This is a genomic window from Kribbella sp. NPDC049227, from assembly GCF_043197265.1.
In the GTDB taxonomy this organism is placed as follows: Bacteria; Actinomycetota; Actinomycetes; order Propionibacteriales; family Kribbellaceae; genus Kribbella.
This window is the reverse complement of the sequence record NZ_JBICST010000002.1, coordinates 396,089-449,360: the sequence shown is the minus strand read 5'-3', so window position 1 is coordinate 449,360 and position 53,272 is coordinate 396,089. Positions and strand designations below refer to the sequence as shown.

Sequence of the window (53,272 nt, the reverse complement as noted above, 5' to 3'; positions counted from 1 at the left end):
GTCGGCGGGATGACCAGCGGCGCCGTCAAAGGATGAATCCCTCAGGAGGATGTTGTGAGTTCAGAGCTCGACCGGCTCGCCCATGGTGTGCTGTTCCCCGCCCTCGGCCGGCCCAAGGTCCCCAACTGGGTCGGGCCGAGGATCGAGGCCGGCCTCGGCGGTTTCGTGATCTTCGGCAAGGACATCGTCGACGGCCCGCAGTTCCAGGCGCTGGCCGCCGAACTGCACGGTCTGCGTGACCACGTGCTGCTGTCGATCGACGAGGAAGGCGGTGACGTCAGCCGGCTGGCGAACCTCGGCGGCTTCTCGATGCCCGGCAACCGGGCGCTCGGTGAGCTGAACGACGTCGAGCTGACCCGGCAGGCCGCGTTCCAGATCGGCCTGTCGCTGGTCGAGGCCGGGATCGACTGGGACCTGGCGCCGGCGGTGGACACGGCCGTGAATCCGCTGAGCCCGAACGGGATCCGCTGCTTCGGAGCGGACCGCGACCTGGTCAGCCGGCACACGGCTGCCTGGGTGGAAGGCCTGCAGGCGGCCGGGGTCAGTGCCTGTGCCAAGCACTACCCGGGCCACGGCATGAGCGGGACCGACGCGCATCTGGCGACGCCGCTGGTCGACGTCTCCCGGGACGAGTTGCTGGCAAGCTACCTCGATCCGTTCCGCGCCGCGATCGAGGCCGGGGTCGACAGCATCATGGTGTCGCACGACCTGGTTCCGCAGCTGGACGACGTACCGGCGACGATCAGCAAGGTGCTGCTCACCGACATCCTGCGCGGAGAGCTCGGGTACGACGGGGTGGTGATCACCGATGCGTTGGAGATGTACGGGATCGCCGACGTAGCGCCGTTGCCAGAGGCCGCCGTACGGGCGATCGAGGCCGGAGCCGACGCGCTGTGCCTCGGATCGTGGGCGTTCCTCGACGACGTGGACGTGGCGGCTGCCGCGCTGGTCGAAGCCGTCGAGAGTGGACGGCTGCCGTTGGAGCGGTTGCAGAGTGCCAACGAGCGATTGGCTCGGCTCGGGACCCGGCCCAAGGCGGACGTTGGTTTGCGGGACAACGCACTCGGTGGGCGGCTTGCCGAGCAGGTGGTGGTAACTCATGGGGATCCGGTACTGCGGAGTGACGCCGTACTGATCATCCGGCTGGAGCCGACGCACTCCCCCGCGGCCGGCTCTTCTGGCTGGGGCGTGGAGACGCTGCTGCGAGACGCCGGGAAGGTTGTCGAGAGCATCGGGTTGTCGGGGCAGACGTACAACGGGCCCGGGATGGCTCGGGCGGGGGTCGGCGAGTTCCGGTCGGAGTACGGCGCGGACAGTCAGGTGGTACTGATGGTTCGCGGCGCGCACCGGTTCGACTGGCAGGAGAAGCTGATCGGGGAGCTGCAGGGCCAGCACCCGGACATGATCGTCGTCGACATGGGCGTCCCGGGCACGGACTACTCGGGCTTCGCGGGCTGGATCCAGACCTTCGGCAGCGCCCGCGTCTGCGCCGAAGCGGCCACCCGGCGGCTACTCGGCTCATGATCACCGTGGCCAACGCCCGCATCTGCACGCCGACCCTCCTCGAGGGCTGGCTGCAGATCGACCACGGCCACATCACCGCACTCGGCCCCGGCGAACCACCGCACGGCGTCGGCCAGCCGCCCGTAACACCCGCCCGTGACGCCGGCTCTGCCGGCGTCACGGGCGGGGAGGTTGAGCCGGGGCACGGAGTGGTTGATGTCGGGGGACGGTGGGTGCTGCCCGGCTTTGTCGATACGCATTGCCATGGGGGTGGCGGAGCTGCCTTGTACTCCGGCAACACCGACGACGTCATCCAGGCCGCCAGTAGTCACCTCGCGCATGGCACGACCACGCTGATCGCCTCCGTCGCCACCATGCGACTCGATCGGATGCTCGCCGCCGCCACCGCCATCGCTCGAGCCGTCAACACCAACCAGGCACCGAACATCCGAGGCATCCACTTCGAAGGCCCGTTCCTGTCGCCGAAGCGCCGCGGCGCACAGACCGAGTCCGCCCTCCTCACCCCCGACGACCAGGTGTTCGCCGACCTGATCGACGCGGCCGACGGCCTGGCCGTCTCGATGACCATCGCCCCCGAACTCCCCGGCGCCGTCGACCTCATCCACCGCCACCACGAGCAGATCACCTTCGCCGTAGGTCACACCGACGACGACGGATCCCACACCCGCCAGGCCTTCGATGCCGGCGCCCGTACGGCGACCCACCTCTTCAACGCGATGCCCACCATGACCCACCGCCGCCCCGGCCCGGTCGGTGTCGCCCTCCTGGACGACCGGGTCGCCTGCGAATTGATTGCCGACGGCACCCACCTGTCCCCCGAAGCCCTGACCGTCGCGACCCGGACCGCAGGCCCCGACCGCTCGATCCTCGTCACCGACGCCATGGCCGCGACCGGCCTCGGCGACGGCGACTACTCGTACGCCGACCGCCACGTCACCGTCCACCACGGCATCGCCAAACTCCGCGACACCGACACCCTCGCCGGCTCGGTCCACTTCCTCTCCGACGCACTGGCCAACGTCGTACGCCTCCTCCACCTGACTCCCCCACAAGCCGCCCCTCTCGTCTCCACCAACGCCGCCCGTCACTACGGCTGGCACGACCGCGGCACCATCGCCATCGGCCAGTCCGCAGACCTCGTCCTCCTCTCGGAAGACCTCACCGTCCACACCGTCTACCTGGCAGGCAAGCCCATTGATCGCTAGCGCTCACCCTGACTGAGCGAAACCGCGACGGCGGGTGCGCAGTCCCTCACACTGAGGCGATCCATCCCGCCGTCCAGGCCGGAACGAGGTGATCGTCATGAGTACGGCAGCCCTCCCCGCGCTCCACTCCTGGCAACCGTCCGCCCCCTCTCCCCGCCGTACTCAACGGCTGGCCGAGATCCTCGACCTCCTGACCACGCGCGGCGCGATGTCCGTCGGCGCCCTGTGTGGGGAGCTCCAGGTGTCACCGGCGACGCTGCGCCGGGACATGACCCACCTACAGGACCAGGGCCTCGTCTGCCGGACCCGCGGAGGTGCCCGGGCCAACACGGGGCCTGAACTGCCGGTCCGGCTCCGGGACACGAAGTCCCCGCTGGCCAAGCGGGCGATCGCCGTCACGGCCGCTGCCCTGCTGCCGACCGACAGGCCGCTCGCCGTGGCGATCGGTGGCGGATCGACGACTGCCGAGGTCGCCCGGGAGCTCGGTCACCGGCAGCGGCTGACCATCGTCACGAACGCGCTCACCACCGCGGCCGCGGTGGCGGCCCGGCCGAACCTGCAGGTGATCATGACCGGTGGAGTGATCCGGGCGAGCTCGTTCGAGCTGGTCGGCAGCCTGGCGGAGAACGCGTTCAACGGGATCAACGTCAACCTGGCCATCCTCGGCGCCGACGGCGTCAGCGCGGCCCACGGCGTCACCACCCACGACCACACCGAGGCCCGGACGAATCACGCCATGGTGACCCATGCGCACCGGCTGATGGTGGTGGCCGACGGTTCCAAGGTCGGTCAGACGACCGTGGCCAAGGTCGCCGACGCGGCGGAGATCGACATCCTGGTCACCGATCCGTCGGCGGATCCGGACGAGCTCGCCCGGCTCACCGGCCTGGGCGTCACGGTGCATCTCGCCCGGATCTCCGCCGACGTCTCACTCCCGCTCAGCTGACGCCGCTCAGCCCTTCACTCCCGAGAAGGCGATGCCGCTCATCAGGTGACGCTGGAAGACGATGAACACGATGATCACCGGCAGGCTCGCCAGCAGCGATCCGGCCATCAGCACCGGGAAGTTCGTCGTGTACTGCCCCTGCAGGCTGGCCAGTCCCGCGGAGACCGGCATCTGCCGGGGATCGGAGTTGACCACCAGCGGCCAGAGCAGGTCGTTCCAGGACCAGATGATCACCAGTACGCCGAGCGCGATCATCCCGGGGGCACTCATCGGCAGCATGATCCGCCAGAAGATCTGCAGGATGTTCGCGCCGTCGATCCGCGCGGCCTCCTCGATCTCCATCGGGATCTGCCGGAAGAACTGCCGCATCAGGAAGGTCCCGAACGCACTGAACATGCCCGGCAGGAACAATGCCGTCAGTGTGTTCAGCAGTCCCAGGCCCTGCATGATCTGGTACTGCGGCAGCAGGAACACCTGGTACGGAACCATCGTCACCGACAGGAAGATCGCGAACAGTACGGCGTTGCCGCGGAACCGCATCCGGGCGAAGGCGAAGCCGGCCAGCGAACTGAACAGCACCTGCCCGACGGTTCGCGCGATGGTCATCAGCGTCGTGTTCATCAACTCCCGGCCGAACGGCAAGGCGCTGAAGACGGTCGTCACGTTCGACCACTGCGGTGAGTGCGGCAGGAACGTCGGCGGCACGCTCACCGACTCGCCGAAGGTCTGTAGCGAGGTCGACAGCTGCCAGAGGAACGGCCCGACCATGAAGATCGCACCGAGGCACAGCACCAGATGCGCGATCGGGTGCCGCGGCCGGGAACGCCTGCGGCCTCGCCGGGCTGTCAGCTGAATCGAGTCAGCCATAGTGCACCCACCTCCTCTGCAGCCGGAACTGCGCCGCGGTCAGGATCAGGGTCGCGATGAGCAGCAGTACGCCGATCGCCGCCGCGTAACCTCCGTCGTGCTCGGCGAACCCGCGCTGGTAGAAGAGGTAGACCAGCGTCTCGGTCCGTTCGATCGCCGGACTCTGCTGGCCCACCATCAGATAGATCAGGTCGAACGCCTGGAGCGAGTTGATCACCGTGATCACCGTGACGAAGAAGATCGACGGCGTCAGCAGGGGAACCGTGACGTGGAAGAACTGCGCCAGCCGGCCGGCACCGTCCAGCTCGGCGGCCTCGTAGTAGTCGACCGGGATGCCCCGGATGCCGGACAGGAAGATCACCATGTTGTAGCCGATCGAGCCCCAGACGCCGACGATGCTGATCGCGAAGATCGCGGTGGCGGGGTCGGAGAGCCAGTGCGGACCGTCGATGCCGATCTTGGACAGCAACCAGTTGATCAGGCCGTAGTCCCCGTTGAAGAGCCATTTCCAGGTCAGGGCGACCGCGGCCGGCAAGGTGACCACCGGCAGGAAGTAGAGCGTGCGATAGATGGTGACGCCGCGCATCCCGGGGAGACTGAGCAGTGCCGCCACGATCGCCGACAGCGGCACCGCGAGCAGCGTGATCGCGGTGATGATCGCCGTGTTGACGATGGCGTGGAAGACGTCGGAGTCGGCGATCAGCGTGCGGTAGTTCTCCAGCCCCGACCAGGCGTGCCCGCCGAAGGCTCCCCAACTGGTGAACGAGTAGTAGATCGTCTGGAACGTCGGCCAGATCTCGAAGACGGCGAGTCCCGCGGCGGCCGGCAGCAGCAACATCAACGCCCACCAGCCGCTGTCCCGGGTCGGCGGTCGCGGCCGCCGGCGGCGAGCCGAGCCGGCCCGCCGACCGGTCTCACCGCCGGTCAGCACCTCGGGTGGCGCTGTCGCGGTGCCCTGCCCGCTCACTTCTTCTCCTTCGACAGCGCGGTGTTCATCGTCTCCGCCACGCTCCGGGCGACGTCAGCGACCGGGGCCTTGCCCGTCCAGGCCTCGGCGAACTGCTTGGTCACCTCGTCGCGCCAGACGGAGGTGTCGGTCGAGGCGGGGAACGGCTGGGCGTACTTCAGATGGTCGACGAACACCTGCAGGTCGAACTCCGGCATCGCCTTGGCGTACGCGTCCGCGTGCCCCTGGTACGCCGGAATGACGGTGCCGGTCTTCGCCTGGATCTCGGCGGCCCGTTCGGATCCGAGGAACTGCAGGAACTGCCACGCCTGCTCGGGATGCTTGGTCTTGGCCGAGATGCTGTTCGCCAGTCCGTTGCTGTAGTAGTCCCGCTTCCCGGTCGGACCGGCGGGCAACGGCGCGATGCCGATGTTGGCCTTACCGTACGGGACGGCGGCGATCTCCTCGGGCTCCCAGGATCCGCAGTACCGCATCGCGACCTTCCCGGAGGTGAGCATCGCGAGCGGGTCGGTGTCGGTGGTCTGCTGCAACGTCGGCGAGACGTGGTACTTCGTGATCATGTCGGTCCAGAACTGGATGCCCTGGATCGTCGCGTCCTGGTCGTACCCGGAGCTCTTGCCGTCGGGCGAGATCACCTGCCCGCCGACCTGCGGCACGGTCAGGTACCAGCTCAGCTCGTCGGCTTCCGGTGCGACGAATCCGTAGACACCCTTCTGCTGGTTGGTCAGCTTCTGGGCCGCGGCGATCACGTCGGTCCACTTCCAGGACGCGTCCGGGTGCTTCACTCGGGCGGCGTCGAAGAGCTTCTTGTTGTAGCAGAGCCCGAAACCGTTGACGTCCTTCGGGATGCCGTACAGCTTGCCGTCGACCGTGTAGGCCTTGGTGACGGCCGGCACGTAGACGCTCGTGTCCAGCTTCGACTTCTTGACCTGATCGTCGAGCGCAGCAACGCCACCGCCGATGGCGTAGTACTGGGCGTACACCATGGTCATCCAGAAGACATCGGGGCCGCTGCCCGCGGTGACGCTGGTCTGCAGCTTCGTCCAGTAGCTCTCCCAGGGCGTCACCTGGACCTGTACGTCGATGTTCGGGTGCTGGGTGTGGAACTCCTGGATGATTTGTTTCATGGCGGCCGCCTGGGCCTGGTCCCAGATGGCGTAGGTGAGCGTGACCTGCTCGTCGCTGTCGCCGCCGGACTCGGAGGATCCCGAGCAGGCGGCCGCGGCGAACAACAGTGGGACGAGCAACAGACTCAGTAGACGCTTCATGCGGACTCCTTCATGAGTGGGCGGCCTGGGCTGAGGAAGTCGAGGCGGGCCGGCAGGTGGTCGCCGAGTGCGTGCCGGGCCGCCAGGTCGCCGAGCAAGGGCCCGAGCGTCAGCCCCCACGCCCCCAGGCCGGTGGCGACGTGGATCGCCGGCGCCAACGCCCCTACCAAAGGCAGACCGTCGCTGGTGGCCGGGCGGAGGCCGACCCTGGTCTCCAGGACGGTGGCGTCGGACAGGCCGGGCGCCAGGTTCAGTGCGGCATTCAGGACGGACTGCTGTCCGCCGGCCGTGACCCGGGCGTCGAAGCCGACGTCTTCGTGGGTCGCGCCAACGACGATGCGGTCGTCGAAGCCGAGCAGATAGCCGGCGCCAGGTGTGTTGACCACCGGTCGCATGCCCGTCTGCCGCCCGTCGAGTCGCAGGTGGACGAGTTGCCCACGGATCGGCCGGATGTCGACCTGTACGCCGAACGCGGCCAGGTCTGCGCCCGCCCAGGCACCAGTGGCGAGCAGCACCGCGTGGCCGTCGATCACGCGGTGACCGACGCGGACCCGCGGTACCGGATGCTGCGGGTCCAGCATCCCGGTGCCGGGGATCACCTCGAGTCGGGCACCGTCGGACCGGGCCTGGGCGCGCCGGCGCGCCGCTGTCATCAACCGGTCGTGCAACCGCGAACCGACGACCCGACCGACCTCGGCGATGAAGATTCCGCGCAGATCGCCACGCAGTTCCGGCCAGTACTTGCGAAGGTCTGCGCCGTCGACCGTCTCGACCAGCTTGGTGACGCCATGCGCTCGACGCCCCTCTGGACGAGAGAGGCGCTCGGTCACCGCGTCGAGGGCCGCCTGCTCGTGCGGATTGTTGCCGGCCACCACGAGTTCGCCGACCTGCTCGAACGTCGCAGAGCCGGCTCCGGCCGGATCGACCGCGTCCAGCTCGGCCAGAAGACTGCGGTAGTAGCCGACGCATTCGGTGATCACCGATGTCCAGTCGGGGCGCTGCTCGCCACGATCGAGCGCGACCGGGGACACGATGCCCGCGCCGGCATCGGTCGCACGACCGGCCAGGCCGGCGTCGACGAGCGCGACCCGCGCGCCCTTCCGGACGCCGGCCAACGCGGCACTTGCTCCGACGATGCCGCCGCCGAGGATGATCAGGTCACAGTCCGCCATCGCTGTTCCCCGCCCGGGCTTGCGCGAGCGCCGGGATGAACGCGCGGGCGTTGTCGCCTTCGACCCGCGCGGCCAGCTCGTCCGGCAACCCGAGGCCCGAGATCGTCCAGCGCCCGGTCGGCGGCGGTTCGATCGACGAGTACGCGAAGCCCTCGTCCGCGCTGGCCAGGAAGCGCAGGTACATCCGGTAGTCGGCGATCTCGGGTGGTGCGCAGTCGGTGCCGAGCAGCACGCGATCGGGATGGCGCTCGATCAGTGCCCGGGTACGTCGTGGCTGACGGCCGAGCTCGGCAATCCGCGCGGCCAGGTCGATGCGGTAGTTCGGGTAGCGGTCGAGCATCTGCTCCACCCAGTCGAGGTTCTCGGCAAGGCAGCCGACGTGGGCACCGATGAAGCGCACCTGCGGGTGGGCGGCGACAACGGCCTCGAGCGCGTCCAGTAGCCGCTGCAGTGGCGGGAACTCAGGCCCGTGGAAGTGCCAGTCGGGATGGCGCAGCAGCTCCTCGAGCCGTTCGTTGTGACGATCGAGTGGCTGGAAGAAGGCCGCTGGGTCGGCGGTGTGGATCAGGGCCGGCACCCCCGACTCGGCCAGCGCGTCCCAGAGCGGTTCGAGCCGTGGATCATCGAGGAAGATCAGCTCGGAGTTCTCGTCGCGAATCCGCAGGCCGATGTCCTTCCAGAGCTTGAGTCCCGCCGCGCCACGACGTACCGAATCGGTCAGCGAGGCACCCATCCGGTCGCCCCAGCCGGGTGTCGACGTGTCGCTCCAGTCCAGGCGTGCGAAGGTCACGAAGCGGCCGGGGTACCGACGGTCGTAGCGATCGAGATTCGCCTCGAGCTCATCGGTCCATTCGCCGTCGAGGTTGACGATGGTTGCCACGCCCGCCTCGTCCATCGTCTTGATCAGGGCGTCCGGATCGGGCGCCCGCCAGACTCCGGTGTTCCGGCGTCCGAGATGGTTGTGTACGTCGACGATCGGCGCGGCCGGATCGGTCACGGTGGTGGTTGCGGTGGTCATCATCGAGACCGGCGCGAAGTCGCGCAGCCGGACATCAGCGAGTGGCTCGGGCATTCGTCCCTCGATTCACAGCACGGTTGGAGAACCAGCCAGATCGGGGCCGACGCTAGGACCGCCGTCGAGCGGCGACCAGCAAACGATCAGTCGAAGTGATCGGTGGGCCGCGGTTGCTCGCGGCCGAACAAAGGAGATGACGAGGCAGGCGTTCGACCATAGGGTCGAAGTCCGGTGCACCATGAGGAGGCCTCGTGTTCCAACCGTTGCATGCGTCCGCGACCCGAGCCGTCGAGAAACTGCGCGACATCGGTGAACCGCTCCCCGAAGACCTCGCCGGCCGGTTGGCCAAGCTGGCGGACGACTCGCAAACCGATACCGTGCGGTCCGCCGCGATCGAGGAACTGCTGCGGCCGTACGTCCTGGTCGACGTGGAGATCGACGAGCGGGGCTACACGGCGAGCACGCCGGGCGCGGCGCCACCGCGACTGGTCCAGCACGGGTGGCGCAGCTTCCTGGTCCGGGTCGTGAACCCGCATCGGCTGCTGGGCGACCTGGCCGGCGGTCCGGGCGGCGTACTCGGACTGGTCGACCACCACAGCCACGCCGCGCGGATCACGCTGCACGACACGTTGACCGTCGTACCGCGGATCGAGAGCAGCTGGCTCCAGGCGAAGCTCGCCGGTCCGACCGATGTGTCGGGGCTCGATGTCGAGTACAAGGTCATGAGTCTGTACAGCCGCGACGGCGGGAGCCGTCGCGGCGAACTCGCCTTCATCCTGGCCGTGGAGGAAGCGACGGAGAGCCTGACCCGGCCGCCGTTCGCGAAGGCCGGGCAGCGGATGGGGTTCGAGAGCCGCCAGTACGGCGCGTCCATCGAGTTCGACTGCCTGCCGGCCCGCGACGTGCGGTTCGACATCCGGGAGCCTGACGGCAGCAGCTGTGTGGCGGCGCTGACCGTCCGCGACTCGCAGCGGCGGGCGTATCCGTCGAAGGCGATGCGGCTGGCTCCCGACATGTTCTTTCACGAACACGTCTACCGGGCGACCGGCGAGGTGATCACGCTCCCTGCCGGTCAGTACGAGATCTCCGCACGCCGCGGACCGGAGTACCGCGAAGTCCGTGTCGAGGTCGAGGTGGAGGCCGACACCGAGGCGGTCACGATCGAGCTGGACCGCTGGGCCGATCCTGCCACCCGCGGCTACTACTCCGGCGACCCGCACATCCACGCCGGCGGCTGCTCGCACTACAGCGTGCCGTCCGAGGGCGTGAACCCGGAGACGATGATCCGGCACGTGCGCGGCGAAGGACTGTGGATGGGCAGCGTGCTCACCTGGGGGCCGTGCTACTACCACCAGAAGCAGTTCTTCAGCGGCTCGTCGATCAGCCCGCGCGCCGAGCTGGAGTACCCCGACATGCAGCGGGCGCAAGGCATGACCTGGGATCCGCAGGACACCGACCACGACGGCCAGAGCCTGCTCCGGTACGACCTCGAGGTGTCGGGCTTCCCGTCCAGCCACTCCGGTCACGTCATCCTGCTCGGCCTCACCGACCAGGACTATCCCGGCACCAAGCTGATCGAGGACTGGCCGTCGTGGAACCTGCCGGTGATGCGCTGGGGCCACGCGCAGAACGCGATGGTCGGGTATGCGCACTGCGGGCTCGGCCTCGCGGTCGGCACGGAGGACCTGCCGAACTACGTCATCCCGGAGTTCCAGTCGATCGGCTCCAACGAGATCATCGTCGACGTACCCCTCGGTGCGGCCGACTTCCAGTGCGGCGCCGAGTTCTCCCCCGCCGCTGAGATGAACGTCTGGTACCACCTGCTGAACGTCGGCTACCGCACTCTGATGCTCGGCGAGACCGACTACCCCTGCATCTACGACGACGGTCCCGGCGTCGGGCGTACGTACGTCCAGCTGCCGGAGCCGCCGCAGGGCGATCAGGCTCTGGAGTCGTGGCTCGGTGGGTTGAAGGAACGCGCGTCGTACTTCGGTGACGGCCGCAGCCATGTGTACGACTTCGCCGTCGATGGCGACACCGGTCGGGAACGTAGCGTCGATGCCTCAGGACCGGTCCGGGTGAGCGCGACGGTCGCGGCCTGGCTGCCCGAGCAGCCGCCCGCGGCTCCGGCGGCCGGCCAGCCGGTGTACAGCGCACCGGTCGGCTGGCACATCGAGCGCGCCCGGATCGGCCAGACCCGCACTGTGCTGGTCGAGGTGCTGGTGAACGGCGTACCGGTCGGGTCCCAGGAGGTGCTTGCCGACGGCAACGAGCAGGCGGTCGAGTTCGACGTACCGCTGGAACGTTCGTCCTGGGTGGCGATGCGGATCCTGCGCAGCGTGCACACCCAGCCGATCTTCGTCGAGATCGCGGGCCGGCCGATCCGGGCCTCGCGTCGCAGCGCGCAGTGGCTGCACGACTCGGTCGACGCGCTGTGGAAGGCGAAGTCCGGCTTCATCCGCGAGACCGAGCGAGCGGAAGCGCGAGAGGCGTACGACGCCGCGCAGGCCGCCTACCTGACCCGTCGGGACGAATGCGAGGTGGACTGATGATTCACGGCGAAGCAGCCGGTTGTTGCGGCCCGGTCGACACCGCGGCGCCGATCTCCGTCGCGATCAACCCGGAGGCCCGGGTGAACGTCGCCCGGACCGCAACCCGGGTGGAGAGTCTGGCCGCGGGCGAATGGCACACGATCGATGTCACCATCGTCAACCAGGGCTATGTGACGGGTCAGCTGGCGATCGAGAGCGCCCCGGTGCCCGGCGTCGAACTGGACCTGCCTGTCCACGAACTCACCGGCGAACCACGCCAGGAGGGTGGCTTCCGGGTCCGCTTCGACGCACCGACCGTCGTGGACATCACCCTGACGTTCCGGGCTCTCGGCGCCCTCGGCGGCCTGGCCAACCACAGCTCCCTGTACCTCCTCCTCCGCTCCACCGCACAGCACAGAAGACCCCTCACCGTTCTGGGCGGCTGAACTGCTGGAGACGGCGTGCCGGACGCGCCAGCCGGTCGGCAATCCAGCCGAACAAGGCCAGTAGCAGGACGCCGACGACGGACACGACGAACTGGATGACGATGAGCATGCAGATCATCGTCGCGATGCTCGGCACGGCTCGACAGTGGCAAGAATGCCCACCTCCGATAGATTGTCGCCATGCATCGGATCGCCGTCGTTGCCGCCAACCACGTGAAGAGCCTCGAGCTCGCGATCCCCGGCCAGGTGTTCGCGACCGCCCACTCCCATGAGAAACCGGTCGGGGCGGTGTTCGGCGATCCGCTGTACGACGTGATCGTGTGCGGGGAGCGACCTGACCTCGTGGTGTGCGGCCGCAGCGGGGCGGAGATGTTCCGGATGACCGCGCCGTACGACCTGTCCGCCGCACTGACCGCCGACACAGTGATCGTGCCTGGTGCACGCACGGACATCGAACCGTCCGTCGAAGTACTCGATGTCCTTCGGCAGGTGCACAGCCGCGGCACCAGGATCGCCTCGATCTGCTGCGGCGCTTTCATCCTGGCCGCCGCAGGGCTGCTCGACGGACGGCGGGCGACGACGCACTGGACCTCCGCCACGGCATTCGCCGAACGCTTCCCGCAGGTCGAGGTCGACCCGAACGTGTTGTTCGTCGACGACGGCGATGTGCTGACGTCGGCCGGAGCAGCGACCGGCCTCGACCTGTGTATCCACATGGTGCGCAACGACTTCGGCGCGGCCGTCGCAGCCGACGCTGCCCGCCATGTCGTGATCGCACCTCAGCGCGACGGCGACCAGGCACAGTTCATCGTCCACCGGGACCCCACCGGCGACAGTGGTTCGCTGGAGCCGACCATGCGGTGGGTGCGCGACCGACTCGGTGAGCCGCTGACGCTGTCCGACATCGCGCAGCAGGCGGCCATGAGTCCGCGTACGCTCAACCGGCACTTCCGCGAGGAGACCGGTACGACGCCACTGCAATGGCTACTCACCCAGCGCGTACGCCACGCCCAGGAACTCCTCGAAACCACAGCCTTGTCGATCGAGGACATCGCCAGACATTGCGGATTCGGCACCGCCATCAACCTGCGCCAGCACTTCACCCGCCGAGTGAACATGTCACCCCTCGCCTACCGCCGAGCCTTCCAACCCCGCTGAGCGGACACTCACGCTTCGGTCGAGGTTTCCGCCAGAGCCCGGAGGCGTGCGGCGTCGCGTCCGGGCGGCAGGCCGAAATGGCGTCGGTACTCACGGCTGAACTGCGAAGCACTGTCATAACCCACGCGAAATCCAGTGGTGGCAACATCTCCCGCACCGGACAGCAAGAGCAATCGGGACTGCTGCAGCCGCACCTGCTTCTGGAACTGGAGCGGACTGAAGGCAGTGACGGCCAGGAAGTTGCGATGGAACGACGACACGCTCATTCCACACATGCCGGCCAGTTCCTGCACCCGCAGCGGCTGATCGTAGTTGTCGGTGATCCATCGAACCGCGCGGCTGATCTGCGTCAGTCCACTGTCGGTCATCGCGATCTGCCGCATCGCCGGTCCCATCGGGCCGTTGAGGAGATACCACAGGATCTCTCGCTCGATCATGGGCGCGAGGACATCACGATCCCGCGGCCGCTCGATCAGCGTCAGCATGCGTACGGCGGCGTCGATCATGGCCTCACTGGCGTCGGCGACTCCGAGGGCGGGCACGGCCGGCCGGTGACTCGGCCCTTGAGAGGCCTCCAGCAGGAGCGTCGCAACGACCGAGGGACGGATGACGAGTCCGAAGCCAAGGGCCGGTGTCGCCGCCGAAGCCTCGACGTAGTGGCCGGTGATCGGTAGGTCCACGGACGCGACGAGGTACTGCCCTTGGCGGTACTCGTACGTGCGGTCGCCCAACGCGATCCGCTTCGCGCCCTGGGCAATCAACGCCATCACGGTCCCGGATCGAGACGGGGTCGGCTCCCCGACTCGGGTCTCCGCGGACGCCAGCACTCCGTCGATCCGCGTCGTCTGGTCGGGACGAGCATGCCTGGCGATGAGATCGACGAGCTCAGCCAGTCGGCGGGTGCGGCCGGCGCCTCGGGAGTCGAACGCAGCGCTCCGTTCCATGGGCAGAATCATACAATCCGCGACACATGTTGACGCCAGAGCTGATGGCCAGGGCAGTAGGATCAGGCAAGCTTCCAGGACGATCGATTCCTTTGTGCGGTGACCGGGATCTACATGGTGGGAGGCGCAGGCCTCTCTCATGTACGCCGAGAACGAAAGGCTCCCGCGACCATGCACGCGCTGCAGCAGACATCTCTCAACGGCCCGCAGGACATGCGGCTGATCACCGACGCTCCAGTGCCGAGCCCAGGCCGGGGCGAGGTCCTGATCCGCGTCGCCGCCGCGGGCGTCAACTTCGCCGACATCTCGCAGGCCCACGGCACCTTCCTGCACGGTCCGCGGCCGCCCTACCTGGCCGGCTTCGAGGCCGCCGGGGAGGTTGTTGCCGTGGGCAATGCTGTGACCGACCCGAAGCCGGGGACTCGCGTGGTCGGCGTCGGCAACGCCGCTTTCGCCGAGTACATGGTGCTCCCCGCGGCGGCGGCGATGCCATTGCCCGCCGGCTGGACGGAGCAGCAGGCTCTGGGCCTCGTCGTGAACTGGCCGACCGCGCTGGCCGCACTCAAGCCCCTCGGCGGCATCACCGCCGGGCAGACCGTGCTGATCCACGCCGCCGCGGGCGCGACCGGCCAGGCCGCGGTCACGTTGGCCAAGCACTACGGTGCGACGGTCATCGCGACCGCCTCGCCGAGCAAGCACGAGACGGTGCTGGCAGCCGGGGCCGACCACGTCCTGGATTCTCTCGGCGGCGACCTCGCCACCGAGGTACTACGGCTGACCGGCGGTACTGGTGCCGATCTGGTGCTGGAGTCGGCAGGCGGCGCCACCTTCGAGGCCAGCTTGGCCGCGGCCAAGCGGGTCACCGGCCGGGTCATCGTGTCTGGCCTTCCGGGCGGCGAAGCGGCGATCACCAACTGGGAGCTGGTGTACAAGCACCAGGTCCATCTCATCGGCTTCAACCTCGGCGTACTGATCGAGGCCGCGCCGCAAGTCTTCGGCGAGGTCATGGGCGAGCTGTCCGCCCTCATCGCCGCCGGCGTGTTGCCGCCCGGCCGGCCCACGGCGTACGCACTGTCCGACGGCCCGAAAGCGCTCGCGGAACTCGAAGCCAGGGCAACCGTGGGCAAGCTGGCCTTGCTGCCCTGAGGATGCGGCATTCGATGGCTAGGCTCGCGGCGTGACATCGCATCTGCGGGCGGCAGCGGATCACGACAGATTCACCGCCGAGACCTCGCGGTTCCGCCGGGAGTTGCTGGCGCACTGCTATCGCATGGTCGGCTCCGCGCACGATGCCGAGGACCTGGTGCAGGAGACCTATCTGCGGGCGTGGCGGTCGTACGCCGGCTTCGAAGGCCGGGCGTCGATCCGGTCGTGGCTCTACAAGATCGCCACCAACGTCTGCCTGAGAGCGCTGAAGCCGCGCGCGATCCGGGTGCTCCCCTCGGGTCTGGCCGGCCCGTACGACGGACCGGATCGCGAACCGAGTCTCGTTGCGCCGGGTGAGGTCTCCTGGCTGGAACCGTTGCCGGACCAGTGGATCGCCCCGCCCGCCGACGATCCTGCCGCCGTCGTCGTCGCGCGCGAGTCGGTGCGGCTCGCGCTCATCGCCAGTCTCCAGCACCTGCCCGCGCGCCAACGGGCGATCCTCATCCTGCGCGACGTACTGGCGTTCTCCGCGGCGGAGACGGCGGAGGTCCTCGACACCACCGTCGCGGCGGTCAAGAGCGGTCTGCAGCGCGGCCGCGCCCGGCTGGACGAGTTGCAGCCCGAGCCCGCGGAGCTGCTCGAACCGACCGACGAACGGGCACGCGCGCTGCTCGACGGCTACATCGCGGCCTTCGAGCGCTCCGATGCCGGCCTGCTGGAACAGGTACTGCGCGCGGACGCCACGCTGGAGGCGACGCCGTTCCGCGACTGGCAGTCGGGCCGGGCGATGTGCGTCCACATCCTCGACGCGTACGTGCTCGGCGCACCCGGCGAGTGGCGCATGATCCCGACCATCGCGAACGGGCAGCCGGCCGCCGCCGTGTACCACCGGGCCTCGGACGGCACACTTCGGGCCGACGGCGCCGTCGTACTGGCTCCCACCCCCACCGGCATCTCCGCCGTCATCAAGTTCCACGACCCCACGCTGGTCACGACCTTCGGGTTCCCCGACGTACTCCCGCACTGACTTGCACGGCGCGGAGCTGCGGGATTGTGCTCGCAGATCTTGGCGTGTTTGACTCCGACATGACTGCGCGTGAGGACGAGCTCGCCGAGTTGCTGCTGCTCGACGAGGACCAGCTCTACATCGCGCTGGCGCGGTCCGATCCCGCCAACGCCGACGTGATGTTCTCGCCCGTCGAGGCGCGTGAGACAGGTCGCCGTACGTTCGACCGCCTCGAGGAACCCCTCCGTCATCGGATCTGCGACGAGTGGAACTACTGCGCGAAGAAGAAGTCGTCGAACTTCGGCGACACGCTGACCCTCACCGCGGCCGTCGCGGACGTCATCGTCACGGTGCTGGGCGGTATCCCCGCCGGCACCGTGGCGACGCTGCTGGTCAAGAAGGGCCTGTCGAAGCTGTGCCGATGCCGCGCCGACGACGATGACTGACGAGGTCGACAAGGATCTGCGTGGTCGCTACTCCCCTCGGACCGACCACCTCTCCTTCACGCACCGCATCCCCGACGCCTTCCCGTACATCGAACTGTCCGTGACCTCGGCCGGCATGGCGACGCCGATGGCCGGCTTGCTGGACGAGTTCGTGCATCGCGCGCAGTGGTCCCTGACCGCGGTCGGCATGGTGTACCGCGTCGGCTGCCATGTGCAGGTGCTCCACACCCTCGAACTACTGCGCCTGCTCGCAAGCGACGCGTCCCTGCGGGTCCCCACGCCATGGCTCACCGGAGACCTTCCCGCTGACGCGGAAGCCGCGCGCCACCTCACGGCGATCCGCGCCATCGAGTCGACCCAGCGATACCTCCTCGGACAGGCCCTGGGCCACCCGATCGGCGAACTCTACGACGCATTGCGCGTCGCCCGCGCCGCACTCGACGACGCGAGCCCACTGCACTTCGGGACGTTCGGAACCTTCGGGTCGGAGGGTCTCTACGATGCGAGCGGCCGCCCGGAAAAGCTGACCAGCACGCAGAACATCCTCGAGAGCCACGCGAGCACCTTCGCCGTCGACCTGCTTCGCGGCGTGTCCCGCAAACGCGCCCGGAGGTGGCTCGACGAGTACGTCGCGACCAATCACGTCGACGTCTACCGCACCCTCCAAGAGCTTGCGACCGTCGCGCGCAGCGACGCCGACAACTACTCGCTCCTGCGGCTCTCCGACTGGGCACTCGCCTGCCCGTTGACGCACGTGTACGGCGTACCGCCACCTCCCGACTACCTCGAGTCCGCCGTACCGTATGCGCGCTTCGCCCTCGGACTGCAGCGATTTCCCCTGCTCTCCAAGGCGTTCCATCGCAACGGTGTCCCCGATCCGACCGCGCGGCAACTCGTCGAGGCCGTCATCGCGGCGTACGGCGACATCCGGCCCGGATTCGTCGATGTTCCGCCGGACCGCCGCAGAGAGATCGATGTCGCGCTGAACGAGGTCGACGACTGGCAGCAGCGGCAGTTGTCGACGCTCACCGACCCCGACATCATCACCAGCTTCACCAGGCTCATCACGATCGCGACCGCCCAGGCGGTTCAGCGTTATCTGGCCGGACTGCGAGAGATCCCCCGCGACGGCATGATGTTCGAGCCGACCCACGAACGGCTGGTCCGCATGTGTGCGATCTGCGATTCCCCGGTGATCGTCTATCCCGACGGCATCGAGGTCTTTCTGTGCGAGCCGAACGACGACCCCGAGCTGGAGTTGAGATTCCGTACGACGATCTTCGGGATCGCCGCCGCGGCTCGCGCACTGCACGCGCCCGCTGCGGCCCAACCCGAGCACCTGCCCTTCGACCTCGCCACTCTGCTCGAGTGGACCGGAGTCACGCCAGACCAAGTGAGTCCGCGGTGAGGCGCCAGGACTTCCTGACGCACTTGGTCGATCTGATCGTCAATGTGACTGACGATCATCCGGTGCGTGTCGCGGTGGACGGCCCCGATACCGCCGGCAAGACCACGCTGGCCGACGAACTCGCTCTCGCCCTGTCCGGGGTCCGGCCAACGATCCGCGCCAGCGTCGACGACTACATCCGGCCACTCGAGCCCACAGTCCCAGCAGCGGGCTACTTCGATGACAACTTCGACCTGCCCGCGCTCATCACCGGACTCCTGATCCCGCTCGGACCAGACGGCGACCGCAACTACCGCACCGCAGACGACACCACCGACATCGCGCCACCCAACGCAGTACTGCTCGTCGACGGCGTGTTCCTGCTGCAGTCCGCCCTACGCCCCTATTGGGATATCGGCATCTACCTACACATCAACGAAGCCGAGATGCTCCGCCGCGGCGTACTCCGCGACCACACCGACTACGGCAGTCCCGACGCCGTCCGCCAACAATTCGAAACCCAGTACATCCCCGGCTGGCGCACCTACGAGACCCAGCACAGTCCCTCCGCGACCGCCACCCTCACCGTCGACCACCAGGACCCGACCCACCCCAAGATCCAACACCGCACCACCTGATCCCGGCCTGACGAGCGAGGCTTGCTGGGATCAGTGCTCTACGCCGGGTCGGGCCTTCTTCGGGAGCAGGAAGCCGACCGCGAACGCGAGTGCGATCCCGCCGAGGGTTGCCAGCAGCGCCACCTGAGCGCCGTCGAGCGCGGCCACGGAGCGGGTCGCGGGCTCGGCGTCGGCGACCTTGCCCATGAAGATGGTCCCGATCACCGCGATACCGAGCGCGATCCCGACCTGCTCCAGCGACCCCAGCATGCCGGTTGCCGAGCCGACCTCCTCGTCCCGGACGCCGCCCAGGATGATGTCGAACAGCGGGATGAAGACCATGCCCATCCCGGCCCCGCCGATCAGGTTGGGGACCACCAGGTCCCAGTGCTCGACGTTCAGCCCGGTCAGCGCAAGTACGCCGTACAGGCCGGTGAGCCCGATCGCCATCAGCGCGAGGCCGATGTGCAGCAGCTTGCGGCCGTACTTCTGCATCGCCATCCCGGAGACCGCCGAGCCGATCAGCGCCCCGAACGCCCACGGCGCCATCGCCAGGCTGGCGTGGATCGGGGTGTAGCCGAGGCCGACCTGGAGGAACATGCCCAGGACGAACGTGCCGGCCATCGCACCGAAGAAGACCACCGCGAACAGTACGCCGGACAGGTACGAGCGGCTCCGCAGCAGCCGGGGCTCGATCAGCGGGGTCGCGCCGCTGCGCTGCCGACGGGACTGGTACGCACCGAACCCGGCGAGCACCGGCACGGATGCGACCAGCAGCGCCTTCGACCACAGCGGCCAGCCGATCTCGTGCCCCTGCACTAGCGGGTAGACCAGGGCAACCAGGCCGGCCCCGGCGATCAGCAGCCCAGGGATGTCCAGCGAGATCCGGCGGCCGTCGGCGGGCCTGGTGTTCGGCAGGTACTTGGCCGCGATCACGAAGGTGAAGATGCCGACCGGGATGTTCACCAGGAAGATCGCTCGCCAGCCGGTCCCGAGCAGATCCGCGTCGAGCAGCGTGCCGCCGATGATCGGGCCGATCACCGCTGACAGACCCATCACGGGTCCGAAAAACCCGAACGCCTTGGCTCGCTCGTCCGGATCGAACAGGTCGCGGGCCAGTCCGAAGCCCTGCGGCAACATGATCGCGGCGAACGCACCTTGGGCGACGCGGGCGGCGATCAGCATCTCCGACGACACCGCGAGGCCGCAGATGAACGAGATCACGGTGAATCCGCCGACGCCGATCAGCAGCGCCTGCTTCCGGCCGACCATGTCACCGAGCCGACCGCCGACGAGGAGCAGGACTGCCAGGGCCATCGTGTAGCCGGCGGCCATCCACTGCAGGCTCGCGTAGGAGCCGCCGAGGTCGGCGCGGATACCGGGGGCGGCGACGTTCATCACGGTCGAGTCGAGCAGGTCCATCACTGACGCGGTGATGACCGCGGAGAAGGCGAGCCAGCGCCGGCGCTGCGGGGCGGCCTCGACTGCTGCTGTGCTGCTGGGGAGTACTGCGACTGCGGTCATCATCGGCTCCAGCTTCAAACGGAACGAACTGTTCTGTTCCAACTCTAGCGGAACGGAGCATTCCGTTCAAGTGGTAGTCTTGGTGACATGACGAAAGCTCTGAGTGGCCGGCAGGCCCAGGCGGCCCGCAACGACGAGGTGATCCTGGGCGCGGCCCGGGCGGTGTTCATCGCCGATCCCGGTGCCCCCATCTCCGCGGTCGCGGAGCGTGCCGGGGTCGGTATCAGCGCGCTCTACCGGCGCTACGCGAGCAAGGAGGAGTTGCTCCGCAAGCTCTGCAGCGACGGGCTGGCGCGGTACATCGAGGAGTCGGAGAAGGCTCTGGCCGACGACCGTGAGCCATGGGTCGCGTTCGGAGCGTTCCTGCACGCGCTGGTCGACGCCGACACCAATTCGCTGACCCAGCGACTCGCTGGGACGTTCACCCCGACGCCCGACCTCTGGCAGGACGCCGCCCGGGCGGCTGAGCTGAACCAGGCCATCTACACGCGGACGAAGGAGCACCTCCGGCCGGGGATCGTGGTCGAGGACTTCGGGGTCATCCTGGAACAGATCACGTCGATCAAGTTCGGCGACGAGGCTCGGACGAACCAGCTCCGGCATCGGTACCTCACCCTGATGCTGGAGGCGATGCACCGGTCCGGAGAACAACCGGGCGGCGCTTCGGAACTCCCGGGACCGCCGCCCAGCAATGACGAACTGACCGACCGCTGGCGCGCCTGATCAGCGATCCGTCGGGCGAGAATTCAGCCATGCGGATTCTGCTGCGGGTCAAACCGGGTGCCTCCCGGACCGCCGTCGGTGGCCGGTACGACGGTGCGGCCGGACCGGCCCTGGTGGTCGCGGTGGCGGCCCGTGCGGTGGAAGGTCAGGCGACGAAGGCGGTCCTGCAGGCGATTGCGGCAGCGTTCGGCGTACGACGTTCGGCCGTGACGCTGGTGCGAGGCGCGACCAGCCGAGACAAGCTGGTCGAGGTCGAGGGCGCGGACACAGAGATTCGGCCCAGACTCGAGAGACTCCTCGGCCCGTTGGGGGATCGCGATGCCTGATGTGTTGAGTGTGCTGGCCGGCCAGCAGTACGAGTGGGACCAGCACGACTCGTTACGGCTGGACGAGCGCTATCGGACGCGGCATCTCCCGTTGCTCACCGACCGGCCTCGCGATGTGCTCAGGCCGGATCCTGGACCCGGCGAGTTCTGGCCGCCCGCGCGCTCGTTGGTCGTCCCACTACCGGACCCGCGCCCGGAGCCGTTCCTGTCGGCGCTGGCTGCTTCCAGTCTGGCCGAGTTGGTGTGGTGGCGCGGACTCGAACTGAGGGCCGACCGGGTCCACGCGACGCTGGTGCACGGCAGTGACGAACCACGAACCCTCGACGCACCGATCGATCTCGTCATCCGCGGACCGTGGATCGGGCAGCTCAACACCGGCCGGATCTACCTTCCGGTCGAACCGGCCGACGAACAAGCCGCCCTCGCACTCGCCGTCGACCGGCCGCTGCTGGCCGGGTATCTCCAGCTGACCGCAGACGTCACCGGCAACGCCTACACCGAACTCCGCCACCTCGTGGCAACCTTCCAACCTCTCCGAATCCCGGTCCGCGTCGCCCGCCTCCAGGTCCTGGAAACAATGGACGACCTGGCCCTGAGGTCCCGGATCCTGACGCCCCGGGACTGAGCCCTACGGCGCCGACCAGGTTGCCGGACGCAACGGTTCGTCGAGCTCGACCCGGCCGGACAGGTTGTCCAGGGTGCCGACCAGTCCGGCGAAGGTGCACTCGGCAACGACCTCCAGCACGTCCGCCTCGGACAATCCGGCTTCGGCCGTACGGCGAACGGTGCCCTCAGCAACCTTTCCGCGGGTGAGCACCAGCTCCCGCGCGAGTGCGTAGACCGCCGCCGCAGCGGCATCCGCGGGCTCGTCACCACCGCGCATCCGCTCGAGGTCGTCCGCTGTGGCGCCGAGAGCTGCGAGCACGGTGCTGTGGAACGCAACGCCGTACCGGTTGTCGACCACAACACCGACGGCAAGGCCGGCCGTCTCCCGCAGCACCGGGTCCAGCGCCCCGCCGGTGACCGCTCGCCGCAGCCCATCGAACCCAGCCAGCAGTGCGGGTGACGTGGCCGTCGCCGCCGCCAGGTTCGGCACGAAACCGAGATCCTCGGCGATGCCTTCCAGTATCGCCTTCGACTCAGCCGGTGCCGTACTCGTGGTGTGCACAGTCAGATCCATCATTCTCTCCCTGCGGCCGACGGTCGCGGCCCTGCCAGGACAGCGTGCTGCGCGGCGGTGCGGTGGCGCGATTCCCTCGTGGGGAAGGGAATCGCAGCGTCGCGGCGCCTATCGTTGGCCCCATGCGTGCAGCACCGGCGGATCCGGAGTTCGGCGACCTGTTGCGGCACTGGCGATCGGTCCGTCGGTTCAGCCAACTGGACCTCGCATCGGCCGCCGGGTCGACACCGCGGTACGTGAGCTTCGTCGAGACCGGACGGTCCCAGCCGAGCCGCGAGATGGTGGTGCGGCTGGCGCAGGCCCTCGACGTACCGCTGCGGGAACGGAACGGGCTGCTGCTCGCCGCCGGGTTCGCACCGCTCTACCCGGTGGCGGCGCTCGGTAGCGCGCAGCTCGCCCGGGTGGAGGAGGCGCTCGGGTCGATGCTCGAGCAGCACGAGCCCTACCCGGCGGTGGTGATGGACCGGGGCTGGAACGTGCTGCGGGCGAACCGCGGCGCCTCGCAACTGTTCGGCACCCTGCTCGCTCCTGACCCGCTACCGGATCCGGCGAACGTGCTGCGGCTGATGATCGAGCCCGGACCGGTCCGCGCCGCCGTGCTGAACTGGTCCTCGGTCGCACCGGCACTGCTCGAACGCGCCGCCCGCGAGGCCGTCGGCGGCGTCTTCGATCGGGAGACAGCGGAGCTGGTACGCCGCCTGCGCTCCCGCCCGGACGTCAGCGCCGTACTCACAGGGCACTCCGTCACGGCACCGTCGGTACCCGTGATCGACGTACGGTTCGCGCTCGATGATCTGGTGGTCGAGCTGTTCTCGGTCGTGTCCTCCATCGGCACCCCGGTCGACGTCACCGCGCAGGAACTCCGCGTCGAGGCATTCTTCCCCGCAAACCAGGCCACCCGAGACACCTGGCACCGCCTCGCCACGAAGAACTAGGGGTGTCCCGTGGGGCCTGGGTTAGTGTGCGGAGATGGCGCAGGGGGATATTGACAGGATCGCTGAGGAGACCGGGTTCTCCGGTGTGGTCTGGATTGACCGAGCCGGCCAGGTCGAGTTCGCGAAGGCCTACGGGCTGGCGAACCGCACCTATCAGGTTCCCAACTCCGTGGACACGAGGTTCGGCATCGCCAGCGGCAGCAAGGGGTTCACCGCCCTGGCCGTGCTCTCCCTGGTGCAGGACGGTGTGCTGGAGCTGAGCACCACCGCTCGATCCCTGCTCGGCAACGACCTACCGCTGATCGCGGACGACGTGACCGTCGAACATCTCCTCACGCACACCTCTGGCATCGGTGACTACCTGGACGAAGAGGCCGACACCGAGATCACCGACTGCTTCGTCGGCGCGGCGCACGAGCTGACTACTACCGAGGCCTTCCTGCCCCTGCTGGACGGGCATCCCACCAAGTTCCGGGCCGGCGAGCGGTTCGCCTACTGCAATGGTGGCTTCGTGGTCCTTGCCCTGCTGGCGGAGCGAGCCAGTGGCGTCGGATACCACGACCTGGTCCGGGAGCGGGTGCTCCGCCCCGCCGGCATGTCCAGAACCGAGTTCCTCCGGTCCGACGAGCTGCCTGCTGATGCGGCGGTGGGCTACCTGCCGTTGGACGGGGTCGACCGTTCCAACGTCTTTCACCTGCCGGTGCTGGCCACCGGCGACGGCGGCATCCACACCACCGCTGCCGACATGTCCACCTTCTGGCGCGCGCTTTTCGCCGGCGACATCGTGGATTCCGTCGAAGAGGTCGTCCGGCCTCGTCGCGACGTACCCGAGGAATCCAGGCGATACGGCCTCGGCTTCTGGCTGCACGAGAGCAACGACACGGCGATCCTGACCGGGTACGACGCCGGCGCGTCGTTCAAGTCAACGCACGACCCGCACACAGGCACCACCTGCACCGTGCTGTCGAACACCTCCCCCGGCGCCTGGCCCATCGCCCGCGCCCTCACACCTTGAGGCCGAGGTGCACGCGCGCCCCCAGCCCCTGTGCCCCGCGACCGCGCTGGGCAGGTCAGTCCAGTGCGGCTGCCTTGCGGAGCAGGACTGAGCGTTCGCGCTGGTTGGCGCACAGCCGGGCCGCCAGCTCCAGCTCGGCGCGCGCCTCCGGTCGCCGGCCGAGGCGGGCCAGCAGCTCACCGCGTACGGTCGGAACCAGATGCGAACCGGGGAGCCGGTCCGAGGCGATCAGCTCGTCCACGATGGCCAGGGCTTGCGCCGGACCCGAGGCCATGGCCACGGCGACGGCCCGGTTGAGTTCGACCACCGGCGAGGGTGCGACCCGGCCGAGCGCCTCGTAGAGCACCACGATCCGGTCCCAGTCGGTCGCCTCCACCGACGGAGCCGCCGCGTGGACGGCGGCGATCGCGGCCTGCAGGCCGTAGGGGCCGAGCCCGCGAACCGATGCCTTGGCCAGCGCGGCCAGCCCACGCTGGACCGCCGAGAAGTCCCAACGCTGCCGGTCCTGGTCCGCCAGCAGGATCGGCGAACCGTCCGGGCCGGTCCGGGCCGGGAAGCGCGCGGCCGTCAGCTCGCACAGCGCGAGCAAGCCGTGTACCTCCGGCTCGTCCGGCTGCAGCGCGGCCAGCGTTCGTGCCAGCCGGATCGCCTCGTACGCGGCGTCGGGGCGTAGCAGCCGGTCTCCGGACGTGGCCGTCGACCCCTCGGTGAAGATCACGTAGACGACGCTGAGTACGCCGCCCAGCCGTTCCCGGCGCTCATCGGCCGGCGGCAGCTCGAACGGCACCCCGGCCGCCGCGATCGTCTTCTTCGCCCGGGTGATGCGGGCCTGCACGGTCGGCACCGGTACCAGGAACGCCCGGGCGATCTGTTCGGTGGACAGGCCTCCGACCACGCGCAGGGTCAGCGCCACCCGGGCCTCGCGGGAGAGCACCGGGTGGCAGCTGACGAACATCAGCGCCAGGATGTCGTCGTCGATCCGGTCGGGGTCGATGTCCTCGTGGACCACCGGGTCGGCCGCGAGTACGGCGTACCGATCATTCAGGGCGGTACGGCGGCGGATCGCGTCGATCGCCCGCCGCCGGGCCGTGGCCATCAGCCAGCCGGCCGGATCGGCCGGAGGGGTGAGCGGCCACGACACCAGCGCCGCGGCCACCGCCTCCTGGGCGGCATCCTCGGCCAGGCCGAAATCGCCGGTGAACCGGGTCAGCGCGGCGACGATCCGCGCCGACTCGATCCGCCAGACGGCCTCGACCTCGGCCGCACTCATCAGCTCTGGCCGTCGCTCTCGCCCACGGCCCCTTCCTTGACGAACTCCCCGCTGTCCTGCGGGACCTCGTCCTCCCCCGGCACCCGCCGTACCTCGATCTTGGATCCGCGGGCCGCCGGAACCCGCTTGGCCCACTCGACCGCCTCCTCCTTCGAGGCGACGTCGAGCAGGAAGAACCCCCCGAACAGTTCCTTGGTCTCGCCGTACGGCCCGTCCGTGACCGCCGGGGCCTCGCCGCTGAAGTCGACCACGACGCCCAGGCCCGGGTCGTCCAGCCCTTCGGCCGCGACGTAGACGCCGGCCTTGAACATGTCCTCGATGAACTGGCGGGTCGTGACCATCATCTCGTCGATGTTCGCCATCATCGCCGCGTTCGACTCGTCGGTGCCCCGCATGATCAGCATGTACTTCGGCATCGCGCTCTCCTCGTCCGGTGGGGCCGCCTCTCGGCCCTCGCACTCGCACCCACTGGTCGAACGAGCGGCCCGCGGATCGACACGGCCCGCAAGAAACTTCTCGCCGCGGCGCCGTTCACGTCGATCGAGCATCGCCGATCCGCACTCGTCGGAACAAGGTTCGGATCAGCTCAGAGCGGCTGATCCACGAGGAGGGTAGGTCCGGTCGCTGTCCCCGAGTCTTACGGACGAACGCGGATGATCGTCTTTCCCTTGACCCGCTCGGTCGGGTTGAAGGCGGCGACGGCGTCGTCGAGGGTCGCGACGGTGCCGATGGCTGTCCGCAGTCGTCCGTCCCGCACGCGCCGGGCGATCTCGCCCAGCTGTGGACGGTCGGACACCACGACGAAGTCGATCGCCAGGCCGTCGGCGGGACGCGCCTCGGGCGGGCCGGCGATCGTCACCAGCGTTCCCCCGGCTCGCACCAGACCCGCGGACCGCCGCCCGATGTCGCCGCCGAAGACATCGAACACCAGATCAACTCCGCCGACGTCCTCCAGAGCGTCGTTCTCGAGATCGACGAACTCCTGCGCGCCGAAGTCGAGCGCGGTCTGCCGATCGACGGCGCGCCCGGTGCCAACGACATAGGCGCCGGCCTCATGCGCGAGCTGCGTCACCATCGAACCGACACCACCGGCCGCACCGTGCACCAGGACGCTCTGCCCCGCCTGCAGGCGGCCGTGCTCGAACAGTCCCTGCCACGCGGTCAGGCCCGAGATCGGCAGACTCGCGCCCACCGTGAAGTCGACGTCGCCCGGCAGCGGCGCGAGGTTGCGTGCCTCAACGGCGACGTACTCTGCCAGCGTGCCGTCGCGGGTCCAGTCCGTGAGCCCGAACACCCGCTGGCCCACCGACAGGCCCGTCGTTCCATAGCCGAGAGCGCTGACCACCCCGGCCAGCTCGTGCCCGGGAATCGACGGCGTTCGGTCCCGGCCGAGGCGATCCGTCCAGGTCGAGGGCCACGTCAGTTCGCCCGGGGTGAACCCCGAGGCATGGACCTGGACGAGGACGTCGTTCCCCGCCGCCTCTGGATCCGGCCGCTCCGCCAACGTCATCCCGGCCGTTCCCGCCGCCTGATCCGTCACCACAATCGCCTTCATCCGGCACCTCCCTGCATCCAGTCCCCGTCGCCAACACTCCGCCGACGATTCGATGGACTATCTCGTCCACTACGGTATCGGTGCGATCACCCGACGTGCACCTGGCGGGTATCGAAGGCTACGTAGCCGGTGAAATCGTGGCCGACCTGCTCGATGGCTGAATGCTTCGGGGCCGGGTACGTCCACGCGGCGTCACGAAGCGTGTGTCTCGGCGTCGTCACATCGAAGTACTCCGCGGCACCCTTCCACGGGCAGACGTACGGCGTCGCCGACGGCTGAAGGGTGCCGATGACCAGTGAGCCCGGCGGGAAGTAGCGGCTACCTTCGATCACAACCACCTCATTGGCGGCCGCCTCGGCCAGCAGCGTCCCGTCGGCAGTTGCTTTGACGTCTGTCTGCATCGTCTCGTTCTCCTTGACAACTGTTGATCGATCTCCGATGAATGAGGACTATACAGACCAAAACAGGCCTTGCTCCGGCCAGCCACGAAGCCTTACCCGCGCCACAGACCGCCGTCGATCGGTTGACTCTAAATGGACGCCATGGTCCACTTTCAGAGTAAGGCATCGACCCATCCGCAGGAGGGCTTCGCCGACATGAGCGCTGCACCACAGTTCGTCGCCGCCGGTGTGTCGCACCACCTCGGCACCTACCCGGACGCCGTCGCGATCCCGGCCGGCGCAACCCAGGTTGTCCTGTCCGGCACCCCCGGTCTGCGACCGGACGGAACCCGGCCGGCGGACTTCGCCGAAGAGGCCCGGCAGGCCTGGGACAACGTGCGGGAAGCGCTGCGGTGCGCGGGCGCCGAGCTGGGCGACATCGTTCAGGTCCGGGCCTGGCTCACCGACCCGGATGTGATCGACACCTACGTGAAGGTTCGCAACGACGTCATCTCTCACCGGCCGGCTTATATGCTCGCAGTGGTGCCACGACTGATCCGGCCCGATCTCCGCCTGAAGATCGAGGTCACCGCGGTCGTGACGCACCCGGCGGCCAAACAGGACGAGTGAGCAACATGCCGAGGGAGACACCGTGCCCGGAACCACCACTACACGCCGTACGCCGCGTGGCCTGGAGACCCGTGCACGGATCGTCGAGTCGGCAGCCAACCTGTTCTACGTCAAAGGCGTCAACGCGACGACCCTCGACGACGTCCGACTGGCCAGCAGCACCAGCAAGTCCCAGCTGTACAACCACTTCGAGGACAAACTCGCGCTGATCCACGCCGTGATCGACGTACAGTCGAAGTTCGTCCTCGCCCGCGAGGAACAGCGCCTGCGGGGCGTGAAGACCCTCAGCGGTCTGCGCCGCTGGCGTGACGCTCTGGTGCAGGCCAACTCCCTACAGGACGGGTCGTACGGGTGCGCGCTGGGCGCGATGTCGATCGAGCTGTCCGACAACGACGAGCAGTCACGAAGAGCGCTCAACGCATCATTTGATGCCTGGAAGCGAATACTCGTCGAAACTCTGACTCGGCTCCGCGAACTCGGCGTCCTGGCCGAGGAAGCGGACCCACAACGCCTCGGGACTGGCCTGCTGGCTGCCCTTCAAGGGGGCTACGTGCTGGCCCAGAACGCCCACAACTCCGAGCCGATGGCCGTCGCGCTGGACATGGCCCTCGACCACATCGGTTCCTTCGCTCGCAGCTGAGCTCACGTTCACTCACCAGCTGGGAAGGTCCAGGTCGCCGCGTCGCAGGCGATAGACGTCCAGCAGCACGTCGTAGTACTTGTCGGTCTCGCCGACCCATTCCATTCCCATCCGGCGGGCGGCGGCAGCGGCCCGCCGGTTTTGCGGCCGCGTGACGGCGAAGACCTCGTCGACGCCGGAGTCGAACGCGTAGTGCGCGAGCGCGTGCCCGGCCTCGGCGGCCACGCCGCGGCCCCAGGAGGCCGCCGCGACCTGGATGCCGATCTCGTAGTCGACCTCGTACGGCGGGAGAAGGAGTAGCGCCACCGCGCCGATCGTCTTGCCGGTCTCGAGGTCGTCGACCTTCCAGCGACCGAGCGGCGCGGGCAGGGTCGCGTCCTCGCTGACCCATTGCGACAGCAGATCCCGCATCTCGGTCTCGGTGGTGATCCGGCCCATGGCCGGGGCGAGCCACCGAGCGACGTCCGCGTCGCCGAAGATGCCCAGGGCCCCAGCCACGTCGTCTGTGGTCCAGGGGGCCAGCTGCAGGCGCGACGTACGGATGCGCCGGCCCTCGATCTTCGGTACGTCCTGCACCGGGGTCGAGGCCTTCTCCTCATTCACGCCGGCCCGCGGCGCCCTGTCCGGAACGAGCGCCGCACCCGGATGCTCGGTGTCGACAAGAGGCCGGTACGACGGGTGGTCGGCGATGTAGTCCGCCACGAACGGGCAGTAGTTCGTCAGGGTCAGCATCTTGCCGGCGGCGTCGTCGAGAGCGACTCGGACGAGCTCGGTCGCGATGCCGGTGCCCCGGTGATCCGGGTCGACGGTGGTGTGGGTGAAGATGACGCGCTTTCCGTGCGGCCGGTACTTCAAGTGCCCGACGACGTGTCCGTCGGCGATCGCCTCGAACTGCCGCGCCCCAGGGTTGTCCCGTACCTGCAGGTCGCTACTCACCGTTCGGCTCCTCCAGCGGTCTGGTTGCGATGCCTCGCCCACGTATCGCTGAGGACCATACAGTCCACTGCTACGCCTGTCAAAAGGCGCTTCAGGGCTTTCCTGTCAGCCGAGACACACGCCCCTCCCCGACGATTTGACGCATCATGTCGACGGTGTAGCCTACGCGCGAATGGACTGTGTAGTCCATGAAGGCTGAAGAAGGGCAGTATGGCCGGATACGAAACGGTGACTGACAACTCCAGACACTTGCCGGGCAGCTACCGGCTCACCGGCGGTGACATCACAGTCGGAGGCGTCGTCGGGCGGACAACCCGGCAGCACAACGGACGAAGCGCTGTCAGCGTGAGCGCCCGGGTCCTCGATCTCGATGTGATGCTGGCCAACTGGGAAGGCCACACCGCCGCCGCGGACTCAGTCCTCCCGCTGACGACGTTCCCCCTCCCCCTCGACTCCCTTCCAGCGAGCGTTCAGATCTGGATCGAAGCCACCCCGGCACCCGTGTCGTGCGTAGACGCTGACTGGCACATACGCCTGTGGTTCACCGACAGCGCCGGCCGGCAGCTGACCTGGCACTGCCTGGCCCGCCCCGGCCTGGACGGATCCGACCGCTTCTCGGCACCTCTCGCAGCGTCACTCGTGGTCGACGACGTCCACCCGGCGGCCTCACCTCGAAACCTCCACGGGAGCCCACAATTGACGACCCCCACAGACCACAACGACCAGGCGATCGCGATCCTCGATCACCCTGAGGACGAGTACTACGAAGTCACCAGCGGCGACGAGCGGGTCGGCATGCTCGTCTATCACGTGATCGGCACCAAACTGACGATCACCCACACGTGGATTGCCGAGTCCCACCGCGGACAAGGTCTCGCGTCCATGCTGATACGTCACGCCCTCGACGACATCCGCACCAAGAGCGTGACCGTTTCGAACTACTGCCCGATCGTGGGCAGCTACATCGAGAAGAACCCCGAGTACGGCGACCTGCTCCACAACGCCTAGAAGTCGATGCGCATGACCGCGCGGCGGTTGCCGGGACGGCTCACCTCGGCGAACCCGGCATCGGCGAACATGGCGAGCGTGCCGACAGACCCGCCGTCAACGAAGTCCGGGTAGCCCTCCACTGCGCCGGCGCCGCGTTCACGGGCGAAACCGACGGCGGCGCGGGCCAGTGCGCGGCCGACTCCTCGGCGTCGGTCGCCGACCCGGATGACGAAGCAGGTCACGGCCCAGACGCTGATGTCGGTCTTGTCCTCGTTGCGACCCAGCCAGGGGACGCGGAAGTCGCGGAGCAGCCTCGCGTGGTCGGCCCGCGGCGCGACGGCGCACCAGCCGATCGGCTCGCCGTCGAGATACGCGACCAGGCCGCTCGTCGTCCGCGCCTTCCGGTTTCCGCAGGCGGTCTGGTCGCGGAGCCGGGCGGCGAGCTCCTCGGGACCCTCGGACGCCCAGGATTCCTTGGGCAGCATCCGGAACCGCTGGCACCAGCACCGTGCGGGGTCGCCGGTCGTGCCGAAGACCGCCTGGAGGTCCTCCCACGTCGCCTGGTTGGCCGGAACGATCGTGAGCTGCTCGGGGGTGACCGGCTCCCGCGAGCCCGTCGCGCGAGGAACGTGCACCCGCTTGGCCGGACTCCGCTTCTGCTGACGGGGTGGCGCGTCGAACGTGAGCCGAACGTCCACCACGTCGCCTGCATCCAGTCCCCCAGGCTTACGTACGGCGTCCTTCAGCGGGAGCAGGTAGCCCCCGTCCTTCGGCCACAGCGACGTCTTCCACTCGGCGCTGCCGATCCGAGCGCGGATCGGCAGCATGCCCCAGCCGTAGCTGGCGGCCGAGCCCGCGGCCCGCAGCGCGACACCTTCCTGCTCCGGTACGGGGACGAAGTAGTACGGCGCAGGACCACGCCACTCGATGACCGTGCCGCTGAACTCTTGCTCCATGGCCAGATGTTAGGCCCTATTCCGGACGTGCCGCTTCCGGATTCACCTCTCGTGCCACCGCGACTTGCGGCCCTAGGCAACCACTCGCGCGCCGGCCTTCTGAGCCCTCGAATGGTCCGTCGAACGGCTTGGGCGATCGCCTGGGTGCCGGAGCGCTACCAGGAAGGCCAGTCCGAGTGCGGCCGCCATCCCGATCAGGATCGCCTGCATCCCTTGTGCGAAGGCATGTGGAGCCGCCTGGGTGATCGATGCGTGCTTGGCGACATGGAGCAGCAGGGTGCCGAGTACGGCGATGCCGAGTGCCGACCCGTAGTTGCGCACGGTCTGGTTGATGCCGGTGATCGCGCCGTACGACGCGTCCGACCCCCGGCTGACGGCGTCCGCACTGGACGGCCCGAGCAGCAGGCCGATCCCGGCGCCGGCGACCAGCAAGGGCAGCTTCTGCGCGTCGACGCTGAGCGTGGTGACCTGAGTGGCCCACCACAGGAACCCGGCGGCGCCGACTACGCAGCCCAGCAGGATCGTGGACTTCGCGCCGTACCGATCGAACACGCGGCCACCGAGCTGCGCGGCGATCAGGTACCCCAGGAAGAACCTCAGCATGAGCTGGCTGGTGCCGCCCGCGCCCAGACCCAGCGAGACGCTCGCGTACAGGCTCAAGAAGTACACGACCGGGACGAACGCCATCATGGCCAGGAACAGCACGGCCGAGTCGACCCGGAAGCCTCGCAGACGGAACATCTGAACGTCGACCAGCGGCTCAGCGGTCCGCAGCTGCAGGACGACGAACGCAGCCAGCAGTACGGCGCCTGCCGCCAGGCAGGACCAGGTGGCCGGGCTGTCCCAGCCCCAACTCGCCGACTGGGTGAACCCGACGACGCTCAGCGCCATGCCCGCGGCGACGACGACAGCGCCGCGCCAGTCGATCCGGCCCCGGGCGCGAGTGTCCGGAACCTGAGTGACCGCGATGAGTGCGAGCGCCGCGGCAGCGACGGGCAGGTTGACCCAGAAGACGCCTCGCCACGACCAGTGCAGCAAGGAGGAGCCCAGAATCGGGCCAAGGGCCGTGAACGCTCCCGTGAAGCCGAAGAACATCGCCATCGCGCGTCCACGACGCTCGGGCTTCGCTCCGGCGTACACGATGGCGATGGCGGCGGGCAGCAGGAGTGCGGCGAACACACCTTGGCCGGCTCGCGCCGCGATCAGCCAGGCCTCCGCCCAACTGGTGCTCGGGGTTGCACCGCACAAGGCAGAGGTGACTGCGAAGCCGATGACGCCGGTGATCACCATGCGGCGCCGGCCCCAGACGTCGGCGACCCGGCCGCCGAGGGCGAAGGTGGCCGCGAGAGCCACGATGTAGGCGTTGATCACCCACTGGCTCTGAGTGCCGGCAAGGTGCAGGTCGCGTTGCAGGTCGGGTGAGGCGATGGCGACGATGGTCTGGTCGATGAACGACATCGAGACCGCGAGGATCATCGCGATCATCAGCTTGGGCGACGAGGTGCTGCCCTCACTGGTCTTCATGAACATGGCTCTGCCTTCGATTCGACGCGTCCGTCAGACGGCCGGCCAAGTGATGGTGACTACACCGTTCGCGGACTTCTGCCGCGCCGCCGCAGGGTCGCGCTGGGCAACGATCGTCAACTGGTCGATCCGCGGGCGGAGATCGACGTACGTCACGGTGTCCTGGTAGTGGTCGGCCTCCGACCACGGCTCGTGACCGATGCGGCCATCCCTGTTCTTGCGATTCATTGGAACCCCTCTGTCTGATGCCGAGCTGGTCTCGGCCTCACACAGCAGGTTCGCCCGATCGCCGCGTCGATCCCATCCGCCGTACGGCCCCCGCACGGGCTGATCACGGTGTCCCCCAATCGGCTGACGGGCAGGTGTCCGATCGGAGTCGCGCACTGGACCAGTGCGGTAAGCGACCGGCATGCTGGAGATGGCCTCCGCACGCCGGAGGCCGGGGCTGGGAGCGGACATGGTGGGGAGCGGGCGGAATACCGGTACGCGCGAATCGGCACGCGTCGTAGTGGTGGACGACCATCCGTTCTTCCGGGACGGGCTGATCAGAGGCCTGCGCGAGAGCGGCTACCTCGAGGTGGTGGGTGAGGCTTCCACCGGCCGGGAAGGCCTCGAGGTGATCGCGGACGAGCGTCCGGACGTGGCCGTTCTCGACTACCAGATGCCTGACCTGACCGGGCTCGACGTCGTCCATGCGATCGTCCGGCAGGAACTGCCCACCCGGACGCTGATCCTGTCGGCCGTGACCGACAGCGCGATCGTCTTCCGGGCTCTGGAGGAAGGTGCGCAGGGCTATCTGTCCAAAGAGGCTCGCCGTTCGGAGATCGTCGATGCGGTCCGGCGGGTGAGCCAGGGCGAGACTGTGGTCCCGCCGGAACTGGCCGCGGGGCTGGCCGATCAGATCAGGCTGCGTGCGGCCTCTGCTGGTCCCGTGCTCAGCGAACGCGAACAGCAGGTACTGACCGGGTTCGCCCGCGGCCTCTCGATCCCCGACCTCGCGGCCGAGCTGTACCTGGGCGTGAGTACGGTCAAGACGCACGCCCAACGCCTCTACCAGAAGCTGGGAGTCTCGGACCGAGCCGCTGCCGTCGCCGAAGGTATGCGGCGGGGCCTCCTCGAATGATCGCGTCGGAGCAGGTCACCGGACTGCCGCCCGAAGGTGCGCGGATCCAAGCCCTGCTGCGATTGCTGCTCGCCGGGTTCCTGGTGGCGGTCCTGGTGACCCAACCACCGTCCGCCCACCTCCTGCTGTGCTGGGCGATCGTCCTGAGCTACGTGCTCTGGAGTACGGCCACCACGGTGGTACTGCGGATCGCCGGTCCGGGCGTGCTGCGGTACACCTGGCTGGCCCTGGCGGTCGACGTGTTCACGCTCGCGGGGCTGACGCTGGTCGCTGACAAATCCGCGGACACGACGTGGACGGCGTACACCTTGCTGAACGGGCTCTTCGTGGTCCCGCTCCTGGCAGCGACGCAGCTCAGTCCGCTGGTCTGTGCGCTCGCCACGGCGCCCACGGTGGCTGCCTATCTCGTCTCCGGGCTCGTGATCCGGCCGATCGACGAGGAGCCGATCTCGTACGTCGTACTCCGGGCACTGCTCCTCGCCGTCGTCGGGCTGGCGTGTGTGCTGTTGACGGCGCTGCAGCGCGCACGCGTCCTGACGATCGCCCGGCTGCTGCAGGAACGGAATCATCTGCTGGAGGAGATGGTTCAGATCGAGCAGCGTGAACAACGGGACCTGGCCGAGACGCTTCATGACGGAGCTCTTCAGTACGTGCTGGCGGCTCGGCAGGACGTCGAGCCGGCGCTGGCGGGTGACGCCGAATGTCTCGAACGGGTCGAGTTCGCGTTGGCGGAGACGACTCGGTTGCTGCGGGCCACGATGTCGCAGCTTCATCCGGCCGCACTCGAATCGGCCGGACTGTTGCCTGTTCTGAAGGATGTTGCCGACGCCACTCGGTCGCGTGGCCGGTTCTCGATCGACGTCGTGACTCACGACTGGGACGAGTCGACGCGCACCGCCGTCGACGAACTGCTGCTGGTGACGGTTCGCGAACTGCTGACGAACGTGGTGAAGCATGCCGCCGCCCGCAAGGTCGTCGTACAGCTGGCGCGTACTGACGCCGTTGCCCGGCTTCAGGTCATCGACGACGGCCGGGGGCTCGGCGGGGTGGACCTCGATGCCCGGTTGAGGAACGGGCACCTCGGCCTTGCGTCGCGGCGGATCAGGGTGGAAGCAGCCGGTGGATGGATGCGGCTGCGGGATGCCGAACCCCACGGCACAGTCGCCGAGGTCGAGGTCCCGCTGAACTGAACCGGACGAGCGGGTTGTTCCCGTGCACCCGCAAGGAGCTCAGCCCTTCAGGGCAAGGCGGTGCAGGCGGATCGCGGAGATCAGGAAGAAGACCCCGCCCAGGATCGCGTAGCCGGCGACGGTGGTCAGTGAGGCCTTCGGCCCGCCTGCCATCAGGATGAAACTGCTGCCCGCGATGACGGAGATGCCGCCGCTGAGGATCATCGCCCACTGACCACCGAGCCGGTAGCGCAGGATCGCGACGATCAACTGGACGATGCCCGCAGTGATCGCCCACACGCCCCACACCCGCAGCACACTCGGGATGCCGGAGGTGACCGCGACGGCCAACCCGACGGCGGCGAGCAGACTCAAGCCCATGTTCACGTAGAGCGGCGCCTTCGCCCGGGTAGCGCCCGAGGAGCGGGAGTCGATCACGGCCGCGGCGACGTCGAACAGTGGGTAGATCACCAGCAGTGCGACTGCTCCCGGGTTGATCGACGTGGCGATCGCCAGCATCAGGACCGCCCAGACGACGGCGAATCCGAAGCGGACGTAGTACAGGGTTCGCAGCGGCTTGGTGCTGGCGGCGGGACCAACTACCGAGCCGATGGAGTCGAATGAAGTGGACACCAGATTCCTCTCGAGATGCACGAACTGGGCGAATCGCCGCTTGTGTAGACAGAACGATCGGTACTGCGAACCCTCGCAGCTAGCGTCGATCGTTGTCAAGACCGATCGTTCTGTCTGCTAGTCTCGGCAGAGCACTTCAAGAGATGGGAAACGGATGTCGGAAGCACGGTCTCGACTGCTCAGCACTGCCACTGAGCTCTTCTACGCCGAGGGCCTGCATGCCGTGGGAGTCGACCGCGTCATCGCTGACGCACAGGTGACGCGCGCCACGCTGTACAGGCACTTCCCGAGCAAGGATGACCTCATCGTCGCTTACCTGACGCAAGCCGACGAGGCGATCCGCACGCAGATAGATGCCGCGCGGGCTCAAGGCGCCGACCCCGACGACATCATTCGAGCTGTCAGCCGGACCATCACCGATGCCATCCAGACAGCCGGCTTCCGAGGCTGCGCGTTCCTGAACGCCGCCGCCGAATACCCCGACCCGGCCCATCCGGTCCACCAGGCAGTTCTCAGGCACCGGCAGTGGTTTCTGGCAACCCTGACCGAACTCTTCTCCGGCACCGGGAAGATCGACCCGGAACCAGCCGCCCGGCACTTCGTCATGCTGCGAGACGGCGCCATGGCCGCCGGCTGCCTGACCGATCCGAAACCCATCTGCGAGACATTCCTCCGCGGCATCGAAGGTCTACTCACCTACCGCAGTCGCCAGGAACCAGCGATCTGATCATCGATCAGGCTGGCTCGGCGTAGCGGAAACGACCCCACGCCTGGCGACCAGCCGTCAGGGCCTTCTATCCGGCATGGGCTGTGGTGTTCACGACGGCGAGGCGACCGCCATCGGTCTCCCACACATCTTCGGGTGCTGTCTCGTCCGATCGCGAGCCACTCGACGAACGAGAGCCGGCCACAGTCGACACAATGCTCTGCGCGTGGACCAGGTTGCCACTGGTGGCGGCGAGCCTCATCGCGGTCTCGGCTGTGTCCGGTTCGGTGTCCGGCGGGATGACCACCAGGTCGACACGGGCGCCTGCTCTCCCGGACAGCGCGGTCAGCAGACCCACGGGCTGGCTGCTGAAGTAGCCCACGCGTACGAGCCGTCCGGCGACGGCCAGACGGCGTGGGTGGCTGTCCCAGTCACTGTCATGGAGAATTAGCCGGGCGATCGGCCCCTGCAGGACGTCGATGGCCAGCACGAGGCCGGGAATCTCGGCCACGGGATCGGCCGAGCGCGGCCACCAGCCACCGTCGAGGAGTTCGGGCGCGGCGCCGGACTGGAGTCGCAGTCGTGGCGTTGACGGTTCGGTGGCGGAGAAGACTGTTCTGCCGTCGTTGGCGGTGAGTGTCACGACGAGGCCTCAGCTTTGCGGCTGCGTACGAGGCGGCGCAGTTGGGTCATGCGGGCGGCACCGATCGTCGTGGCCACGATGGTCGTAGCGACTCCGGCGATGAACAAGGCCAGGGCGAGCGGCACGGAGCCTTCCATCCAGAGGAAGTGGACGTCGACGCTGCCGGTGTTCTGCAGCATGAAGATGATCAGTACGACCAGTCCGACCACGGCGGCGCAGATCCCGATCCACGCGGCACTGATCCGGGTGCGCGGCACCCGGGGCGGCAGCGGTTTCGAAAGCTCGTCGACAGCCGACATCGGCGCAACATCCGCCGGCGGTTTGGGTGTGTTTCGCGTACGGCGCAGTACCGACATGACATCCCCTACGGGAGGGCCGGTCTGGCTGGCAACCTCAAGGTGGGATGTCGTCGATTCCGGAACTACCCCCACTGTACGCCCGTCCGGACCGGAAAGACCGCCGAGGCAGACCCCGCTCCCCAGACCCAGCGGACGTCTCACCGGCCATTCCGACCCGCCGACAACGAGATCGGCGCCCGGCTCGCAGACCTCGACGAGCTCGGCGACACCGACCGCGCCGCCCTGCTCCACATCCTCGACGGGCTACTCGCCAATGCCCGCATGCGAAGCAGCCCTCGAGAACGCCGGCTAGCGCATCGCCACCTCGTTGATCGACGTTCCCGGCGGCAGACTGCGCACGCCCTGGCGCAACTCGCCACAGATCGACCAGTAGACCTCCAGGTCGCTGAGCTCGAGGTTCTCGACCGTGTCGTGCCCGCCGAGGAAGAGCGGGACCCGGTAGCCCACAGACTGGTTCCGGCCCAGAGGAAGGGAGTCGCCGTTGGCAGCCGACCAGGCGTCGAAGAATCCTGTGGCCAGCGCGGCATCTGCGTACTCGATGAGCTCTTCGTCGTGGAACCCGGCGAAGTGCAGCGGGACCTCCAGCGCCTCACCTGTACCCGGCTCGAGCAGGAGCACCTGTGGCTGCCCGCCCGCGACACGGCCAGAGTCGACGGCGAACTGCCGTCCCAGCCAGTCGTAGCCAAACGGACAAGCGCGAGCGGTGAACTCCGGCAATGCCTCTGCGATCAACGTCAACGCTCGAGCGCCAGATTGCTCATCGTGGACCCGGTACAGACCGCCGGCGAAGGTCACGCCTGCGAACTCCGACGCGAGGTCTGAGTAGCCATCAACGCCAGCGAGCCTCTCGTGCTGCCACGTCGATCCTCCCGAGACCGTGTCCCGGAGCGGGGCGTACTGGGCGCGAAACCGATCGAACATCCGAAGTCCTCTCAACAGATCATCACTGATGATTACGCACGTACCTGGCTCGACGCCTCGGAGTTGCCACGTAATCTGCGATCCGAGACTCCGATTCGTCGACAGGTCCAACAGACTCATGTTGGCGATGTCGTCGAGGCCGCGGAGTTGCAAGTCGATGGTGTGATCGACATCTGCCCTACTTGGAACAGTGCCGCCCACGCTCGACGCGTTGCCTAAGGCAAGTATCAGGTACGGCGGCTGGCAGCCACTTGGCCGGGCTTGATGAGCATGACCCCCGAGACTGGGCGGTTGGTGAGGACGAAGCATCATGGGGGGATGCGAGTCCATCTGTCCGAGCGATGGCGTACGGCGGTCGTCGCGGGAGCCGGCGTTGTTCCGGCGCTGGTGTGCGCGGCGATGGTGCCGTTCCGGGCACGGATCGAGAACACCAGTATCGCCTTACTGCTCGTCCTCGTCGTGGTCTCAGCCGCGGCGACCGGCGTTCGGTGGGCAGGAATCATTGCCGCCCTGTCGGGCACGGCATGCTGGGCCTTCTTCCTCACTCAGCCGTACCAGCAGATCGTCATCACCGAGCGGGCTGACATCCAGACTGCAGCTCTACTCACACTTGTAGGCATCGCGGCCGCGCTGATCCTCTGGGGACGGCGCAAGCGGCACACCCACGCCAACGAGCAGCAAGCCTATCTCAGCGGCATTCTCCGAACCGCTGGCATCGTCGCAGCTGGAAGCTCACACACCGAAGGTGTGATCGAGCAGGTCGCAGACCAACTCGTCGAGTTGCTCGGAATCGACGACTGCTACTTCGACAGTGACATCCGGAACGAGGCGCCTGCCGCGCTCGTCCGTGACGGCACAGTCGTGCGCCGCGGTCGAGATCTCGACGTCGAGCGATTCGGGTTGCCCACCGACTGCGAGATCGAGCTTCGAGTGCACCACAACGGCGTCACCCGCGGCCGCTTCCTTCTCGTTGCGTCGACCCGGCTGGCCCTTCCGTCGCTCGCACAACGACAGGTCGCAGTCGCCCTGGCAGATCAGGTCGGTGCAGCCCTGGCGACACACGACAGATCCTGGTGACCCTAGCGGACGATCAAGCAGGGCTCGAGGCCGTTGCGGACGAATTTCTCGTTGCGGAGGGCCGCGACTTTAGGTCAAAACTTGTGGCTGGGTGACTCGCCGGCACGCGAGAATCTGGGCATGGATCAGGAGGCTTTGCTGCCGCGGTCGGTGCCGTCGGAGGAGGGCGTCGACGCGACCGGTCTGTCGGGGTTGCTGGAGCGACTCGAGGAGCAAGGGATCGAGTGCCACTCACTGATGGTGGTGCGCCACGGCCGGGTGGTCGCGGAAGGGTGGTGGGCGCCGTACTCGGCCGAGCGCCCGCAGCTGCTGTACTCGTTGACGAAGTCGATCGTCGGCGTCGCGGTGGGTATGGCGGTTGACGACGGTCTCATCGCGCTCGACGACCGCGTGGTCGACATCCTCCCCGAGCACGTCCCCGACCCGGTGTCCGCCCGTGCCGCGGAGCTGACCGTCCACCATTTGTTGAGTATGTCGACCGGGCACGAGGACGACGTCCTCGAAGCCGCGTGGGCACTCGAGCCACACGATCTCGTCCGAGGGTTCCTGCGGATCGCCCCGGACGCACCCGTCGGATCGCGCCATGCCTACAACAACCCGACCACCTTCGTGCTGGCGCGAATGATCGAGTGTGTCACCGGTCGCGACCTGCCGGAGCTGCTGAGTCAACGGCTGTTCGGCCCGATGGGAGTGAACAACGTCGACTGGGAACGTCTGCGCAGCGGGCTCACCTTCGGCTTCCACGGGGCCTACCTGACGACCGAGGCGATTGCCGCGTTCGGCCTCTTGCTCTTGCAGGGCGGGCAATGGCACGGCCACCAACTGGTGTCGCAACGCTGGGTGGAGACGGCTACGCGGCGCCAGATCGAGACCGTCCAGTTCGAGGACGGCTCGCGGGAGCCTGACTGGCTGGAAGGGTACGGCTACCACTTCTGGCGATCGCGCCACGGATACCGAGGTGATGGCGCGATGGGACAACTGTGCCTGGTCGTCCCCGAGCAGGACCTGGTGGTCGCCGTCACCGCGGCAACAACTAACACGCAAGCTCTGCTCACGCTGATCTGGGACCAGCTCCTGCCCAGCATGGACAAGCCCGGCTCCGAAGCGGAGGACCGCGCTCTCGCCGATCGTCTCCGGCAACTGGCCCTGCCGGTCGGCACGGGCGACCACCGTCCGCGGGACTCAGCCGGCGGAGTTGTCGACGCCGCGACGGAAGCGTCGGCCCTGCCGTCGGGATCGACGGTTTCGATCGAACCACGCCCCGATGGCTGGTCGCTTCGGATCGATGCCGACGGCAACACCTTCGACATCGCCGTCGGCCACGGTCACTGGCAGGACAGCTCACCACTCGGCCGACCGGTCGTCGCAGCGGGCGGCTGGTACGGCGAGGTGTTCGAGGCCGATCTGTTCGTCATCACCACCCCGAGCCGAGTCCGAGTCGTCATCGACTCAGACCGGGTCACCACCAGCTGGAACATCGTGCCCCTGGTCGGCCCGAACCTCCTTGACCAACTGCGGTCACCCCTCATCACCCGCCCAGACCGATCCTGAATCTTCGCTGGCCGGACCGTTGTAGACCAAGGCCTTCCTCGCGGATCTCCCTGGGCTTTCCGCTGCGACCGAACTACATTTCCCAGTGGGACCTTTGGTGCCCGCCGAACAGGACCTTCCGCCCTCGCGGCGCCGGGCAAGCCCGCGTTGACTGGAAGTGGAGAATTCCTGAGGAGCCGCGCCGTGGACGTCGTCAGCAGAACTCGGAGACTGACCAAGCGATTCGGACACCGCACCGCTCTGGACGGCCTCGACATCGCCACCGCGCCCGGCGGCTGAGTCCGATGCCTGTGTTCCGTCGACGTGACCTCGCCGCGTCTGCCGTGATCGTCGTACTGCTGGCGCTCTACCTGCCGTTCCTTGCCCTCGGCACCTTCCTCGGCATCGGCAGCACCGACGAGATGACCTGCGTCGTCCTGATCCTGACCGGAACAACCGTGATCCTGCTCGCAGACGACGACCGCTCCGACGCCGCCTCGTGGCTCACCCCGATCCTCGCCACCGCGGCAGTCACGTGCGCCGCACTATCACTCATCTCATCCGCAGGCACCCTCCTACCTGTCTCCGTCGCGACGACGGTGACCCTCTGGTCCGTCCAGCTCGCCGAGCACGTCACCTTCGCACCCACCCCGCTCAGGAGACGCTGATGACGTCTGCTCAGCTCTGCCGTCGGCGGACGACCGCGACCGGAGAATCGGCGTGGTGCAGGAGGCTCTGACTGACGGACCCCAGCAGCAGGCCGGCGACTCCGCCGCGCCCGCGCGAGCCGACGACGACAAGCGACGCATCGTTCGACAGGTCGACCAGCTTCGCACTGGCTCGTCCCTCGAGCACAGAGGTCTTGACGCGCACCGCGGGATGCTTCGCCTGGTACGGCGCGAGGGTTTCCGCCAGCCAGTTCTTCAGCAACTCGCTCGTACTCTCGGCCGACTCGCCATGCCGCTCCTGCGGGTGCCAGGAGTAGACGACCGTCAGCGGCTGATCGGACGCAGACGCCTGCTCGAACGCGAAGGCCAGCGCCTCGTCGGAGTCCTCCGAGCCGTCCGTGCCCACGACCACCGGTCCGGTACGACGCTCGCCGCGGACAACAACAACCGGGCAGGGCGCCTGGGCCGAGACCGATGTCGCCACCGAGCCGAGCACCGCGGCGGACATCTTGTTCCGCGACCGCGTACCGACGACGACCATGTCGGCGTCCGCGGCCTCGGCCAGGATGGCGTCGGCCGGGGCCAGGTTCGCCAGCCACCCGGAACCACGCTCATAGCCGAGTCGGTCCTGCGCGAAGCTGATCGCCGCGTCCAGCTCGGCCTGATAGATGTCGACCGGCGCAGGTGTCGGGATATACCCCTCGACACCCAGCCCCGACCAACTGCCCTGCTCCTGCAGATAGGCGCGAACGACGCGCACCGCCGACCCACGCTGCCGCGCGGCCTCGACCGCCCAGCGCAGCGCTATCTGGCTCTCCGGCGTGACATCGACACCGACGATGATGAACTTGCCCATCGATCCTCTTTCCTTGACTGCTCGGGTGCTGGACGAGAGAGTGCCGGCTACGTGCTGCGGTACCGCCAGCGTGGTCCGACTCGGGCCCATTCGCGGTCCCAGTCGCGCAGGCGGCGGCGGTCGAGGGGTACGACGGACAGCCTGGCCAATCCTCCGATCACCAGCCACGACAGCATCGCCGTACTCAGACCGACCCCGCCACCGACCGCCGCGCTGTCACCGGGCCGGCGAGGTGGCGTGGTGATCTCACCGGCCGGATCGAGCCAGATCGTCACCTCGGCGTCCTTCGCGGTTCCGAGCGGCACGTTGGCTCGTCCCTCGTGCGGCCATCCGGCCGGGTCGGTCCAGGACACTTGCACCCTCGATGTCGCCTGCGCGCCGGCCTCCGGGATCGGGGGCGGCGTGTCCTCCAACGCTCGCGCCTGAACCTGCGTCATCGTCGCTCGACGTTCGGCCTCGGATCGTTCGATGGAGCGTGTGACAACACCACTCACCGCCACCGCGACCGGAATCATCACGACAGCGACCAGGACCGCGGTCAGCACGACCAGCGACTGGATTCGATCGAGCCTGCGGCGCAGGGGGTTGCGGCCGAACCCCACCCGTCGCGCCAGCATCAGCCCCCACGAAGGCCCGTTCCGGTTGCCCGCGCTGCCCATCGCGCACTCCTCGACGGCGTCGGTAGCAAACGCCTTCGGCTCCCCCTGCACTCATCACAATGGCCCGCACGAAGCGATTCGGCCAGAGTCCAAAGTCCTCGGATCGTCGCACGAGCTGCGGCGTAATCAGGCTGCGACGGACGGCGACTGCTGACAGACCAGGTGCCCGACCACGCCGCAGGCTCGCCCCCAGAGAGTCCAAAGTCCCCTCGCCGGGGACCGATCGGCCGGTGCGGACACCAGCAGGACACTCCGATGCTCGAAGGAGATCGGCACGCGGCGGCTGGGAGGCGACCATGAACCAGAGACCGATCGTGGTGGGCATCGACGGATCGCCCGCCGCGGAGGTAGCGATCAGATGGGCCACGGCTGAAGCCGCCTCGCGGAAGACGCACCTGCAACTGGTGCACGCTGGCGAGTCGACTGCGTCGGCGTCTCGAGCCGCCGACGTCGTCGACCACGCGCTCGCACAGGTCCGCAGCCTCGAGCCGACGGTCGAGGTGGACGCCTGGATCGAGCACGGCGCACCGTCAACGGGGCTGGTCAAGGCATCCACTACCGCCGAACTGGTCGTCATCGGAAGCCGCGGTCTCGGGGTGATGGTGGGCTCGCTGATCGGCGCGACCGGCCTCGATCTGGCGGCCAATGCCAGATGCCCGGTCATCGTCGTACGTCCGGATCTCGCCGGCGACTCCGGCACCCGGGTTGTGATCGGGTACGACGGTTCGTCCGCGAGCGAGTCGGCTCTCGACGTCGGTCTGGACTACGCCCACCGGCACGACCTCGCCGTCCGCGTCGTCGCGGCGCAGCCCGCCGGAACCGAGTTGCATCGCATCACCGATGCTGAGCTGCAGGACGCGGTGCATCGCCGCGGCGGCCACGGCGCCGAACTGATCCAGATCACGGGCCACCCCGCCGAGCATCTGCTGCGCCTGTCCGCCGACGCCCGCCTCATCGTCCTCGGCGCCCGCGGCCGCGGCGGCTTCAGCGGCATGCTCATGGGCTCGATCGCTCAGACGGTCCTCCAGCACGCGAGCTGTCCCGTCGCCATCATCCCCGCGGCTGCGGTTGGCGGATGATCCCCAGGACGACCGATTCCGCCCTACGGACTACTGCGGGATGGAATCGGCCTTGACGGCGTTCCGCTCGCCGAGGGGACGAGGCTCCCCCGTCGTGGTGTCCCGCGCCGTCTGCTGCTCGGCCTCCGCGTTGATCTCGGCTCCGAGCAGTACGGCGTACGCGGTCAGCCACAGCCACAACATCAAGACCACCACTGCGGCCAGGCTGCCGTAGGTCTTGGCGTAGTTGCCGAATGTCTCGACGTAGATCGAGAAGCCGATCGACGCGATCAGCCAGATGACGGTGGCAACGACGGCGCCGGTGGATACCCAGCGGATGCGCGGTGCGTTCCGGTCCGGGCCCAGTCGGTAGGTGACGGCAAGCGCCACCGTGATCAGTACGACGGCGAGCACCAGCCGGGTCACCGCCAGCAGGATCCGGACCGGTGTCGCGACCTCGTTGCCGATCGCCGCGCCGGCCGCGAACAGGGCGATCGCCAGCAAGACGAAGACGATCGCGCCCAGCGTCATCCCCAGAGCCAGGAGCTTCCGGCGGACGAACCCGCGCGATTCGTCCTCGTCGTAGGCGAGGTTGACCGCTGTCAGGAGGTACCCCGCGCCTCCCGACGCGCTCCACAGCGCGGCCACCACGGCAATCGCGACGCCGATCCCCAGCCCCTGCCGTGGCGCCGAGGTCAAGGCGTCGAGCTGCTGGAGCAGCAGATCGCGCCCTGACGCCGGCATCGTGGCGGTCAGATCCTTGACCTGGTTGCGGATCTGAGCCGGATCCGCGACCAGCCCGTAGGCCAGCACCCCGGCGACGACGGCCGGAAACAGCGAGAGGAAACCGAAGAACGCGACACCGGCCGCAAGCAGCGGAACCTGGTCGGCCTTGGCCTCAGCCCAGGCTCGCCGGATGACCTGCCACCAGCCGGTCGCCGGAATATCGGTCGGCTTCTCGGCATCCACCCCGGGAACGTCCCGCCGTTCGTCGTTCATCAGCTCGAGGAACCGGCCTGCCGGACGTTGTCCGCCGAGTCCTTCGCCCCGTCCGCGACCTGGTGAGCCGCCGAGCGGCCCTCGTCCGCCACGTCTGTCGCAGCCTCGGATGCGGACTGCTTGACATTCTCGACAGCCTGCTGTGCCGGCTCCTGCAGGTTCTCCTTGACCTCTTGAGCCAGCTGCGCGGCCTGCTCCTTCACCGGACCCGCGGCCTCCATCGCCTTGTCCTTGGTGTCCTGGGCCAGCTCGCGTTCCCGCGTCGACGCGGGGAGTGCGGCGGCCGCGACCCAGCCCGCTGCGAAGGCGATCAGGCCAGCGGCCAGCGGCGTACCGCGAGTCCGCGCCCTCGCCAGGTCCGGTGCTGACCCGACAGCGTCACCCACCTTGCTACCTGCGTCCTGCACAGTCGACACAGCCGAACCAGCGGATCCACCCACCGAATCCGCTGAGCCCATCACGTGCTCCTTCAACCGGTGGGCACCGCCACGGGCGCGGTCGACCCGGCGGCCGACGACGCGACTGGGGCTGACCTTCTCGGTCAGGGCGTCGACGTCGCGGCCCAGGTTGCGCCGCGTCTGCTCGATGTCGCGCTTCAGCTCTTCCGGGTCTTCAGCCATTTCGCGTCCTCCTTGAGTGATTCGACCGTCTGGTCGGGTTTCGGGTTGACCTCCTGGAGCTCCTTGCGTCCCGTCGTCGCCAGTACGGCGGCGACGACCGCCCACACGACGGCGACGATGAGCGCTGCCCAGATCAGATCCATTGCCTCGTCCAGCGCCCACATCACCGTGAGCGAGACGAACAGGGCGACCATCCAGCCGGCGAAGGCCGCGCCGCCGAGCATCCCCGCACCCTTGCCCGCCTTCTTCGCCTCCGCCTGGAGCTCCGCCTTGGCCAGCGCCAGCTCCTGGCGCGTCAGCCGGCCCAGATCGGTGGTCAGCTGGGAGACCAGCTGACCGACCGTCTCGTCCATCGACAGCCGGGTCGGGCCGCTGTCGGGTGGTGATCCGCCGAATGTCATGTCACAGCCCCGGTCCCGGCGTGAACCTCGGGGTGCCCGGCGCGCCCGGATCCGCCGCGGGCGGCGGTGGGACCAGATAATCGTCAGCGACCGACTGCTCGGGGAAACCGTTGCTGCTGGTCGGCGAGCCGGTATCGACCGGCGTAACAGTGCGGTTCGGCGTGCTGGTGCCGCCTGATGCCAGGGCCCGCGTGAGACGGCCGGCGACAACCCCGGCAGCCGCGGCTACCAGCAGGAACGTGCCCGGCTTGCGTCGCGCGAACCCGCGGACCTCCTCCAGCAAGTCGCCAGGCTCTCGCTGCTGCAGGAAGTCCGCAGCCTGATCCGTGAAGTCGGCACCCTGCCTTGCCAACTGAGCACCCAGGCCGGACTGACCGTGCTCGGCCATCCCGCGCAGCTCGTCACTCAGCGAACGCAGTCCGCTGGCAGCCCGTTCCTTCTGCTGCCCGGCCTGTCCGACCAGCTCGTCCCGGGTCTGACTCGCCAGCCGCCGGGCCTGCTCACGGGCATCCGACGTCACGTCCGATGCCCTCTCCTTGACCGTTCCCGCGACCTGGCGCGCGGCCTCCGCCGATGTCTCCTTCAGCTGCCCGGCTTCGTCCCGGGCTGTCTCGGCCACACCTTCTGTGGGTGGACGGTCGGCGTCCATCCGATGATTCGTCGTCTGCGACATGTGACGGCTCCTTCCAGGAGCATTCGATGACCTCGTGAGTCAGCCCGCGTCGGACCCGCCGTACGACAATGACGGCAACACAGGGCTGTGAGGGTGGCCTGCCTAGGCCGAAGGGCGCAGCATCTCTGCCTCGCAACAAGGACTTACTGACATGGCACTCTGCCGTACCACCCCGAAACTGGCCGCCCGGTACCCGCCACCAAACCCGCAAACCAAGCAACTCGCCCGGCGGCTGTGCTGGATTCTTGCCAGTCGGGCACAGGTGAGGCATGAATCAGCACCTTGCCCTCGTCACCGGAGTCACGGGCTACATCGGTGGCCGTCTCGTGCCGGAGCTGCTCGAGGCCGGCTTCCGGGTCCGCGCGATGGCACGGAACCCACGCCGGCTCCGCGATCGGACCTGGTACGACGAGGTCGAGGTCGTGGAGGCGGACGCCGGGGACGCACGGCAGCTGCGGGCGGCGATGGACGGCGTGGACATCGCCTACTACCTGATCCACTCCCTCGGCACCGGCCGGCGGTTCGAGGCACGCGACCGGCATCACGCCTTGACGTTCGCGACGACTGCCAGGGAGGCCGGCGTATCCCGCATCGTCTACCTCGGCGGCCTCTACCCCGAAGGCGAGGAACTCTCGCCGCACCTGGACTCCCGGCGCGAGGTCGGCGAGATTCTGCTCGCATCCGGCGTACCCGTCACGGTGTTGCGCGCGGCCGTGATTCTCGGGTCCGGCTCGGCGTCGTTCGAGATGTTGCGGCACCTGACCGACCGCCTGCCGGTCATGGTCACTCCACGCTGGCTCAGCACCCGGATCCAGCCGATCGCCGTCCGCGACGTCCTGCACTACCTGGTCGGCAGCGCGTCGATGCCGGCGGACGTGAGCCGTGGGTTCGACATCGGCGGACCCGACGTCCTCACCTACCGCGACATGATGCAGCGCTACGCGGCGGTCGCCCACCTCAACCAGCGGCGCATCCTCCTGCTGCCGCTGCTCACGCCGTCGCTGTCAAGCCACTGGGTCGGTCTGGTCACCCCAGTGCCGAGCAGCATCGCCAGACCGCTGGTCGACAGCCTGGTTCACGAAGTCATCTGCAAGGAGAACGACATCGCGAGGTACGTCCCCGATCCGGGGACGGGACTGACCGGCTTCGATCAGGCGGTGTCGCTCGCGCTCAAGCGGGTCCGCGACCTGGACGTCACAACCACCTGGGCATCCGCGTCGACGCCCGGCGCGCCGAGCGATCCGTTGCCGAGTGACCCGGACTGGTCCGGCGGCTCCTTGTACGTCGACGAGCGCGAAAGCGTCGTACCTGCGAGCCCCGAACGGCTGTGGACGGTGATCGAAGGTATCGGCGGCGGCAACGGCTGGTACTCCTGGCGCCTCGGTTGGTGGGCGCGCGGCCTGCTGGACCGGCTGTTCGGTGGTCCGGGTCTGCGCCGCGGCCGGCGCAATCCCCGTGACCTTTCGGTGGGCGATCCGCTCGACTGGTGGCGCGTCGAAGAGATCGAGGACCACAAGCTCCTCCGTCTCCGCGCCGAGATGCGACTCCCCGGCCTCGCCTGGCTCGAGCTCGTCGTCGACCATGACGACGCGGGCAGCACCGTCTTCCGTCAACGCGCGCTGTTCCATCCCCACGGCCTACCCGGCCACTTGTACTGGTGGGCGATCAAGCCCTTCCACGGCCTCGTCTTCGGCGGCATGCAACGCAACATCGCCTCGGCCGCCACCGATGCGACCTAGGCAGTACCGCGGAGAGTTCCTCCGGCTAGTGAGTGCGCTTGCGGCTGAGGGCGTGAGTGCCGTCGCAGAGGGGCTTGATGGCCGAGCGGCCGCAACGGCACAGGGCGATAGTGGCACGCCCCGGGTCGATGGGCTCGCCGTCCTCGTCGCGGAGTTCGAAGGGGCCGCGGACGAGCAAGGGTCCGTCCGGGTAGGCGCGGATCGTCACGCGGTCAGCCTCGTCTGATTCGTTCAGGGTCACGGCTGTCAGGTACCCCGTACCAATCACCGGCATGGACCCGTGGTCTCGGGGTACCTAGGGCTTCTGTGAAGGAGGCACCATGCAACTCCCGCCGCACCGAGGTCCGTTGAGCCGCTGGCTGATCGCGTACTTGCGCGACACCACGTCGTCCCCTCATCCGCCGGTTGCTGTGGACAACGACCAGCCGTGGTCCGACGACGATCTCCAACTGACGTTGTGGTGCTGCTACGAGCTTCACTACCGCGGGTTCGACGAGGTCGATCCCGACGCGGAATGGGATCCAGCCGTCCTGGCACTGCGAGCAGAGCTCGAGGAACCGTGGTCAGCCTGGCTGCAACGTGCGTACCTGCCGTCGCCGGCGGATGGAGCGGTCAAGATCTCACAGCTGTTGCGGGATCTCGTGGACTCCGACGACGGACCGCCCTTGGCTGCCCACCTGCAGCGACGTGCGACGCTGGAACAATTCCGCGAGTTCGTCAGGAATCGGTCGGTCTACCAGCTGAAGGAGGCCGACCCGCACAGCTTCGGCATCCCGAGGCTGGACGGTGCGGCGAAGGCAGCGCTGGTCGAGATCCAGGCCGACGAGTACGGCGGCGGCCGGCCCGAACGCATGCACGCCGAACTGTTCCGGACCACGATGCGATGGCTCGACCTCGACGACACCTACGGGTACTACGTTCCCGACGTACCTGCTGTCACCCTGGCGCACTCCAACGTGATGTCCCTGTTCGCGATGCACCGCAGGTGGACCGGCGCACTCATCGGTCACCTCGCGGCTCTGGAAATGACCTCCACGCTCCCCAACCGGCGGTACGCGTCCGGCGCGACCCGACTCGGTGCGGATGCCGCGGCTGCGCAGTACTTCACTGAGCACGTCGAAGCCGACGCAGTCCACGAACAGATCGCCGCCCACGATCTCTGTGACACGTACGCCGCGCAACACCCGGAGCGCGCACCAGACATCGTCTTCGGCGCCGCCTGCTCCCTCGGCCTCGACAACCTGACAGCCGAGCACCTCCTAGCCTCCTGGGACATCGCAGCTCCGAGCCGACCCCGGTCCGCCTAGCAACCAGAGGTGGGAACGACGACGACATCCTCAGGCAGCCTGCTCACTTCCTGCTGAGCTCGGTGATGCTGAGACCTGACACAGTCGTCTGGTGAGGGATGAGCAGGTCGTCCTGCTCGATGGTGAAGGTGACGGTGAAGACCGGCGTTGACGACTCCGCTTCGTCGATCTCATCGATCACGCCAGGCGTGCCGACCGGGATCTTGCCCCGCCAGAATCCACCCAGCTCACCTGCCGCGGCTACCTCGTCGCCGGGCTGAAAGCCTGGATCACCTGTTCCGCGCGGCCGAACCGGACGCTCATCTCCCCCGGTCGACTCCGCCTCCGCCATCGCGTGCTCCCTCCCGACCAGTCACTGCCCAGCCCCAGGTACCCATCGACATACCATCCGGCCGGCCGGTCCGGCGCCCACGCGGAAAGCACCATCCAGAAGGTGAACCGGGTTCGCTCAGGTGGGGAGCGTTGCTGTGAGGCGGACTTGGTTGTTTTGGGTGAGTTGTATCTCGGCGACGTGTGCCACCGCGATGTCGAGCCGGTATCCGGTCGTGCCCGAGTGGTCTTTCACCTGGCACGCGCCGATCGAGCGCAGTGCGCCGTCGCGGTCGCGGATGCGGATCTCGTACCGGCCGTCCGTCGGTGCGGACGAGATGCTGACGAGCAGCCAGGACGGGCTTCCCTGGTAGAGGAAGACCGTGCCGGACTGCTCGCCGGCCGGGGAGGTCAGCCGCGCAGCCTTCAGGTAGCGGCCGTTGGCGATCGACAAGGTCTGCCGGTACTGGTCGGCCAGAGCACGGTCCGTTTCGCCCTGCTGATAGACGACTGTGGCGCTTCCTCCGGAGACGAGCAGCAGGGCGGCCGCCATTCCTCCGGCGGCGAGCATCATCCGGCGCGAGTACGGGCGGCGCCGACCGGCTTTCCGCGATCCCGCCATGCCCAGTCGCTCCAGTACGGCGCTCTCGAACCCCGGCGGTGGCTCCGTCGGCGGCACGAGCATCAGCAAACCGTCAGCGACCTTCGCCAACTCATCCAGCGCGGCCCGGCACGCCGGACAACCGCTGACCTGGGCGAGCGCCCACGCGCGTTCGTGCCCCGAGGCCGCGCCCGTGGCCAGTTCGGCGAGCAGCGACCGCATCGCCGGGCAGTCATGCGGACTTGTCATCGCTCACCTCGAAATCGTCACGCAGCCGGGCGAGGCCGAGCCGGATCCTGGTCTTGGCGGTGCCCAGCGGCACCCGTTCGCGCTCGGCGATCTCTCTGGCGCTGAAGCCGTAGATCGAGGCGAGCACCACGGCCGCGGCCTGCTCTCGCGGGAGCCGCCGGAGTGCGGCTCTTACCTGGTCGGTGTCTGCGATCTGTTCGATCTGTCGGTCGTCCGACGCCTCACTGGTCGTCAGCACCGCCAGCAGAACATCTGGGTCGTACGGCTGGTCGCGACGCAGCCGCACTGTGTCGATCGCCGCGTTGCGCGCGATGGTCAACAGCCACGTCAGGACGCCACCTCGCCGAGCGTCATAGCCGCCCGCGAACCTCCACGCCCGGACGAACGCCTCCTGGGCCACATCGTCCGCGGTCGCCGATCCACCCACGATCGCCACTGCCAGGCCGTACACGCGGGACTGGTAGCGCCGTACGAAAGCTGTTGCCGCCTGCGGATCTCCAGCCGCCATGCCGGCGAGTAGCGCCTCGTCGCTCACTTCCATAGCGGGTATTACGCGCCGGAACCCCCGATTGGCTCTCTCGACGAGAGATCCGTTCGGCTCGCTCGGACCGTAGTACCGCAAGACGCCATTCGAGGGAGCTGAGAATGATCGACACCAAGACACCTTTCAGCGGTCGGCGGCACCACCGCATCCGCGCCGTGGCGGCAGCGGCCGCGCTGCTCGCGCCGGCGGTGCTGGTCGCGTGCGGGAGCGAGGCCGAGTCGGCGGGTGCGGGCGGGATGTCGCTCTCGATCGCCGAGCCGGCAAAGGACGCCACGGTCAGCCTGCCGTTCAAGGTGAAGGTCGACGCGGGGGTGCCGTTGGGACCGACCGAGTCCGGCAAGCACCACGTCCACCTGTGGCTCGACAACCATGCGAACGACTATCTGGTCGTGGAGTCGGACACCGCGGAGATCACCAGCGGGCAGAAGGCAACCTTGTCCGGCAAGCCGTTGGGGGTCTCCCCCGGCAAGCACACGATCCACGTCTCGCTCCGCAACGCCAACCACTCGGCAGCAGGCGTGGACACGGAGATCGCAGTGAATGTCGGAACCGGAGCTGGGGCCGCACCGACGACCGCCGTACCCTCGGAGCCCGAAACCAGCTCCGAGGACCCGTACGACTACTGACGCCATGGCGATCACGAAGCGCCGGGTGCCGACGGTCGAGCGCTACACCCGACGGATCCGCTGGTACCACGCGGCCATCTACATCACTGTGCTCACCCTGCTGGGCACTGGTTGGTGGCTGCTGACTGGTCGCGAGGGTCAACCAAGCCTGGCCGCCCGGCTCACCGGCGTCTCCGACATCACCTTGCACACCTACGCGGGCTGGATACTCACCGGGCTCGCGGCCATGGCAGTCACCGTCGGTGCACGCGCCGCGCGGACCTTCGTGGTGGAGTCGGTGCGGGTCGACAAGGGCGATCTCCGCTGGTTCATCCGCTGGCCTGTCGCCGTGGTCACCGGCCGGTTCTCCCACCACCGTGGCCACTTCGATCCAGGACAGCGCGTGGCCAACCTCGTGCTGGTCATCTTGCTCGCTGCCCTGGTCGGCAGCGGCGTAGGGCTCACGATGGTGGTCGGTGGCCCGGGGTTCGTCTGGTTGCAACGCGTACACCGCTGGGCCACCTACCTGATCACCCCGGTACTCGCCGGCCATATCCTGATCGCCGCGGGTCTGTTGCCCGGTTACCGCGGTGT

62 protein-coding genes (2 of these 62 cut by a window edge) are annotated in these 53,272 nt (G+C 68.2%); 31 read left to right on the top strand and 31 right to left on the bottom strand.

From position 1 onward, the window contains the following. The 4 genes from ACGFH6_RS08955 to ACGFH6_RS08940 form a co-directional block, all read left to right on the top strand. Window positions 1–36 carry the 3' portion of a carbohydrate ABC transporter permease gene (locus ACGFH6_RS08955; RefSeq protein ID WP_393381860.1) on the top strand. Its footprint begins 804 nt before the window's first position, so only the last 36 of its 840 coding nucleotides appear in the window; the start codon falls outside the window, past its left edge; it ends in the stop codon at window positions 34–36. An 18-nt stretch (window positions 37–54) separates the two neighbouring features. Continuing rightward, window positions 55–1,524 carry a glycoside hydrolase family 3 protein gene (locus tag ACGFH6_RS08950; RefSeq protein WP_393381859.1) on the top strand — a complete coding sequence of 490 codons (1,470 nt, stop codon included), beginning with the start codon at window positions 55–57 and terminating at the stop codon, window positions 1,522–1,524. Further along, the gene (gene nagA, locus ACGFH6_RS08945; RefSeq protein ID WP_393381857.1) at window positions 1,521–2,729 is read left to right on the top strand and encodes an N-acetylglucosamine-6-phosphate deacetylase; all 1,209 of its coding nucleotides are present in this window, start codon (window positions 1,521–1,523) and stop codon (window positions 2,727–2,729) included. Before ACGFH6_RS08950 ends, nagA begins: the two co-directional genes overlap by 4 nt. A 97-nt stretch (window positions 2,730–2,826) precedes the next feature. Then, window positions 2,827–3,675, top strand: a complete 849-nt coding sequence (locus ACGFH6_RS08940) for a DeoR/GlpR family DNA-binding transcription regulator (protein ID WP_393381855.1) — start codon at window positions 2,827–2,829, stop codon at window positions 3,673–3,675. Between the two features lie 6 nt (window positions 3,676–3,681). Here ACGFH6_RS08940 and ACGFH6_RS08935 read toward each other — a convergent pair whose 3' ends face one another. Genes ACGFH6_RS08935 through ACGFH6_RS08915 form a run of 5 tightly spaced genes read right to left on the bottom strand, consistent with a single transcriptional unit; the run spans window position 3,682 to window position 9,021 of the window. Continuing rightward, on the bottom strand, window positions 3,682–4,542 hold the full coding sequence (locus ACGFH6_RS08935; RefSeq protein WP_360448247.1) for a carbohydrate ABC transporter permease: 861 nt from the start codon (window positions 4,540–4,542) through the stop codon (window positions 3,682–3,684). Next, window positions 4,535–5,509, bottom strand: coding sequence for a carbohydrate ABC transporter permease (locus ACGFH6_RS08930; protein ID WP_393381853.1), 975 nt, complete (start codon window positions 5,507–5,509; stop codon window positions 4,535–4,537). The genes ACGFH6_RS08935 and ACGFH6_RS08930 overlap by 8 nt, the downstream gene beginning before the upstream one ends. Then, the gene (locus ACGFH6_RS08925) at window positions 5,506–6,777 is read right to left on the bottom strand and encodes an ABC transporter substrate-binding protein (protein WP_393381851.1); all 1,272 of its coding nucleotides are present in this window, start codon (window positions 6,775–6,777) and stop codon (window positions 5,506–5,508) included. The genes ACGFH6_RS08930 and ACGFH6_RS08925 overlap by 4 nt, the downstream gene beginning before the upstream one ends. Further along, window positions 6,774–7,949: an NAD(P)/FAD-dependent oxidoreductase gene (locus tag ACGFH6_RS08920; protein ID WP_393381850.1), complete on the bottom strand. Its 1,176-nt coding sequence runs from the start codon at window positions 7,947–7,949 to the stop codon at window positions 6,774–6,776. The genes ACGFH6_RS08925 and ACGFH6_RS08920 overlap by 4 nt, the downstream gene beginning before the upstream one ends. Beyond that, entirely contained in the window at window positions 7,936–9,021 is a 1,086-nt protein-coding gene (locus ACGFH6_RS08915; RefSeq protein WP_393381848.1) for an amidohydrolase family protein, read from the bottom strand. Before ACGFH6_RS08915 ends, ACGFH6_RS08920 begins: the two co-directional genes overlap by 14 nt. A gap of 194 nt (window positions 9,022–9,215) precedes the next feature. Here ACGFH6_RS08915 and ACGFH6_RS08910 point away from each other — a divergent pair, with 194 nt between their 5' ends. Together ACGFH6_RS08910 and ACGFH6_RS08905 are read left to right on the top strand one after the other, a co-directional pair. Further along, window positions 9,216–11,513 (top strand): CehA/McbA family metallohydrolase, encoded by a 2,298-nt coding sequence (locus ACGFH6_RS08910; protein ID WP_393381846.1) that lies wholly within the window; start codon window positions 9,216–9,218, stop codon window positions 11,511–11,513. Continuing rightward, window positions 11,513–11,941 carry a hypothetical protein gene (locus ACGFH6_RS08905; RefSeq protein ID WP_393381844.1) on the top strand — a complete coding sequence of 143 codons (429 nt, stop codon included), beginning with the start codon at window positions 11,513–11,515 and terminating at the stop codon, window positions 11,939–11,941. Before ACGFH6_RS08910 ends, ACGFH6_RS08905 begins: the two co-directional genes overlap by 1 nt. Here ACGFH6_RS08905 and ACGFH6_RS08900 read toward each other — a convergent pair. Next, window positions 11,922–12,077 carry a hypothetical protein gene (locus ACGFH6_RS08900; protein ID WP_393381842.1) on the bottom strand — a complete coding sequence of 52 codons (156 nt, stop codon included), beginning with the start codon at window positions 12,075–12,077 and terminating at the stop codon, window positions 11,922–11,924. The genes ACGFH6_RS08905 and ACGFH6_RS08900 overlap by 20 nt on opposite strands. Before the next feature lie 44 nt (window positions 12,078–12,121). On the opposite strand from ACGFH6_RS08900, the gene ACGFH6_RS08895 reads away from it, so the two are divergent. Continuing rightward, a complete protein-coding gene (locus tag ACGFH6_RS08895; protein ID WP_393381840.1) occupies window positions 12,122–13,099 on the top strand; it encodes a GlxA family transcriptional regulator in 978 nt (325 codons plus the stop codon). A gap of 8 nt (window positions 13,100–13,107) precedes the next feature. Here the strand turns inward: ACGFH6_RS08895 and ACGFH6_RS08890 are convergent, their stop codons facing one another. Then, the gene (locus tag ACGFH6_RS08890; RefSeq protein ID WP_393381839.1) at window positions 13,108–14,043 is read right to left on the bottom strand and encodes an AraC family transcriptional regulator N-terminal domain-containing protein; all 936 of its coding nucleotides are present in this window, start codon (window positions 14,041–14,043) and stop codon (window positions 13,108–13,110) included. Between the two features lie 171 nt (window positions 14,044–14,214). Here ACGFH6_RS08890 and ACGFH6_RS08885 point away from each other — a divergent pair, with 171 nt between their 5' ends. From ACGFH6_RS08885 to ACGFH6_RS08865, 5 genes are read left to right on the top strand one after another with little or no spacing between them, the layout of a single operon-like run. After that, a complete protein-coding gene (locus ACGFH6_RS08885) occupies window positions 14,215–15,189 on the top strand; it encodes a zinc-binding dehydrogenase (RefSeq protein WP_393381838.1) in 975 nt (324 codons plus the stop codon). A 31-nt stretch (window positions 15,190–15,220) separates the two neighbouring features. Beyond that, a complete protein-coding gene (locus ACGFH6_RS08880; protein WP_393381836.1) occupies window positions 15,221–16,216 on the top strand; it encodes a sigma-70 family RNA polymerase sigma factor in 996 nt (331 codons plus the stop codon). Between the two features lie 59 nt (window positions 16,217–16,275). Beyond that, window positions 16,276–16,641 carry a hypothetical protein gene (locus ACGFH6_RS08875; RefSeq protein ID WP_393381834.1) on the top strand — a complete coding sequence of 122 codons (366 nt, stop codon included), beginning with the start codon at window positions 16,276–16,278 and terminating at the stop codon, window positions 16,639–16,641. Next, a complete protein-coding gene (locus ACGFH6_RS08870; RefSeq protein ID WP_393381832.1) occupies window positions 16,634–18,049 on the top strand; it encodes a hypothetical protein in 1,416 nt (471 codons plus the stop codon). Before ACGFH6_RS08875 ends, ACGFH6_RS08870 begins: the two co-directional genes overlap by 8 nt. Beyond that, entirely contained in the window at window positions 18,046–18,666 is a 621-nt protein-coding gene (locus tag ACGFH6_RS08865; protein WP_393381830.1) for a uridine kinase, read from the top strand. Before ACGFH6_RS08870 ends, ACGFH6_RS08865 begins: the two co-directional genes overlap by 4 nt. A gap of 30 nt (window positions 18,667–18,696) precedes the next feature. On the opposite strand, the gene ACGFH6_RS08860 is transcribed toward ACGFH6_RS08865, so the two are convergent. Next, window positions 18,697–20,172 (bottom strand): MFS transporter, encoded by a 1,476-nt coding sequence (locus ACGFH6_RS08860; protein ID WP_393381828.1) that lies wholly within the window; start codon window positions 20,170–20,172, stop codon window positions 18,697–18,699. Window positions 20,173–20,256: 84 nt separating this feature from the next. Between ACGFH6_RS08860 and ACGFH6_RS08855 the strand changes: the two genes are divergently transcribed. The 3 genes from ACGFH6_RS08855 to ACGFH6_RS08845 are packed head-to-tail and all read left to right on the top strand — an operon-like array spanning window position 20,257 to window position 21,843. Beyond that, window positions 20,257–20,892: a TetR/AcrR family transcriptional regulator gene (locus ACGFH6_RS08855; RefSeq protein ID WP_393381826.1), complete on the top strand. Its 636-nt coding sequence runs from the start codon at window positions 20,257–20,259 to the stop codon at window positions 20,890–20,892. 29 nt (window positions 20,893–20,921) lie between these two features. After that, window positions 20,922–21,218, top strand: coding sequence for a DUF167 domain-containing protein (locus ACGFH6_RS08850; RefSeq protein WP_393381825.1), 297 nt, complete (start codon window positions 20,922–20,924; stop codon window positions 21,216–21,218). Beyond that, window positions 21,211–21,843, top strand: a complete 633-nt coding sequence (locus ACGFH6_RS08845) for a hypothetical protein (protein ID WP_393381823.1) — start codon at window positions 21,211–21,213, stop codon at window positions 21,841–21,843. The genes ACGFH6_RS08850 and ACGFH6_RS08845 overlap by 8 nt, the downstream gene beginning before the upstream one ends. Window positions 21,844–21,846: 3 nt before the next feature. Here ACGFH6_RS08845 and ACGFH6_RS08840 read toward each other — a convergent pair whose 3' ends face one another. Beyond that, window positions 21,847–22,398, bottom strand: coding sequence for a carboxymuconolactone decarboxylase family protein (locus ACGFH6_RS08840; RefSeq protein WP_393381821.1), 552 nt, complete (start codon window positions 22,396–22,398; stop codon window positions 21,847–21,849). 122 nt (window positions 22,399–22,520) lie between these two features. Here ACGFH6_RS08840 and ACGFH6_RS08835 point away from each other — a divergent pair, with 122 nt between their 5' ends. Beyond that, the gene (locus ACGFH6_RS08835; RefSeq protein ID WP_393381819.1) at window positions 22,521–23,333 is read left to right on the top strand and encodes a helix-turn-helix domain-containing protein; all 813 of its coding nucleotides are present in this window, start codon (window positions 22,521–22,523) and stop codon (window positions 23,331–23,333) included. A 34-nt stretch (window positions 23,334–23,367) separates the two neighbouring features. Then, window positions 23,368–24,348 carry a serine hydrolase domain-containing protein gene (locus ACGFH6_RS08830; RefSeq protein WP_393381817.1) on the top strand — a complete coding sequence of 327 codons (981 nt, stop codon included), beginning with the start codon at window positions 23,368–23,370 and terminating at the stop codon, window positions 24,346–24,348. A 55-nt stretch (window positions 24,349–24,403) separates the two neighbouring features. On the opposite strand, the gene ACGFH6_RS08825 is transcribed toward ACGFH6_RS08830, so the two are convergent. The 4 genes from ACGFH6_RS08825 to ACGFH6_RS08810 form a co-directional block, all read right to left on the bottom strand. After that, entirely contained in the window at window positions 24,404–25,618 is a 1,215-nt protein-coding gene (locus tag ACGFH6_RS08825; protein WP_393381815.1) for an RNA polymerase sigma factor, read from the bottom strand. Continuing rightward, window positions 25,618–26,034 (bottom strand): YciI family protein, encoded by a 417-nt coding sequence (locus ACGFH6_RS08820; RefSeq protein ID WP_393381813.1) that lies wholly within the window; start codon window positions 26,032–26,034, stop codon window positions 25,618–25,620. Before ACGFH6_RS08820 ends, ACGFH6_RS08825 begins: the two co-directional genes overlap by 1 nt. A gap of 221 nt (window positions 26,035–26,255) precedes the next feature. After that, complete coding sequence (locus tag ACGFH6_RS08815; protein ID WP_393381811.1) at window positions 26,256–27,173, bottom strand: NADP-dependent oxidoreductase; 918 nt, start codon at window positions 27,171–27,173, stop codon at window positions 26,256–26,258. A gap of 86 nt (window positions 27,174–27,259) precedes the next feature. Next, a complete protein-coding gene (locus ACGFH6_RS08810; RefSeq protein ID WP_393381809.1) occupies window positions 27,260–27,574 on the bottom strand; it encodes a DUF427 domain-containing protein in 315 nt (104 codons plus the stop codon). A gap of 195 nt (window positions 27,575–27,769) precedes the next feature. On the opposite strand from ACGFH6_RS08810, the gene ACGFH6_RS08805 reads away from it, so the two are divergent. After that, a complete protein-coding gene (locus tag ACGFH6_RS08805) occupies window positions 27,770–28,183 on the top strand; it encodes a Rid family hydrolase (protein ID WP_393381807.1) in 414 nt (137 codons plus the stop codon). Window positions 28,184–28,205: 22 nt separating this feature from the next. Beyond that, entirely contained in the window at window positions 28,206–28,823 is a 618-nt protein-coding gene (locus ACGFH6_RS08800) for a TetR/AcrR family transcriptional regulator (RefSeq protein WP_393381806.1), read from the top strand. A 12-nt stretch (window positions 28,824–28,835) separates the two neighbouring features. Here ACGFH6_RS08800 and ACGFH6_RS08795 read toward each other — a convergent pair whose 3' ends face one another. Continuing rightward, window positions 28,836–29,759: a GNAT family N-acetyltransferase gene (locus ACGFH6_RS08795; RefSeq protein WP_393381804.1), complete on the bottom strand. Its 924-nt coding sequence runs from the start codon at window positions 29,757–29,759 to the stop codon at window positions 28,836–28,838. 210 nt (window positions 29,760–29,969) lie between these two features. On the opposite strand from ACGFH6_RS08795, the gene ACGFH6_RS08790 reads away from it, so the two are divergent. Then, entirely contained in the window at window positions 29,970–30,767 is a 798-nt protein-coding gene (locus tag ACGFH6_RS08790; protein WP_393381802.1) for a GNAT family N-acetyltransferase, read from the top strand. Here the strand turns inward: ACGFH6_RS08790 and ACGFH6_RS08785 are convergent. The 3 genes from ACGFH6_RS08785 to ACGFH6_RS08775 form a co-directional block, all read right to left on the bottom strand. Then, window positions 30,764–31,705 (bottom strand): GNAT family N-acetyltransferase, encoded by a 942-nt coding sequence (locus ACGFH6_RS08785; RefSeq protein WP_393381801.1) that lies wholly within the window; start codon window positions 31,703–31,705, stop codon window positions 30,764–30,766. The two genes, ACGFH6_RS08790 and ACGFH6_RS08785, sit on opposite strands and share 4 nt — an antisense overlap. A gap of 72 nt (window positions 31,706–31,777) precedes the next feature. After that, a complete protein-coding gene (locus tag ACGFH6_RS08780) occupies window positions 31,778–33,229 on the bottom strand; it encodes an MFS transporter (RefSeq protein ID WP_393381800.1) in 1,452 nt (483 codons plus the stop codon). 33 nt (window positions 33,230–33,262) lie between these two features. Next, complete coding sequence (locus ACGFH6_RS08775; protein ID WP_393381799.1) at window positions 33,263–33,457, bottom strand: hypothetical protein; 195 nt, start codon at window positions 33,455–33,457, stop codon at window positions 33,263–33,265. A 229-nt stretch (window positions 33,458–33,686) separates the two neighbouring features. On the opposite strand from ACGFH6_RS08775, the gene ACGFH6_RS08770 reads away from it, so the two are divergent. Next, a complete protein-coding gene (locus tag ACGFH6_RS08770) occupies window positions 33,687–34,352 on the top strand; it encodes a response regulator (RefSeq protein WP_393381798.1) in 666 nt (221 codons plus the stop codon). Beyond that, on the top strand, window positions 34,349–35,542 hold the full coding sequence (locus tag ACGFH6_RS08765) for a sensor histidine kinase (protein WP_393381796.1): 1,194 nt from the start codon (window positions 34,349–34,351) through the stop codon (window positions 35,540–35,542). Before ACGFH6_RS08770 ends, ACGFH6_RS08765 begins: the two co-directional genes overlap by 4 nt. A 39-nt stretch (window positions 35,543–35,581) precedes the next feature. Here ACGFH6_RS08765 and ACGFH6_RS08760 read toward each other — a convergent pair whose 3' ends face one another. Continuing rightward, the gene (locus ACGFH6_RS08760; RefSeq protein ID WP_393381794.1) at window positions 35,582–36,154 is read right to left on the bottom strand and encodes a hypothetical protein; all 573 of its coding nucleotides are present in this window, start codon (window positions 36,152–36,154) and stop codon (window positions 35,582–35,584) included. 154 nt (window positions 36,155–36,308) lie between these two features. Between ACGFH6_RS08760 and ACGFH6_RS08755 the strand changes: the two genes are divergently transcribed. Continuing rightward, window positions 36,309–36,881 (top strand): TetR/AcrR family transcriptional regulator, encoded by a 573-nt coding sequence (locus ACGFH6_RS08755; RefSeq protein ID WP_393381793.1) that lies wholly within the window; start codon window positions 36,309–36,311, stop codon window positions 36,879–36,881. 67 nt (window positions 36,882–36,948) lie between these two features. On the opposite strand, the gene ACGFH6_RS08750 is transcribed toward ACGFH6_RS08755, so the two are convergent. The 3 genes from ACGFH6_RS08750 to ACGFH6_RS08740 form a co-directional block, all read right to left on the bottom strand. Further along, window positions 36,949–37,503 carry a DUF5994 family protein gene (locus ACGFH6_RS08750; protein WP_393381792.1) on the bottom strand — a complete coding sequence of 185 codons (555 nt, stop codon included), beginning with the start codon at window positions 37,501–37,503 and terminating at the stop codon, window positions 36,949–36,951. Continuing rightward, window positions 37,500–37,802 (bottom strand): lipopolysaccharide assembly LapA domain-containing protein, encoded by a 303-nt coding sequence (locus ACGFH6_RS08745; RefSeq protein ID WP_393381790.1) that lies wholly within the window; start codon window positions 37,800–37,802, stop codon window positions 37,500–37,502. Before ACGFH6_RS08745 ends, ACGFH6_RS08750 begins: the two co-directional genes overlap by 4 nt. A 348-nt stretch (window positions 37,803–38,150) precedes the next feature. Next, complete coding sequence (locus tag ACGFH6_RS08740) at window positions 38,151–38,984, bottom strand: T6SS immunity protein Tdi1 domain-containing protein (RefSeq protein ID WP_393381788.1); 834 nt, start codon at window positions 38,982–38,984, stop codon at window positions 38,151–38,153. Window positions 38,985–39,101: 117 nt separating this feature from the next. Between ACGFH6_RS08740 and ACGFH6_RS08735 the strand changes: the two genes are divergently transcribed. The 3 genes from ACGFH6_RS08735 (at window position 39,102) to ACGFH6_RS08725 (ending at window position 42,058) form a co-directional block, all read left to right on the top strand. Then, window positions 39,102–39,860, top strand: coding sequence for a DUF4118 domain-containing protein (locus ACGFH6_RS08735; protein ID WP_393381787.1), 759 nt, complete (start codon window positions 39,102–39,104; stop codon window positions 39,858–39,860). Between the two features lie 120 nt (window positions 39,861–39,980). Continuing rightward, entirely contained in the window at window positions 39,981–41,411 is a 1,431-nt protein-coding gene (locus tag ACGFH6_RS08730; RefSeq protein ID WP_393381785.1) for a serine hydrolase domain-containing protein, read from the top strand. A gap of 284 nt (window positions 41,412–41,695) precedes the next feature. After that, window positions 41,696–42,058, top strand: a complete 363-nt coding sequence (locus ACGFH6_RS08725; RefSeq protein ID WP_393381783.1) for a hypothetical protein — start codon at window positions 41,696–41,698, stop codon at window positions 42,056–42,058. A 10-nt stretch (window positions 42,059–42,068) separates the two neighbouring features. Here the strand turns inward: ACGFH6_RS08725 and ACGFH6_RS08720 are convergent, their stop codons facing one another. Then, entirely contained in the window at window positions 42,069–42,914 is an 846-nt protein-coding gene (locus ACGFH6_RS08720; protein ID WP_393381782.1) for a universal stress protein, read from the bottom strand. Window positions 42,915–42,961: 47 nt separating this feature from the next. After that, window positions 42,962–43,573 carry a hypothetical protein gene (locus tag ACGFH6_RS08715; protein ID WP_393381780.1) on the bottom strand — a complete coding sequence of 204 codons (612 nt, stop codon included), beginning with the start codon at window positions 43,571–43,573 and terminating at the stop codon, window positions 42,962–42,964. Window positions 43,574–43,869: 296 nt separating this feature from the next. Between ACGFH6_RS08715 and ACGFH6_RS08710 the strand changes: the two genes are divergently transcribed. Next, a complete protein-coding gene (locus ACGFH6_RS08710; RefSeq protein ID WP_393381779.1) occupies window positions 43,870–44,652 on the top strand; it encodes a universal stress protein in 783 nt (260 codons plus the stop codon). 30 nt (window positions 44,653–44,682) lie between these two features. On the opposite strand, the gene ACGFH6_RS08705 is transcribed toward ACGFH6_RS08710, so the two are convergent. From ACGFH6_RS08705 to ACGFH6_RS08690, 4 genes are read right to left on the bottom strand one after another with little or no spacing between them, the layout of a single operon-like run. Further along, entirely contained in the window at window positions 44,683–45,630 is a 948-nt protein-coding gene (locus tag ACGFH6_RS08705; RefSeq protein ID WP_393381777.1) for a YihY/virulence factor BrkB family protein, read from the bottom strand. After that, a complete protein-coding gene (locus ACGFH6_RS08700) occupies window positions 45,630–46,250 on the bottom strand; it encodes a DUF3618 domain-containing protein (RefSeq protein WP_393381776.1) in 621 nt (206 codons plus the stop codon). Before ACGFH6_RS08700 ends, ACGFH6_RS08705 begins: the two co-directional genes overlap by 1 nt. Then, complete coding sequence (locus ACGFH6_RS08695) at window positions 46,226–46,651, bottom strand: phage holin family protein (RefSeq protein WP_393381774.1); 426 nt, start codon at window positions 46,649–46,651, stop codon at window positions 46,226–46,228. The genes ACGFH6_RS08700 and ACGFH6_RS08695 overlap by 25 nt, the downstream gene beginning before the upstream one ends. A 1-nt stretch (window position 46,652) precedes the next feature. Next, complete coding sequence (locus tag ACGFH6_RS08690) at window positions 46,653–47,324, bottom strand: hypothetical protein (RefSeq protein ID WP_393381772.1); 672 nt, start codon at window positions 47,322–47,324, stop codon at window positions 46,653–46,655. 269 nt (window positions 47,325–47,593) lie between these two features. Between ACGFH6_RS08690 and ACGFH6_RS08685 the strand changes: the two genes are divergently transcribed. After that, complete coding sequence (locus ACGFH6_RS08685) at window positions 47,594–49,063, top strand: SDR family oxidoreductase (protein WP_393381770.1); 1,470 nt, start codon at window positions 47,594–47,596, stop codon at window positions 49,061–49,063. 25 nt (window positions 49,064–49,088) lie between these two features. On the opposite strand, the gene ACGFH6_RS08680 is transcribed toward ACGFH6_RS08685, so the two are convergent. Beyond that, a complete protein-coding gene (locus ACGFH6_RS08680) occupies window positions 49,089–49,337 on the bottom strand; it encodes a CDGSH iron-sulfur domain-containing protein (protein WP_393381768.1) in 249 nt (82 codons plus the stop codon). Between the two features lie 46 nt (window positions 49,338–49,383). On the opposite strand from ACGFH6_RS08680, the gene ACGFH6_RS08675 reads away from it, so the two are divergent. Beyond that, window positions 49,384–50,370, top strand: coding sequence for an iron-containing redox enzyme family protein (locus ACGFH6_RS08675; RefSeq protein ID WP_393381767.1), 987 nt, complete (start codon window positions 49,384–49,386; stop codon window positions 50,368–50,370). Window positions 50,371–50,413: 43 nt separating this feature from the next. Here ACGFH6_RS08675 and ACGFH6_RS08670 read toward each other — a convergent pair whose 3' ends face one another. The 3 genes from ACGFH6_RS08670 to ACGFH6_RS08660 form a co-directional block, all read right to left on the bottom strand. Further along, window positions 50,414–50,701 (bottom strand): hypothetical protein, encoded by a 288-nt coding sequence (locus ACGFH6_RS08670; RefSeq protein ID WP_393381765.1) that lies wholly within the window; start codon window positions 50,699–50,701, stop codon window positions 50,414–50,416. A 117-nt stretch (window positions 50,702–50,818) separates the two neighbouring features. Further along, window positions 50,819–51,529 carry a hypothetical protein gene (locus tag ACGFH6_RS08665; protein WP_393381763.1) on the bottom strand — a complete coding sequence of 237 codons (711 nt, stop codon included), beginning with the start codon at window positions 51,527–51,529 and terminating at the stop codon, window positions 50,819–50,821. Beyond that, entirely contained in the window at window positions 51,513–52,070 is a 558-nt protein-coding gene (locus ACGFH6_RS08660; protein ID WP_393381761.1) for an RNA polymerase sigma factor, read from the bottom strand. The genes ACGFH6_RS08665 and ACGFH6_RS08660 overlap by 17 nt, the downstream gene beginning before the upstream one ends. Before the next feature lie 104 nt (window positions 52,071–52,174). Here ACGFH6_RS08660 and ACGFH6_RS08655 point away from each other — a divergent pair, with 104 nt between their 5' ends. After that, window positions 52,175–52,699 (top strand): hypothetical protein, encoded by a 525-nt coding sequence (locus ACGFH6_RS08655; RefSeq protein WP_393381759.1) that lies wholly within the window; start codon window positions 52,175–52,177, stop codon window positions 52,697–52,699. A gap of 4 nt (window positions 52,700–52,703) precedes the next feature. Then, a protein-coding gene (locus ACGFH6_RS08650; protein ID WP_393381757.1) for a cytochrome b/b6 domain-containing protein crosses the window boundary here: on the top strand, window positions 52,704–53,272 show its 5' portion. Its footprint extends 160 nt past the window's final position; only the first 569 of its 729 coding nucleotides appear in the window; it begins with the start codon at window positions 52,704–52,706; the stop codon falls past the right edge of the window.

What these genes read in the sequence shown, in the direction of transcription:
- nagA (WP_393381857.1), top strand. Translation starts at nt 1,521, where the DNA reads ATGATCACCGTGGCCAACGCCCGCATCTGCACGCCGACCCTCCTCGAG.
- ACGFH6_RS08940 (WP_393381855.1), top strand. Translation starts at nt 2,827, where the DNA reads ATGAGTACGGCAGCCCTCCCCGCGCTCCACTCCTGGCAACCGTCCGCC.
- ACGFH6_RS08935 (WP_360448247.1), bottom strand. Translation starts at nt 4,542, where the DNA reads ATGGCTGACTCGATTCAGCTGACAGCCCGGCGAGGCCGCAGGCGTTCC.
- ACGFH6_RS08925 (WP_393381851.1), bottom strand. Translation starts at nt 6,777, where the DNA reads ATGAAGCGTCTACTGAGTCTGTTGCTCGTCCCACTGTTGTTCGCCGCG.
- ACGFH6_RS08920 (WP_393381850.1), bottom strand. Translation starts at nt 7,949, where the DNA reads ATGGCGGACTGTGACCTGATCATCCTCGGCGGCGGCATCGTCGGAGCA.
- ACGFH6_RS08915 (WP_393381848.1), bottom strand. Translation starts at nt 9,021, where the DNA reads ATGCCCGAGCCACTCGCTGATGTCCGGCTGCGCGACTTCGCGCCGGTC.
- ACGFH6_RS08905 (WP_393381844.1), top strand. Translation starts at nt 11,513, where the DNA reads ATGATTCACGGCGAAGCAGCCGGTTGTTGCGGCCCGGTCGACACCGCG.
- ACGFH6_RS08895 (WP_393381840.1), top strand. Translation starts at nt 12,122, where the DNA reads ATGCATCGGATCGCCGTCGTTGCCGCCAACCACGTGAAGAGCCTCGAG.
- ACGFH6_RS08890 (WP_393381839.1), bottom strand. Translation starts at nt 14,043, where the DNA reads ATGGAACGGAGCGCTGCGTTCGACTCCCGAGGCGCCGGCCGCACCCGC.
- ACGFH6_RS08885 (WP_393381838.1), top strand. Translation starts at nt 14,215, where the DNA reads ATGCACGCGCTGCAGCAGACATCTCTCAACGGCCCGCAGGACATGCGG.
- ACGFH6_RS08875 (WP_393381834.1), top strand. Translation starts at nt 16,276, where the DNA reads ATGACTGCGCGTGAGGACGAGCTCGCCGAGTTGCTGCTGCTCGACGAG.
- ACGFH6_RS08870 (WP_393381832.1), top strand. Translation starts at nt 16,634, where the DNA reads ATGACTGACGAGGTCGACAAGGATCTGCGTGGTCGCTACTCCCCTCGG.
- ACGFH6_RS08860 (WP_393381828.1), bottom strand. Translation starts at nt 20,172, where the DNA reads ATGATGACCGCAGTCGCAGTACTCCCCAGCAGCACAGCAGCAGTCGAG.
- ACGFH6_RS08855 (WP_393381826.1), top strand. Translation starts at nt 20,257, where the DNA reads ATGACGAAAGCTCTGAGTGGCCGGCAGGCCCAGGCGGCCCGCAACGAC.
- ACGFH6_RS08850 (WP_393381825.1), top strand. Translation starts at nt 20,922, where the DNA reads ATGCGGATTCTGCTGCGGGTCAAACCGGGTGCCTCCCGGACCGCCGTC.
- ACGFH6_RS08845 (WP_393381823.1), top strand. Translation starts at nt 21,211, where the DNA reads ATGCCTGATGTGTTGAGTGTGCTGGCCGGCCAGCAGTACGAGTGGGAC.
- ACGFH6_RS08840 (WP_393381821.1), bottom strand. Translation starts at nt 22,398, where the DNA reads ATGGATCTGACTGTGCACACCACGAGTACGGCACCGGCTGAGTCGAAG.
- ACGFH6_RS08835 (WP_393381819.1), top strand. Translation starts at nt 22,521, where the DNA reads ATGCGTGCAGCACCGGCGGATCCGGAGTTCGGCGACCTGTTGCGGCAC.
- ACGFH6_RS08830 (WP_393381817.1), top strand. Translation starts at nt 23,368, where the DNA reads ATGGCGCAGGGGGATATTGACAGGATCGCTGAGGAGACCGGGTTCTCC.
- ACGFH6_RS08825 (WP_393381815.1), bottom strand. Translation starts at nt 25,618, where the DNA reads ATGAGTGCGGCCGAGGTCGAGGCCGTCTGGCGGATCGAGTCGGCGCGG.
- ACGFH6_RS08820 (WP_393381813.1), bottom strand. Translation starts at nt 26,034, where the DNA reads ATGCCGAAGTACATGCTGATCATGCGGGGCACCGACGAGTCGAACGCG.
- ACGFH6_RS08815 (WP_393381811.1), bottom strand. Translation starts at nt 27,173, where the DNA reads ATGAAGGCGATTGTGGTGACGGATCAGGCGGCGGGAACGGCCGGGATG.
- ACGFH6_RS08810 (WP_393381809.1), bottom strand. Translation starts at nt 27,574, where the DNA reads ATGCAGACAGACGTCAAAGCAACTGCCGACGGGACGCTGCTGGCCGAG.
- ACGFH6_RS08805 (WP_393381807.1), top strand. Translation starts at nt 27,770, where the DNA reads ATGAGCGCTGCACCACAGTTCGTCGCCGCCGGTGTGTCGCACCACCTC.
- ACGFH6_RS08790 (WP_393381802.1), top strand. Translation starts at nt 29,970, where the DNA reads ATGGCCGGATACGAAACGGTGACTGACAACTCCAGACACTTGCCGGGC.
- ACGFH6_RS08785 (WP_393381801.1), bottom strand. Translation starts at nt 31,705, where the DNA reads ATGGAGCAAGAGTTCAGCGGCACGGTCATCGAGTGGCGTGGTCCTGCG.
- ACGFH6_RS08780 (WP_393381800.1), bottom strand. Translation starts at nt 33,229, where the DNA reads ATGAAGACCAGTGAGGGCAGCACCTCGTCGCCCAAGCTGATGATCGCG.
- ACGFH6_RS08775 (WP_393381799.1), bottom strand. Translation starts at nt 33,457, where the DNA reads ATGAATCGCAAGAACAGGGATGGCCGCATCGGTCACGAGCCGTGGTCG.
- ACGFH6_RS08770 (WP_393381798.1), top strand. Translation starts at nt 33,687, where the DNA reads ATGGTGGGGAGCGGGCGGAATACCGGTACGCGCGAATCGGCACGCGTC.
- ACGFH6_RS08765 (WP_393381796.1), top strand. Translation starts at nt 34,349, where the DNA reads ATGATCGCGTCGGAGCAGGTCACCGGACTGCCGCCCGAAGGTGCGCGG.
- ACGFH6_RS08755 (WP_393381793.1), top strand. Translation starts at nt 36,309, where the DNA reads ATGTCGGAAGCACGGTCTCGACTGCTCAGCACTGCCACTGAGCTCTTC.
- ACGFH6_RS08745 (WP_393381790.1), bottom strand. Translation starts at nt 37,802, where the DNA reads ATGTCGGCTGTCGACGAGCTTTCGAAACCGCTGCCGCCCCGGGTGCCG.
- ACGFH6_RS08735 (WP_393381787.1), top strand. Translation starts at nt 39,102, where the DNA reads ATGCGAGTCCATCTGTCCGAGCGATGGCGTACGGCGGTCGTCGCGGGA.
- ACGFH6_RS08730 (WP_393381785.1), top strand. Translation starts at nt 39,981, where the DNA reads ATGGATCAGGAGGCTTTGCTGCCGCGGTCGGTGCCGTCGGAGGAGGGC.
- ACGFH6_RS08725 (WP_393381783.1), top strand. Translation starts at nt 41,696, where the DNA reads ATGCCTGTGTTCCGTCGACGTGACCTCGCCGCGTCTGCCGTGATCGTC.
- ACGFH6_RS08720 (WP_393381782.1), bottom strand. Translation starts at nt 42,914, where the DNA reads ATGGGCAAGTTCATCATCGTCGGTGTCGATGTCACGCCGGAGAGCCAG.
- ACGFH6_RS08715 (WP_393381780.1), bottom strand. Translation starts at nt 43,573, where the DNA reads ATGGGCAGCGCGGGCAACCGGAACGGGCCTTCGTGGGGGCTGATGCTG.
- ACGFH6_RS08710 (WP_393381779.1), top strand. Translation starts at nt 43,870, where the DNA reads ATGAACCAGAGACCGATCGTGGTGGGCATCGACGGATCGCCCGCCGCG.
- ACGFH6_RS08705 (WP_393381777.1), bottom strand. Translation starts at nt 45,630, where the DNA reads ATGAACGACGAACGGCGGGACGTTCCCGGGGTGGATGCCGAGAAGCCG.
- ACGFH6_RS08700 (WP_393381776.1), bottom strand. Translation starts at nt 46,250, where the DNA reads ATGGCTGAAGACCCGGAAGAGCTGAAGCGCGACATCGAGCAGACGCGG.
- ACGFH6_RS08695 (WP_393381774.1), bottom strand. Translation starts at nt 46,651, where the DNA reads ATGACATTCGGCGGATCACCACCCGACAGCGGCCCGACCCGGCTGTCG.
- ACGFH6_RS08690 (WP_393381772.1), bottom strand. Translation starts at nt 47,324, where the DNA reads ATGTCGCAGACGACGAATCATCGGATGGACGCCGACCGTCCACCCACA.
- ACGFH6_RS08685 (WP_393381770.1), top strand. Translation starts at nt 47,594, where the DNA reads ATGAATCAGCACCTTGCCCTCGTCACCGGAGTCACGGGCTACATCGGT.
- ACGFH6_RS08680 (WP_393381768.1), bottom strand. Translation starts at nt 49,337, where the DNA reads ATGCCGGTGATTGGTACGGGGTACCTGACAGCCGTGACCCTGAACGAA.
- ACGFH6_RS08675 (WP_393381767.1), top strand. Translation starts at nt 49,384, where the DNA reads ATGCAACTCCCGCCGCACCGAGGTCCGTTGAGCCGCTGGCTGATCGCG.
- ACGFH6_RS08670 (WP_393381765.1), bottom strand. Translation starts at nt 50,701, where the DNA reads ATGGCGGAGGCGGAGTCGACCGGGGGAGATGAGCGTCCGGTTCGGCCG.
- ACGFH6_RS08665 (WP_393381763.1), bottom strand. Translation starts at nt 51,529, where the DNA reads ATGACAAGTCCGCATGACTGCCCGGCGATGCGGTCGCTGCTCGCCGAA.
- ACGFH6_RS08660 (WP_393381761.1), bottom strand. Translation starts at nt 52,070, where the DNA reads ATGGAAGTGAGCGACGAGGCGCTACTCGCCGGCATGGCGGCTGGAGAT.
- ACGFH6_RS08655 (WP_393381759.1), top strand. Translation starts at nt 52,175, where the DNA reads ATGATCGACACCAAGACACCTTTCAGCGGTCGGCGGCACCACCGCATC.